General features: G+C 71.6%; 51 protein-coding genes, 1 pseudogene and 2 riboswitches (1 of these 54 running past the window's edge). Of the genes and pseudogenes, 15 read left to right on the top strand and 37 right to left on the bottom strand.

Annotated elements, in window-relative coordinates:
* From IE318_RS38045 to IE318_RS38035, 3 genes are all read right to left on the bottom strand, one after another.
* Positions 1–1,357, bottom strand: the 5' portion of a protein-coding gene (locus tag IE318_RS38045) for an acetolactate synthase large subunit (RefSeq protein WP_030179420.1). It extends 494 nt beyond the left edge of the window; 1,357 of the gene's 1,851 nt are visible here — the first part of the coding sequence; its start codon is at positions 1,355–1,357; its stop codon lies off the left edge, out of view.
* Positions 1,358–1,624: 267 nt separating this feature from the next.
* A complete protein-coding gene (locus IE318_RS38040; RefSeq protein ID WP_229904020.1) occupies positions 1,625–4,882 on the bottom strand; it encodes a putative bifunctional diguanylate cyclase/phosphodiesterase in 3,258 nt (1,085 codons plus the stop codon).
* Positions 4,883–5,328: 446 nt separating this feature from the next.
* Entirely contained in the window at positions 5,329–6,291 is a 963-nt protein-coding gene (locus tag IE318_RS38035; protein ID WP_189907480.1) for a 2-hydroxyacid dehydrogenase, read from the bottom strand.
* 78 nt (positions 6,292–6,369) lie between these two features.
* On the opposite strand from IE318_RS38035, the gene IE318_RS38030 reads away from it, so the two are divergent.
* Both IE318_RS38030 and IE318_RS38025 read left to right on the top strand, forming a co-directional pair.
* A complete protein-coding gene (locus tag IE318_RS38030; protein WP_189907479.1) occupies positions 6,370–7,368 on the top strand; it encodes an aldo/keto reductase in 999 nt (332 codons plus the stop codon).
* Positions 7,369–7,501: 133 nt separating this feature from the next.
* The gene (locus IE318_RS38025) at positions 7,502–8,662 is read left to right on the top strand and encodes a PQQ-dependent sugar dehydrogenase (RefSeq protein WP_373311399.1); all 1,161 of its coding nucleotides are present in this window, start codon (positions 7,502–7,504) and stop codon (positions 8,660–8,662) included.
* A 9-nt stretch (positions 8,663–8,671) separates the two neighbouring features.
* On the opposite strand, the gene IE318_RS38020 is transcribed toward IE318_RS38025, so the two are convergent.
* From IE318_RS38020 to IE318_RS37990, 7 genes are all read right to left on the bottom strand, one after another.
* Complete coding sequence (locus IE318_RS38020; RefSeq protein WP_189907478.1) at positions 8,672–8,920, bottom strand: DUF6191 domain-containing protein; 249 nt, start codon at positions 8,918–8,920, stop codon at positions 8,672–8,674.
* Positions 8,921–8,951: 31 nt separating this feature from the next.
* Positions 8,952–12,002, bottom strand: a complete 3,051-nt coding sequence (locus tag IE318_RS38015; protein WP_189907483.1) for a helix-turn-helix transcriptional regulator — start codon at positions 12,000–12,002, stop codon at positions 8,952–8,954.
* Between the two features lie 113 nt (positions 12,003–12,115).
* Positions 12,116–12,301, bottom strand: coding sequence for a hypothetical protein (locus IE318_RS38010; RefSeq protein WP_189907477.1), 186 nt, complete (start codon positions 12,299–12,301; stop codon positions 12,116–12,118).
* A gap of 224 nt (positions 12,302–12,525) precedes the next feature.
* Positions 12,526–13,110, bottom strand: coding sequence for a hypothetical protein (locus IE318_RS38005; protein WP_189907476.1), 585 nt, complete (start codon positions 13,108–13,110; stop codon positions 12,526–12,528).
* Between the two features lie 45 nt (positions 13,111–13,155).
* On the bottom strand, positions 13,156–13,731 hold the full coding sequence (locus IE318_RS38000) for a GNAT family N-acetyltransferase (protein WP_189907475.1): 576 nt from the start codon (positions 13,729–13,731) through the stop codon (positions 13,156–13,158).
* Positions 13,709–15,937, bottom strand: a complete 2,229-nt coding sequence (locus tag IE318_RS37995; protein WP_189907474.1) for an MMPL family transporter — start codon at positions 15,935–15,937, stop codon at positions 13,709–13,711. The genes IE318_RS38000 and IE318_RS37995 overlap by 23 nt, the downstream gene beginning before the upstream one ends.
* A 189-nt stretch (positions 15,938–16,126) precedes the next feature.
* Positions 16,127–16,525 (bottom strand): hypothetical protein, encoded by a 399-nt coding sequence (locus IE318_RS37990; protein WP_189907473.1) that lies wholly within the window; start codon positions 16,523–16,525, stop codon positions 16,127–16,129.
* Between the two features lie 74 nt (positions 16,526–16,599).
* On the opposite strand from IE318_RS37990, the gene IE318_RS37985 reads away from it, so the two are divergent.
* The gene (locus tag IE318_RS37985; protein WP_189907472.1) at positions 16,600–17,364 is read left to right on the top strand and encodes an SAM-dependent methyltransferase; all 765 of its coding nucleotides are present in this window, start codon (positions 16,600–16,602) and stop codon (positions 17,362–17,364) included.
* Between the two features lie 77 nt (positions 17,365–17,441).
* Here IE318_RS37985 and gatB read toward each other — a convergent pair whose 3' ends face one another.
* The 11 genes and pseudogenes from gatB to IE318_RS37930 form a co-directional block, all read right to left on the bottom strand.
* Positions 17,442–18,956, bottom strand: a complete 1,515-nt coding sequence (gene gatB, locus IE318_RS37980; RefSeq protein WP_030179383.1) for an Asp-tRNA(Asn)/Glu-tRNA(Gln) amidotransferase subunit GatB — start codon at positions 18,954–18,956, stop codon at positions 17,442–17,444.
* A 15-nt stretch (positions 18,957–18,971) separates the two neighbouring features.
* Positions 18,972–19,214: a hypothetical protein gene (locus IE318_RS37975; protein ID WP_030179380.1), complete on the bottom strand. Its 243-nt coding sequence runs from the start codon at positions 19,212–19,214 to the stop codon at positions 18,972–18,974.
* Positions 19,211–20,713 carry an Asp-tRNA(Asn)/Glu-tRNA(Gln) amidotransferase subunit GatA gene (gatA, locus tag IE318_RS37970; protein ID WP_189907471.1) on the bottom strand — a complete coding sequence of 501 codons (1,503 nt, stop codon included), beginning with the start codon at positions 20,711–20,713 and terminating at the stop codon, positions 19,211–19,213. Before gatA ends, IE318_RS37975 begins: the two co-directional genes overlap by 4 nt.
* A gap of 5 nt (positions 20,714–20,718) precedes the next feature.
* A complete protein-coding gene (gene gatC / locus IE318_RS37965; protein ID WP_006130840.1) occupies positions 20,719–21,015 on the bottom strand; it encodes an Asp-tRNA(Asn)/Glu-tRNA(Gln) amidotransferase subunit GatC in 297 nt (98 codons plus the stop codon).
* A gap of 91 nt (positions 21,016–21,106) precedes the next feature.
* Positions 21,107–21,598 (bottom strand): cupin domain-containing protein, encoded by a 492-nt coding sequence (locus IE318_RS37960; protein WP_030179374.1) that lies wholly within the window; start codon positions 21,596–21,598, stop codon positions 21,107–21,109.
* Between the two features lie 26 nt (positions 21,599–21,624).
* A pseudogene (locus IE318_RS37955) lies at positions 21,625–21,903 on the bottom strand (DUF4267 domain-containing protein); the annotation flags it as partial.
* A gap of 306 nt (positions 21,904–22,209) precedes the next feature.
* Positions 22,210–24,471: a putative bifunctional diguanylate cyclase/phosphodiesterase gene (locus IE318_RS37950; protein ID WP_189907470.1), complete on the bottom strand. Its 2,262-nt coding sequence runs from the start codon at positions 24,469–24,471 to the stop codon at positions 22,210–22,212.
* A gap of 260 nt (positions 24,472–24,731) precedes the next feature.
* On the bottom strand, positions 24,732–26,927 hold the full coding sequence (gene ligA, locus IE318_RS37945) for an NAD-dependent DNA ligase LigA (protein ID WP_030179370.1): 2,196 nt from the start codon (positions 26,925–26,927) through the stop codon (positions 24,732–24,734).
* Positions 26,928–26,942: 15 nt separating this feature from the next.
* Positions 26,943–27,950 carry a methionine synthase gene (locus tag IE318_RS37940; RefSeq protein WP_189907469.1) on the bottom strand — a complete coding sequence of 336 codons (1,008 nt, stop codon included), beginning with the start codon at positions 27,948–27,950 and terminating at the stop codon, positions 26,943–26,945.
* Between the two features lie 31 nt (positions 27,951–27,981).
* Positions 27,982–28,680 (bottom strand): SDR family oxidoreductase, encoded by a 699-nt coding sequence (locus IE318_RS37935; protein ID WP_189907468.1) that lies wholly within the window; start codon positions 28,678–28,680, stop codon positions 27,982–27,984.
* A gap of 15 nt (positions 28,681–28,695) precedes the next feature.
* Positions 28,696–29,235, bottom strand: a complete 540-nt coding sequence (locus IE318_RS37930; RefSeq protein WP_189907467.1) for an LOG family protein — start codon at positions 29,233–29,235, stop codon at positions 28,696–28,698.
* A 95-nt stretch (positions 29,236–29,330) separates the two neighbouring features.
* On the opposite strand from IE318_RS37930, the gene IE318_RS37925 reads away from it, so the two are divergent.
* Together IE318_RS37925 and IE318_RS37920 are read left to right on the top strand one after the other, a co-directional pair.
* Positions 29,331–29,654 carry a DUF427 domain-containing protein gene (locus IE318_RS37925; protein WP_189907466.1) on the top strand — a complete coding sequence of 108 codons (324 nt, stop codon included), beginning with the start codon at positions 29,331–29,333 and terminating at the stop codon, positions 29,652–29,654.
* A 38-nt stretch (positions 29,655–29,692) separates the two neighbouring features.
* Positions 29,693–30,472, top strand: coding sequence for an alpha/beta fold hydrolase (locus tag IE318_RS37920; RefSeq protein WP_189907482.1), 780 nt, complete (start codon positions 29,693–29,695; stop codon positions 30,470–30,472).
* Positions 30,473–30,485: 13 nt separating this feature from the next.
* Here IE318_RS37920 and mnmA read toward each other — a convergent pair whose 3' ends face one another.
* Positions 30,486–31,616: a tRNA 2-thiouridine(34) synthase MnmA gene (gene mnmA, locus IE318_RS37915; RefSeq protein ID WP_189907465.1), complete on the bottom strand. Its 1,131-nt coding sequence runs from the start codon at positions 31,614–31,616 to the stop codon at positions 30,486–30,488.
* A 60-nt stretch (positions 31,617–31,676) separates the two neighbouring features.
* On the opposite strand from mnmA, the gene IE318_RS37910 reads away from it, so the two are divergent.
* Positions 31,677–32,330, top strand: a complete 654-nt coding sequence (locus tag IE318_RS37910) for an N-acetylmuramoyl-L-alanine amidase (protein WP_030179353.1) — start codon at positions 31,677–31,679, stop codon at positions 32,328–32,330.
* Positions 32,331–32,544: 214 nt separating this feature from the next.
* Here IE318_RS37910 and IE318_RS37905 read toward each other — a convergent pair whose 3' ends face one another.
* From IE318_RS37905 to IE318_RS37895, 3 genes are all read right to left on the bottom strand, one after another.
* Complete coding sequence (locus tag IE318_RS37905; protein WP_189907464.1) at positions 32,545–33,714, bottom strand: cysteine desulfurase family protein; 1,170 nt, start codon at positions 33,712–33,714, stop codon at positions 32,545–32,547.
* A gap of 166 nt (positions 33,715–33,880) precedes the next feature.
* Complete coding sequence (locus IE318_RS37900) at positions 33,881–34,147, bottom strand: DUF4190 domain-containing protein (protein WP_189907463.1); 267 nt, start codon at positions 34,145–34,147, stop codon at positions 33,881–33,883.
* 35 nt (positions 34,148–34,182) lie between these two features.
* Positions 34,183–34,347, bottom strand: a complete 165-nt coding sequence (locus tag IE318_RS37895) for a hypothetical protein (protein WP_030179346.1) — start codon at positions 34,345–34,347, stop codon at positions 34,183–34,185.
* 123 nt (positions 34,348–34,470) lie between these two features.
* On the opposite strand from IE318_RS37895, the gene IE318_RS37890 reads away from it, so the two are divergent.
* A complete protein-coding gene (locus IE318_RS37890; protein WP_189907462.1) occupies positions 34,471–35,097 on the top strand; it encodes a TetR family transcriptional regulator in 627 nt (208 codons plus the stop codon).
* Here the strand turns inward: IE318_RS37890 and IE318_RS37885 are convergent.
* Positions 35,066–36,061 (bottom strand): helix-turn-helix transcriptional regulator, encoded by a 996-nt coding sequence (locus IE318_RS37885; protein ID WP_189907461.1) that lies wholly within the window; start codon positions 36,059–36,061, stop codon positions 35,066–35,068. The genes IE318_RS37890 and IE318_RS37885 overlap by 32 nt on opposite strands.
* A gap of 109 nt (positions 36,062–36,170) precedes the next feature.
* Between IE318_RS37885 and IE318_RS37880 the strand changes: the two genes are divergently transcribed.
* Positions 36,171–36,782, top strand: a complete 612-nt coding sequence (locus IE318_RS37880; RefSeq protein WP_189907460.1) for a TIGR03086 family metal-binding protein — start codon at positions 36,171–36,173, stop codon at positions 36,780–36,782.
* Between the two features lie 34 nt (positions 36,783–36,816).
* On the opposite strand, the gene IE318_RS37875 is transcribed toward IE318_RS37880, so the two are convergent.
* Positions 36,817–37,677 (bottom strand): thioesterase family protein, encoded by an 861-nt coding sequence (locus IE318_RS37875; RefSeq protein WP_189907459.1) that lies wholly within the window; start codon positions 37,675–37,677, stop codon positions 36,817–36,819.
* A gap of 153 nt (positions 37,678–37,830) precedes the next feature.
* On the opposite strand from IE318_RS37875, the gene IE318_RS37870 reads away from it, so the two are divergent.
* Positions 37,831–39,069, top strand: coding sequence for an alpha/beta hydrolase (locus tag IE318_RS37870; protein ID WP_189907458.1), 1,239 nt, complete (start codon positions 37,831–37,833; stop codon positions 39,067–39,069).
* On the opposite strand, the gene IE318_RS37865 is transcribed toward IE318_RS37870, so the two are convergent.
* The 10 genes from IE318_RS37865 to IE318_RS37820 all read right to left on the bottom strand — a co-directional run bounded on the left by IE318_RS37865 (position 38,978) and on the right by IE318_RS37820 (position 50,622).
* A complete protein-coding gene (locus IE318_RS37865; RefSeq protein ID WP_030179330.1) occupies positions 38,978–39,634 on the bottom strand; it encodes a trimeric intracellular cation channel family protein in 657 nt (218 codons plus the stop codon). The genes IE318_RS37870 and IE318_RS37865 overlap by 92 nt on opposite strands.
* A gap of 55 nt (positions 39,635–39,689) precedes the next feature.
* The gene (locus IE318_RS37860) at positions 39,690–41,081 is read right to left on the bottom strand and encodes a M1 family metallopeptidase (RefSeq protein WP_189907457.1); all 1,392 of its coding nucleotides are present in this window, start codon (positions 41,079–41,081) and stop codon (positions 39,690–39,692) included.
* A gap of 104 nt (positions 41,082–41,185) precedes the next feature.
* Positions 41,186–42,664: an ABC transporter ATP-binding protein gene (locus IE318_RS37855; protein ID WP_189907456.1), complete on the bottom strand. Its 1,479-nt coding sequence runs from the start codon at positions 42,662–42,664 to the stop codon at positions 41,186–41,188.
* A 23-nt stretch (positions 42,665–42,687) separates the two neighbouring features.
* Positions 42,688–43,785: an ABC transporter ATP-binding protein gene (locus IE318_RS37850; RefSeq protein ID WP_030179323.1), complete on the bottom strand. Its 1,098-nt coding sequence runs from the start codon at positions 43,783–43,785 to the stop codon at positions 42,688–42,690.
* Positions 43,782–44,780, bottom strand: a complete 999-nt coding sequence (locus tag IE318_RS37845) for an ABC transporter permease (protein ID WP_189907455.1) — start codon at positions 44,778–44,780, stop codon at positions 43,782–43,784. The genes IE318_RS37850 and IE318_RS37845 overlap by 4 nt, the downstream gene beginning before the upstream one ends.
* 110 nt (positions 44,781–44,890) lie before the next feature.
* On the bottom strand, positions 44,891–46,681 hold the full coding sequence (locus tag IE318_RS37840) for an ABC transporter substrate-binding protein (RefSeq protein ID WP_189907454.1): 1,791 nt from the start codon (positions 46,679–46,681) through the stop codon (positions 44,891–44,893).
* Between the two features lie 70 nt (positions 46,682–46,751).
* Positions 46,752–47,759, bottom strand: a complete 1,008-nt coding sequence (locus IE318_RS37835; protein WP_189907453.1) for an ABC transporter permease — start codon at positions 47,757–47,759, stop codon at positions 46,752–46,754.
* A gap of 335 nt (positions 47,760–48,094) precedes the next feature.
* Positions 48,095–48,895 carry an enhanced serine sensitivity protein SseB C-terminal domain-containing protein gene (locus tag IE318_RS37830; RefSeq protein ID WP_030179315.1) on the bottom strand — a complete coding sequence of 267 codons (801 nt, stop codon included), beginning with the start codon at positions 48,893–48,895 and terminating at the stop codon, positions 48,095–48,097.
* Positions 48,896–49,066: 171 nt separating this feature from the next.
* A complete protein-coding gene (locus IE318_RS37825) occupies positions 49,067–49,867 on the bottom strand; it encodes an enhanced serine sensitivity protein SseB (protein ID WP_030179788.1) in 801 nt (266 codons plus the stop codon).
* Positions 49,868–49,908: 41 nt separating this feature from the next.
* The gene (locus IE318_RS37820; protein ID WP_189907452.1) at positions 49,909–50,622 is read right to left on the bottom strand and encodes an AAA family ATPase; all 714 of its coding nucleotides are present in this window, start codon (positions 50,620–50,622) and stop codon (positions 49,909–49,911) included.
* A gap of 170 nt (positions 50,623–50,792) precedes the next feature.
* A riboswitch (glycine riboswitch) is annotated at positions 50,793–50,892 on the top strand.
* Positions 50,893–51,008, top strand: a riboswitch (glycine riboswitch).
* 77 nt (positions 51,009–51,085) lie between these two features.
* On the opposite strand from IE318_RS37820, the gene gcvT reads away from it, so the two are divergent.
* From gcvT to IE318_RS37790, 6 genes are all read left to right on the top strand, one after another.
* Positions 51,086–52,213 carry a glycine cleavage system aminomethyltransferase GcvT gene (gcvT, locus tag IE318_RS37815; protein ID WP_030179783.1) on the top strand — a complete coding sequence of 376 codons (1,128 nt, stop codon included), beginning with the start codon at positions 51,086–51,088 and terminating at the stop codon, positions 52,211–52,213.
* Positions 52,214–52,394: 181 nt separating this feature from the next.
* Positions 52,395–52,772, top strand: a complete 378-nt coding sequence (gcvH, locus tag IE318_RS37810; protein ID WP_030179780.1) for a glycine cleavage system protein GcvH — start codon at positions 52,395–52,397, stop codon at positions 52,770–52,772.
* 17 nt (positions 52,773–52,789) lie between these two features.
* Positions 52,790–54,052: a serine hydroxymethyltransferase gene (glyA, locus tag IE318_RS37805; protein WP_189907451.1), complete on the top strand. Its 1,263-nt coding sequence runs from the start codon at positions 52,790–52,792 to the stop codon at positions 54,050–54,052.
* Between the two features lie 74 nt (positions 54,053–54,126).
* Positions 54,127–55,494 carry an L-serine ammonia-lyase gene (locus IE318_RS37800; protein WP_189907450.1) on the top strand — a complete coding sequence of 456 codons (1,368 nt, stop codon included), beginning with the start codon at positions 54,127–54,129 and terminating at the stop codon, positions 55,492–55,494.
* Between the two features lie 108 nt (positions 55,495–55,602).
* The gene (locus IE318_RS37795; RefSeq protein ID WP_189907449.1) at positions 55,603–56,178 is read left to right on the top strand and encodes a hypothetical protein; all 576 of its coding nucleotides are present in this window, start codon (positions 55,603–55,605) and stop codon (positions 56,176–56,178) included.
* Positions 56,179–56,709: 531 nt separating this feature from the next.
* Complete coding sequence (locus IE318_RS37790; RefSeq protein WP_308438623.1) at positions 56,710–56,967, top strand: response regulator transcription factor; 258 nt, start codon at positions 56,710–56,712, stop codon at positions 56,965–56,967.
* Positions 56,968–57,137 lie beyond the last annotated feature (170 nt).

The following is a 57,137-nucleotide window of genomic DNA, read 5'->3' as shown; positions in this document are numbered from 1 at the left end:
CGGCCGGCACGGCGTAGCCCATGGTCCCGGCGCCGCCGGAGTTCAGCCAGGTGGCGGGCTTGTCGTACTGGATGAAGTGCGCGGCCCACATCTGGTGCTGGCCGACGCCCGCCGCGAAGATCGTGCCCTCGGGGGCGAGCTGTCCGATGCGCTCGATGACCGCTTGCGGGGACAGCGAGCCGTCCTCGGGCTGGTCGTAGCCCAGCGGGTAGGTGTCGCGCCAGCGGCTGAGGTCCTTCCACCAGGCGCTGTAGTCGCCCTTGTGGCCCTCGCTGTGCTCCTTCTGGACCGCCTGGATCAGGTCGGCGATGACCTCGCGGGCGTCACCGACGATCGGCACGTCGGCGGCGCGGTTCTTGCCGATCTCGGCGGGGTCGATGTCGGCGTGGACGATCTTGGCGTACGGCGCGAAGCTGTCCAGCTTGCCGGTGACGCGGTCGTCGAAGCGGGCTCCGAGGGCGACGATCAGGTCGGCCTTCTGCAGCGCGGTGACGGCGGTGACCGCACCGTGCATGCCCGGCATTCCCACGTGCAGCGGGTGGCTGTCGGGGAACGCGCCGAGCCCCATCAGGGTGGTGGTGACGGGCGCTCCGGTGAGTTCGGCCAGCACCTTCAGTTCGGCGGTGGCCTTGGCCTTCAGGACGCCACCACCGACGTAGAGGACGGGGCGCCTGGCGGCGGTGATGAGTTTGGCGGCCTCGCGGATCTGCTTGGCGTGCGGCTTGGTGACGGGCCGGTAGCCGGGCAGGTCCATGACGGGCGGCCAGGTGAAGGTGGTCTTCGCCTGGAGGGCGTCCTTGGCGATGTCGACGAGGACCGGGCCGGGGCGGCCGGTGGAGGCGATGTGGAACGCCTCGGCGATCACCCGGGGGATGTCCTCGGCCTTGGTGACCAGGAAGTTGTGCTTGGTGATCGGCATGGTGATGCCGACGATGTCCGCCTCCTGGAAGGCGTCCGTACCGATCGAGGAGGACGCCACCTGGCCGGTGATGGCGACCATCGGGACGGAGTCCATGTGGGCGTCGGCGATCGGCGTGACCAGGTTGGTGGCGCCGGGGCCCGAGGTGGCCATGCAGACGCCGACCTTGCCGGTGGCCTGCGCGTAGCCGGTGGCCGCGTGACCGGCGCCCTGCTCGTGCCGGACCAGGACGTGACGCACCCTCGTCGAGTCCATCAGCGGGTCGTAGGCGGGGAGGATCGCACCGCCGGGAATGCCGAATACGGTGTCGGCGCCGACCTCCTCGAGAGAGCGGATGAGGGACTGCGCACCCGTGACGTGCTCGACGGGCGCGGACTGCTGTCCTGAGGAACGGGGCCGCGGCTGCGGATGGTGGGCCCCGGAGGCCTGCTCGGTCATCGGCATTCTCTTCTCGATGCTGAGGTTCTGCGAGGGTTCGGGTGTCGGCTTTCGCCAGGTTCGCACGGTTCAGGGCTGCTGTGCGGCAGGTGCCCGTGCAACAAAAAACCCCTCGTGCCGTGAGGCAAGCGAGGGGAGCGCGCCGGTGAGGGTCGCTGGGGATTCCGGGTCATCTCTCCGGTGGTTCCCAGCTCAGCCGACGCGCTGTCCAAGTACGAGAATTCGGGTGCGCATGGCACTGACCCTCCCCCCGGCACGCACCCGGTGTCAAGTGGGTGGGACGGGAGTCTCATTATGTGGTCGCAGGGTTGTCCCGCCCCCGAGGACGGCGGTCATCCCTCCGGTGTACACGCCGGCACCCCTTTCCACGGCGCGCTCACCGCGCCCGCCGCCGGCGAAGGCCGGTTCGGCCGGGCCGTGCGGCACCGGGTAGCGGCCGGAGGCGAGCGCCCGGCGCAGCCGGTACTCGTCCAGCGGGCCGGCGAACGCCATGCCCTGCCCGTGGGTGCACCCCATCGCGCGCAGGGCGGCGACCTGCTCGGGCAGGTCCACGCCCTCGGCCAGCGACTGGAGCCCCAGGTCGCCGGCGATGCGCAGCAGCCCACCGGTGATCTTGTGCAGCCGGGCGGACTCGACGACGCCCTCGACCAGGCCGCGGTCGAGCTTCAGCACGTCCACGGGGAGCCTTCTGAGGGCCGTGATGGCCCCGTGGCCGCTGCCGAAGCCGTCCAGCGCGATGCGGACGCCCAGCCGTCTGAGGCCGGCCAGCCGCCGCTCCAGCTCGTCCAGGGAGACCCGCGGGTCGGTGTCCGACAGTTCGATCACCAGGGCCCCGGAGGGCAGCCCGTGCCGGGTCAGCAGGGCCTCCACGGTGCCGGGCGGCAGCGAACGGTCCACCAGACGGCGGGCGCCCACCCGGACGACCACGGACGCGGCCAGACCGCTCCGGGCGCGCTCGGCGGCCTGCTCCACGGCCTCCTCCAGCATCCAGCGGCCCAGTTCGGCCGTCCTGTCACTGTCCTCGGCGACCCGCAGGAACTCCGCGGGCGTGAAGAGCACCCCCTGGGAGGAGCGCCAGCGCGCCTGCGCCACGACCGACGTGATCCGTCCGGTCTCCAGGCAGACCACCGGCTGGTGCAGCAGCGTGAACTCGCCGTCGTGCAGGGCGGACCTGAGCCGGCCGGCCAGCTCCGCCTTGCGGACGACGTCCTGCTGCATCTGCGGCTTGTACAGCTCGACGCGGCCCTTCCCGGCCGCCTTGGCCCGGTACATGGCCAGGTCGGCGTTGCGCAGCAACTCCCCCGCGCCGAGTCCGGGCTCGGCGAAGGCCACCCCGATGGAGGCGGCGACACGGACATCGTTGCCGTCGATGAGGTACGGCTGCGACAGGGTCACCCTGAGGCGGTCGGCGAGCTCCAGGATGTGCCCTTCGCGGGCGGTGCGGTCGCGGGTGCCGTCCCCGACGATGAGGGCCGCGAACTCGTCGCCACCCAGCCGGGAGGCGGTGTCCCCGTGCCGGACCGCCTCCTGGAGTCTGCGGGCGGCCTGGACGAGCAGCTCGTCCCCGGCCTGGTGCCCGATCGTGTCGTTGACGGCCTTGAAGCCGTCCAGGTCGATGAAGAGCACGGCGGTGCCGCGGTCGGTGGAGCGGCGGCCGGACAGGGCCTGCTGCACGCGCTTGGTGAACAGCGCGCGGTTGGGCAGGTCGGTGAGCGGGTCGTGCTCCGCGTTGTGCTGCAGCTGCGCCTGGAGGCGGACCCTCTCGGTGACGTCCCGGCTGTTGAAGATCAGGCCGCCGTGGTGGCGGTTGATCGTCGACTCCACGTTGAGCCAGCCGCCGTCGCCGGAGCGGAAGCGGCACTCGATGCGCGTGGTGGGTTCCTCCTGCGGGCCGGCGACGAGGAAGCGGCGCACCTCGTGCACCACACAGCCCAGGTCCTCCGGGTGGATGAGGCTGGCCAGTTCGGTGCCGACCAGCTCCTCCGCGGGCCGCCCGTACACCCCGGCGGCGGCCGGGGAGACGTACCTCAGGACGCCGTTGGGTGCGGCGATCATGATGACGTCGCTGGAGCCCTGCACCAGGGAGCGGAAGTGGTTCTCCTTCTGGGCCAGTTCCTGGGTGAGGGTGATGTTGTCGAGCAGCATGATGCCCTGGCGCACGACGAGGGCGAGCACGACGGCACCGGCGGTGATCAGCACCACGCGGTCGACGCTGTGGCCGTTGAGCACGTTGTAGAGGATCCCCAGCGTGCAGACGGCGGCGGCGAGGTACGGGGTGAGCGCCGCGAGGGAGCCGGCGATCGGCCGGGCGGCCGGATACCGGACGCCGTCGCCGGCCGGCGCGGGTGCCCGGCGGTAGCGGGTGCGCGGGGCCGGGCGCCGTCCGGGCGTCCGGTCGTCCGCCGCGCGCGCGTGCCCGTCGGCCGGGACGGCCTGGGCGTCGGACGCCGGGGCGTGCCCGTCGGCGGCGGGGGTGTGTCCGTCGGCGGCGGAAGCGGGACCGGCGTCGGCCCCGGGGTCCTGTCCGTCGGCCACGCGCGCGTGGCCCGTGTGGCCCTCGGTCCGCTGTCCGGTGGGCTCGTGCCCGTCGCCGGTGTGTCCCAAGGACTCCGGGGACTTGCGCCCGGCGGGTTCCGACTCGTGGTTCGTCTCGTCTTCCTCGGTGGTCGCCGAGGGACTCCGGGGCGCGACCCAGGGGGCGTACGCGAGGAGCAGCGAGCCGGCGAACCAGCCCGCGTCGAGCAGCTGCCCGGAGCGGTAGCTGTTGTGCAGCAGCGGCGAGGTGAACAGGGCGTCGCTCAGCACGGTCAGGGCGAGCCCGCCGATCGCGGTGTTCACGGCGGTGCGGTTGACCGGCGAGCGCCGGAAGTGCAGCGCGAGCACCATGCTGACCAGAGCGATGTCCAGCAGCGGGTACGCCAGTGAGAGCGCGGTGTGCGCGACGCTCGGCCCGTCGAACTTCGCGGCCTGGGCCAGCGCGAGGCTCCAGGACAGCGTGAGCAGCGAGCCTCCGATCAGCCAGGCGTCCAGCGCCAGGCACACCCAACCGGCCTTGGTCACCGGCCGCTTGGCGAGCACCAGCAGGCCGACGATCGCGGGGGGCGCGAAGCAGAGGAAGAACAGGTCGGCGTAGCTGGGGCTGGGCATGGGCTCGCCGAGGACGACCTCGTACCACCCCCAGACCCCGTTGCCCAGGGCCGCCATCGCCGAGGAGAGGCCGAACAGCAGCCAAGCGGAGCGGAAGCGGACGTGATGACAGCGGCCGTACGCGACGCAGGAGACGGCGGCGGTGCCGGCCGCGGCGGCCAGCCCGAAGTCACCCATGATCAGCGCGAGCTCGTGCGAGCCCCAGTCGCAGGCGGAGCCGACGGCGTACCCCGCGCACAACAGCGCCAGGAGGAGCTGGGGCACCAGTCTCCGGGCGGCGCCGGCGGCGGCCGGCGGGCGGGCCCGCAGCGCGCTCGGCGCGGGCTGGGGCCGCAGGGCCCCGCCCAGCGTGGGCAGGGCGGGCGGGGGCGGGCTCACCGGTCCCTCCCGGTCCGCGCCGCCGGGTCCCGAGGGTCCAGGTGCGCCGTGTGCGCGTGCCTGCGGCGTCCGCCCGGCCTGCGGTGCTGGTGGTGACTGTGCGGGCAGTGCCGGCTGGAACGACTGCTGAGATGGCTGTGATGGGTGTGATGACCGCCGTGGTGGCCGCGTCTGCGCGCGGCCGTGTGCCAGGGCCTTTGGTGGCGGCCCCGCCGCGTCGGATCGTTCGTCCATACGCCGTGCATCGCCCGTCGCCCCCCTCGCAGTCTGAAATGTCCGTCCCCGGCGCCGAACGGTTCGCGGCGCAGCCCCTGTCCGGGACGATACACCAGTCCGGTCACTCAGGGACATAGCTCCTCTACGCTGCGTGACGAACGGCGTGTATGCGAGTACGCTCCGCGCCCGAAGAGTCGCGGTCCGTACCCGAAGGGGTCACACGCCCGGTGTCACACGCCCGACGCACCCGTCGTCAGAACCACGTTTGCGAGCGGCTCCTGGTTCACGAAGCGGTGCAACTGGCCCGTCAGCAGCCGCTTCGCGCGCGGCAGGAACGCCGATGTCGGGCCGCCCACGTGGGGGCTGATCAGCACGCCGGGCGCGTGCCACAAGGGGTGGCCGGGGGGCAGCGGCTCAGGGTCGGTGACGTCGAGGGCCGCGGTGAGACGGCCGCTCTCCACCTCCGCCAGCAGGGCCTTCGTGTCGACGACGGCACCGCGGGCGACGTTCACGAGCAGGGCCCCGTCCTTCATCCGGGCCAGGAAATCGGCGTTCACCAGGCCGCGGGTGGCCTCTGTCAAGGGCGTGGAGAGGACGACGACATCGGCTTCCGGAAGCAGAGAGGGCAGATCGGTGAGCGGATGCACCGGACCGCGCGCTGTGGTGCGCCCGGAGCGCGCCACGCGCGCCACCCGCGCGAGCTCGAAGGGCGCGAGCCGGTCCTCGATGGCGGCGCCGATGGATCCGTAACCGACGATGAGGACGGTCTTGTCGGCGAGCGCGGGGCGGAAACCTCCCTGCCACTCGCCCCGGTCCTGGGCCCGTACGAAGTCGGGGATGCCGCGCAGGGAGGCGAGGACGAGCGTCAGGGTCAGCTCGGCCGTGCTCGCCTCGTGCACGCCGCGCGCGTTGCACAGCCGTACCCCCGCCGGGAGGTCCTTGAGGCCGGCCTCCACGTGGTCGGTGCCGGCGGACAGCGTCTGGACGACCCGCACCGCACGCATGCGGGGCATCGGCCGGGTGCCGAGCGCGGCGGGCTTCATGTACGGCACGACGTAGAAGACGCAGTCGGCCGGGTCCGCGGGGAACTCCTGGCCGCCGTCGTCGCCTCCGTCCCAGAACAGGTAGTTCAGCCCCTCGGGAAGCCCGTCGATCTCGTCGGGCGGGATGGGCAGCCACACGTCAGCAGTCATGCTCAGGAGGCTATGCCAGGTGCGTGAGGAGACAGACGTTAGGTTGGTGGGGCGCGGCAGAGGGAGGGTTACGGCGAGGTGGAGCGCAGGACGATCGGCGCGGCGGCACTCGCGGTGGGGGCCGTAGGACTCGGATGCATGCCGATGAGCTGGGCGTACAGCACCTCGCGGCAGCGGGGGGAGGAGTCGCTCAGGGCGGTGCACCGGGCGCTGGACATGGGCGTGACGCTCCTGGACACGGCCGACATGTACGGCCCGTTCACCAACGAGTTGCTGGTGGGGCGTGTGTTGAAGGAGCGGCGGTCCGACGCCTTCGTCTCGACGAAGGTGGGTCTGCTGGTCGGCGAGCAGCACATCGTGGCCAACGGCCGCCCCGGCTATGTGCGGCGGGCCTGCGACGCGTCGCTGCGGCGGCTGCAGACGGACGTGATCGACCTGTACCAGTTGCACCGCGCGGACCCGGAGGTCCCCGTCGAGGAGACCTGGGGGGCGATGGCGGAGCTGGTGCGGGCCGGGAAGGTGCGGGCGCTGGGCCTGTGCGCCGTGGGGGCGCGCGGCGGGCGCCGGTCCGGGGCACGCCTGTACGACGGAACGATCCGGCAGCTGGAGCGGGTGCAGCAGGTGTTCCCGGTCGGCGCGGTGCAGGCCGAGCTGTCGGTGTGGTCGCCGGAGGCGCTTCGGTCGCTGCTCCCGTGGTGCGCGGCGCGCGGCGTCGGCTTCCTGGCCGCGATGCCGCTCGGCAACGGCTTCCTGACCGGCACGCTCACGCCCGGCCAGGGCTTCGAGCCGGACGACCTGCGGGCCCGGCACCCGCGCTTCACCGCCGAGATGATGGCCGCCAACCAGCCGATCGTGGCCGGCCTGCGGCGTGTGGCCGCACGGCACGGCGAGGACGTCACTCCGGGCCAGGTCGCCCTGGCCTGGGTGCTGGCCCAGGGGTCGCACGTGGTCCCGGTCCCGGGCGCCAAGCGCGAGCGCTGGGTCGTGGAGAACGCCGGCGCGGCGGACCTGCGCCTGACGCACGAGGACCTGGCGGAGCTGGGGCGCCTTCCGGCGGCGCGGGGGTCGTGGGACTGAGAGACCGGTCCGGTACGGGGTCGCCGTGTGGACCCGTACGGCGCTGCCGGGGAGCGTCGGAATCCCGGAGTCGGGAACCTTGGAGGCGCGGGCGGTGTATGAGAAGTAGGACCCGCCGCGTCGAAGGGACTTCATCGTGCAACGACGAGCTGTGACGGGTGTGCTGGCCGCCGCGCTGCTGTTGGCGGCAGGGTGCGACTCGGGTGGGACGCCGTCCGGGCAGGGCGCGGCGCCCGGCCGTACGACGGCCGCACAGTCCTCGCCCTCCGGACAGGCCCCCGGGGAGACCGCGCCACCGGCCAAGGGCTCGGTGAAGGTGCTGCGCACGGTCACGGAGGGCCTGGACAGCCCCTGGGGGCTGGCGCCGCTGCCCGGCGGCGGTCTCCTCGTCTCCTCCCGCGACAAGGCCACGATCACCCGGGTCGACGACAGGACGGGCAAGCAGACCGAGCTGGGCACGGTCTCCGGGGTGGCCCCGGAGGGCGAGGGCGGTCTCCTCGGCATCGCGCTCTCCCCCGGATACGCCTCGGACCACATGATCTACGCCTACTTCACCTCGGCCTCGGACAACCGCATCGTCCGGATGCTGTACGACCCGAAGAAGCCGGCCGGAGAACAGCTCGGCGCACCCGACACGATCTTCAAGGGCATCCCCAAGGGCGTCATCCACAACGGCGGCCGGATCGCCTTCGGACCCGACGGCATGCTCTACGCGGGCACGGGCGAGAGCGGCGAGCGGGGCCTGGCCCAGGACAAGAAGTCCCTGGGCGGCAAGATCCTGCGGCTGACCCCGGAGGGCGGGCCGGCGCCGGGCAACCCCTTTCCCGACTCCCCCGTCTACACCTACGGCCACCGCAATGTGCAGGGCCTGGCCTGGGACGGCAAACAGCGCCTGTTCGCCTCCGAGTTCGGCCAGGACACCTGGGACGAACTGAACGCGATCAAGCCCGGCGACAACTACGGCTGGCCGGACGCGGAGGGCAGGTCGAGCGACCCGAAGTACCACAACCCGATCGCCCAGTGGCACACGGACGAGGCCTCCCCCAGCGGCATCGCCTACGCCGAGGGCTCCGTCTGGATGGCCGGCCTGAGGGGCCAACGCCTGTGGCGGATCCCCCTGAAGGGCACGGAGGCCTCGGCGCCGCCCCAGGCGTTCCTGACGGACACCTACGGCCGGCTGCGCACGGTGGCCGCGGCCGGGGGCGACAAGCTCTGGCTGGTCACCAGCAACACGGACGGGCGCGGCAACCCCAAGAAGGGCGACGACCGGATCCTCGAGGTGCAGGTGAAGTAGCCCCCGGGCTCACTCGTCGCCGGGCTCGGCCCCATCGCCGGGCTCGGCCTCGTCACCGGGGTCGGTCTCGTCACCGGGGTCGGTCTCGTCGCGGGCCGTCCTGGGCGGCCGTACGACGACCTTCCCCGACGCGAGATCGATGGGGCCCCGCCCCGGGTCGTTGTCCCCGATGTCCTCCCGGGTCAGTTCCAGCCGCTTCTGCTCGTCCCGGGTGTGCTTGCGGCCGGGCGCGAAGAGTTCCTCGAAGATGTTGAACACGGTGGCCCCTCCCTGCTGTCCACCGTACGGCTCACCCCGCCGTCGGGACAGTGAGCGTGTCCTGCGGGAACAGCTCCATCCGGTGCGCCACGGCCGCCGCCTCGCCGCGCCCGGAGACGCCGAGCTTGCCGAGGATGTTCGAGACGTGGACGCTCGCCGTCTTGGGGGAGATGAACAGCTCCTCGGCTATCTGGCGGTTGGTGCGGCCCAGCGCGACCAGGCGCAGCACGTCACGTTCCCGGTTGGTGAGGCCGAGGGACTCGGCGGGGTCGGCCGGGGCGAGTCGCCGCTGCGGGGCGTGGGTCAGCGACAGGCGGGCGCGCTGGGCCAGCAGGGCCACGGAGTCGGCCAGCGGGCGGGCACGCAGGTGCTCGGCGACGGCGTGGGCCAGGCGGAGCAGCTCCGCGGCGCGCTCCCGCTCGTCCTCGCCGGAGTGCAGCAGGGACTCGGCCAGGCGGAAGCGGACCCGGGCGAGGTCGTAGGGGCGCTCCAGGGTCTCGAAGGCGGCGACGATCTCGGCCCAGTCGTCGGCGCGGCCATGGCCCTCGGCCCGCAGCAGCTCGGCGCGCACCCATCGTTCGTACGCCTGCCAGAGGGGCACGTTGGTGGCCAGTGACCGGCCGGCCCGCCGGATGCGGTCGAGGACGCCCTGGCGGCCGGGGTCGGCGGCGGGCACACCGACCGCGCGGACCTCCATGATGGCGGCGGTGAGCAGCAGGGGCCAGCCGTACCGCTGATGGCCGGGCGGGAAGCCGGCCTCCAGGACCTGGTCGAGTTCGGCGCGGGCGTCCAGCAGGCGGCCCTCGCCCGCGGCGACAGCGATCGCGATACGGGCCAGGGGCAGGGCGTGCTGCGGCGCGAAGTCGTGGACGCCGAAGTGCACACGCGCGTCGGCCAGTTGCGCCGCCGCCTCGGCCGGCTCACCGCGGGCGAGGGCGAGTTCGGCGCGGATCCGGGCATGGAAGGCGCGCGGCTTGGCGCTTCGGCCGACGCGCCGCGAGCGGGAGGCCGCGTCGGCAGCCTCCTCCCAGCGGCCCAGAGTGAACAGGGATTCGGCGAGGTTTCCCCAGACCCAGGCCTCCGTGTCGAGCAGACCGTGGCTGCGGGCGAAGGCGATGCCCTCCTCCAACAGGGGGACGGCCTCCCGAGCGCGGCCCACGGACTCCAGCGCGGACGGCAGGTTGACGTAGGAGCGCCCGGCGACCGCGGCTATGCCGTCGGCCACCGTGCGCCGTTTGACCTCGTGCATCTCGGCGAGTCCGCTCTCGACCTCGCCGGCCTCGACCATGAGGCCGCCGAGGGTCAGGCGTGCGGTCATCTCGATGTCGCAGGCGCCGACCATGCGCGCGTACTCCACGGCCCGCTCGGCGGCCGAGAAGGCCTCGGCGCCGCCCACGTGCACCATGGACCAGTTGGCGACATTGGCGAGCACCTCGGCGTGCACCTCGGAGGGCGGCAGGCCGCGCACCAGTTCCTGTGCGGTGGCGAGTTCGCGCCAGCCGTCGCCCTGGGCCTTTGCCTGGACGACCCGGGAGCGCTGGACCCAGAACCAGGCGGCGCGCAGGGGGTCGTGTTCGTCCTCCAACAGGCGCAGCGCCCGCTTGATGATCTTCATGGCACGATCCCGTTCCCCGCAGAGGCGGCCCGCTACGGCCGCCTCTGCCATCAGGTCGAGATAGCGCAGGGGCGTGTCCGCCGGGTCGCAGTCGCAAGGGTGGTAGGCCTCGATGTGCTCGCTGAGCCGGAGCCGCGTCCGTACGTCCTGTGGTGCGGAGTCCCACAACTCCATGGCCCGCTCCAGGAGGCGCAACTGTTCGCTGTAGGCGTGCCGGGCGCGGGCCGTGACGGATGCGTCCAGGACGGCGGGCAGGGCCTTGGCCGGGTCGTGGGCGTGGTACCAGTAGCTGGCCAGCCGCATGACGCGCTGGTCGGCGGGGACGAGCGTCGGATCGGCCTCCAGGGCTTCGGCGTAGCGGCGGTTGAGGCGGGAGCGTTCGCCGGGCAGCAGGTCGTCGCTGACGGCCTCGCGGACCAGGGAGTGCCGGAAGCGGTAGCCGTCGCCGGTGCGTGCGGCGACGAGGATGTTGACGTTGACGGCGGCCCGCAGCGCCTCGATGAGGTCGTCCTCGGCGAGCCGGGCCACGGCCGCCAGCAGTGGGTACTCGACGGTGGAGCCGCCCTCGGCGACGATCCGGACGACCCGCTGGGCGGTCTCGGGCAGTGCCTCGACGCGCACGAGGAGCAGATCACGCAGGGAGTCGCTGAGGGCGGCGCAGCCCTCGGCGGCGCAGCAGGCGAGCTCCTCGACGAAGAAGGCGTTGCCGTCGGAGCGTTCGAAGATGTCGTCGACCTGGGCGGGGGCCGGTTCGGCGGCGAGGATGCCGGCGATCTGGCGGCCGACCTCCTGGCGGGTGAAGCGGGCGAGTTCGATGCGGCGGACCGTGCGCAGCCGGTCGAGTTCGGCGAGCAGGGGGCGCAGCGGGTGACGGCGGTGGATGTCGTCGGAGCGGTAGCTGGCCAGGACGACCAGGCGGCCGGTGCGCAGGGTGCGGAAGAGGTAGGCCAGGAGGTGGCGGGTGGAGGCGTCGGCCCAGTGCAGGTCCTCCAGGGCGAGGACCACGGTGCGGTCGGCGGCGACCTGCTCCAACAGGCGGGCGGTGAGTTCGAAGAGGCGGGCCATGCCGTCCTCGTCGTGCCGGCCCGCGCCGCGCGTGACGGGCTGCTCGCCCAGCTCGGGCAGCAGCCGGGCGAGCTCCTCCTCCTGTCCGGCGGCCGCGGCGGCGAGTTCGTCGGGCATCTCCCGGCGCAGGGCGCGCAGGGCCGTGGAGAACGGGGCGAACGGCAGTCCGTCGGCGCCCATCTCCACGCAGCCGCCGACCGCGACCACGGCGCCCCGGCAGCCGACGGCGGCGGCGAACTCCTCGATCAGCCGCGTCTTGCCGACGCCGGCCTCACCGCCGATCAGCAGTGCCTGCGGCTCTCCCCCGGCCGCGCGGGAGAACGCGTCGTGCAGTGTGTCCAACTCGTTCGCGCGGCCTACGAACACCGGACTGACGGACCTGGCTTCCACACTCCTGAGCATCGCATGCGGGTCTGACAGCGCGGCACCGTTTTTCGGCTGGACGGTGCGGGCGGTGCCCGGCGGAAGGGCCGGGCCGACCGCCATGGAGCCGGTGGCTCCCCGCTGTCCCCTGTTCACGCGACCGGGGTGAACCAGTGCCGCCGCGGGCCGCTGCTATGCGCCTCCGCCTCGGGGGCGTCCTGGTCGGCGGATCGCCGGGCGGCGCGGCGGACGCGCAGCGCCTCGCGGACCAGGCGCGCCCGGTCGGCCTCGCGGCGCAGCTCGGCGGAACGCAGCTGGTGGAGTTCGTACCCGTACATGGTGGCTCCCTGGTGAGAGATGGTGTCCGAACACCGCTTCGGTGCTCGATGACCACCTTCGTCTCCCAGGGGGGCGGGCCGCATCGGGCGGGTTCCGCATCTTCGGCACTGCCCGGGGCCTTAGATACGCAGGAGGGGCCTCAGAAACCGCCGTAAGGCACCTACGGCGGTCCTAAGGCCCCTCTTCGGCCTGCGGTGACACCCGGTCGGGCTCGCGGTGGCGCTCAGGCGGACGGCAGGGCGAGCAGGACGTCGGTGTACTTCAGGACGGCCAGCAGCAGGCCGAGGACACCGAGCGCGACGCCCGCCCAGGCGACCGACTTGGTCCAGGGCGCCTGCGGCCTGCCCGGGGCACCGAACGCGGGCCGGGCGAGGACCACGACACCGACGATCAGGGCGAGGAGCGCGAACAGTCCGCCCCACAGCGCGGTGGTGTGCCAGGCGTCGCCGTAGACCTCCTTGATCTGCTGGGCGACGCTCGCGGAGGTGGAGGTCCGCAGCTGGCCGGTCAGCTGCTCGCGCGCGCCCGCGACGGTGCCGAGCCAGCTGCCGCTCAGCGAGACCAGGCCCAGCGCGGCGGAGACGACGGCACCGGCGCCCTGCCCGACGCCGGAGGGCCCCGCCTCCTTCACGTCCTCGGCCCCGGCCTCGGTGCCCGCCGCCTCCGCGCCGTCCGTGCTCTCGGCGCCGTCCGTGCTCTCCGCGGCGTCCGGGCCTTCCGCCCTTGCCTCGTCGTCCAGCGGCTCGGTGGCCTCGTCGGTCTCAGTGGCCTCGGTGGCCCCGGCCTCGTCTGCAGTCTTGGTTGCCATGGGGCGCACCGTACGGACGCTGTCTGAGAAGCGTCTTAATGATCGTCAACGATCGCCCCGTGCGGCACGCGCGCGTGCCGCACGCCACTCGGGAGCCAGCACCGACCAGATCTCGATGTCGTGCCGTACGCCCCGGTGGGCGCGGCTCTCGCGGAGCACTCCGTCCCGGGTCATGCCCAGGCGGCGGGCGACGTTGATGCTCGGCTGGTTGGCGGAGGCCGCCTGCCATTCCACGCGGTGCATGCCGCGCCCGTCGAACGCCCAGTCGAGCAGCACCCGCATCGCGCGCGTGACCAGCCCCCGGCCGGCCCCGGCGGGCTCCAGCCAGCAGCCGACCTCGCAGGTGCCCTGTTCCGCGTCGAACGTCCGGAACAGCACCCCGCCGACCAGCTTCCCGTCCAGCCAGATGCCGTGCAGGCTGCCGCTGTCGGCGGCGCGCTTCTCGGCGTACCGGGTGAGCAGGGCCCGCGCGGAGCCGACGTCCGTCTCCCGGGATCCGAAGGGGATGTACTGCCCGATGAAGTCCCGTCCCCGGTCGAGGTGCGCGAGGAACTCCTCGGCGTGCCAGGACTCCAGGGGCCGCAGTTCGGCTCCGTCGTCACCCAGAGGTATCGCGTACATCCTGCGGCCGCTCCTTCGCCAGTGCTTCCACGACGTCGGTGAGCTTCTCATGGGCGGCACGGCACTCGGGCGGCTCGATGCTGATCCGGGGCAGTACGCGGTCCAGCCGGCGCGGCAGCCACCAGTTGGCGCGGCCCAGCAGATGCATCAGGGCGGGCACCAGCAGGGTGCGCAGCACGAAGGCGTCGAGGGCGACGGCGGCGGCGAGCCCGATGCCGAACATGGCGATCACGCGGTCGCCGCCGAGCACGAAGGCGAGGAAGACCGAGATCATGATGACCGCGGCGGAGTTGATCACGCGGCTGGTCTCGGCGAGGCCGACGCGGACGGCACGGCGGTTGTCGCCGGTCTCCAGCCACTCCTCGTACATCCGGCTGACCAGGAAGACCTGGTAGTCCATGGAGAGGCCGAAGAGCACCGAGACCATGATCACGGGCAGGAAGGGCTCGATGGGCCCGGCCCGGCCGAGGCCGAGGAACTCGCTGCCCCACCCCCACTGGAAGATCGCGACGACGACGCCGAACGCGGCGGCGACGGCGGCGACGTTCATGGCGGCGGCCTTCAGGGGTATGCCGACGGACCGGAAGGCGAGCAGGAGCAGGACGCAGCCGAGGCTGACGACGACGCCGACGAACAGCGGCAGCCTGCCGACGATGACGCCGGCGAAGTCGTCGTATCCGGCGGTCACGCCGCCGACCTGCACATCGAGGGAGGTGCCGGTCTCCGCGCGGGGCAGCACCTCGGTGCGCAGCCGGTCGACGAGGTCGCTGGTGCGCTGGGACTGGGGCGCGGAGTCGGGGACCACGGTCAGGTAGGCGGTACTGCCGCCGGTGTCGTAGGTCACGGGCGTGACCGAGGCGACGCCCTCGGTGGAGCGCAGGGTGGTGCCGAGGCTGTCCAGCGCGAGTTTGTCCTCGCCCCCGTCGACGCGCGTCACGAGCGTGAGGGGTCCGTTGACGCCCGGGCCGAAGCCCTCGGCGACGAGGTCGTAGGCCTTGCGGGTGGTCGACGACGCCGGGTCGTTGCCCTGGTCGGAGGTGCCCAGGTGAAGGGTGAACGTGGGCAGGGCGAGCACCGTGATGACGACCAGCGCGAGGGTGCCCAGCAGCTTGGGGTGGCGTTCGACGAACGCGGACCAGCGGGCGGCGAAGCCGGTGGGCAGCTCGGGCTCGGGTCCGTGCTCGGCCAGTCTGCGGCGTTCGCGCCTGCTCAGGGCCCGCGGGCCGATGAAGGACAGCAGGGCCGGCAGCAGCGTCACCGAGGCGGCGACGGTGAGCACGACGGTCGAGGCGGCGGCGACCGCGACCCCGTTGAGGAAGCCGAGCCGCAGGATGAGCATGCCCAGCAGGGCGATGCAAACGGTGGCACCCGCGAAGACCACGGCGCGCCCGGTGGTGGCGACGGCTGTCGTGGCCGCCTCCGCTACGTCGAGTCCGCGTTTGAGGCCGCGTCGGTGCCGGGTGACGATGAACAGCGCGTAGTCGATGCCGACGCCGAGGCCGATCAGCATGCCCAGCATGGGCGCGAAGGTGGCCACCGTCATGGCGTGGCCGAGGAGCTCGATGGCGGCGTAGGCGGTGCCGACGCTCACCAGCGCGGTGGCGAGGGGCAGCAGGGACGCGGCGAGCGAGCCGAAGGCGAGCAGGAGCACCACGCCGGCCACGACCACCCCGGCGATCTCGGCGAGGTGCCCTCCGGAGGGCACGGTGGACCCGACGGCGCTGCCGCCGAGCTCCACCTCGAGCCCCTCGGTCTGGGCGGCCTTGGCGGTGGAGACGACGGCCTCTGTCTCGGACTTCGGGATGTCCTGGGCCGGGTGGGCGAAGGTGACCGTCGCGTACGCGGTGTGCCCGTCGCGGCTGATCTGACCCGCCCCCTGGCCCTTGTAGGGGCTCGTCACGGAGGCCACCCCGGGCAGGGACTCCAGCCGGTCCATGGTGCGGGTCATCGTCTGCTCGACGTCGGAGGCGCGGACGCTGCCGGGCGTGGTGTGCCAGACGACGGTGTCGCTGTCGCCGCCGAGGCCAGGGAAGCCCTCCTGCAGCAGCCGGGTGGCGCGGCCGGACTCGGTGCCGGGGACCTCGAAGTCGTTCGAGTAGGCCGGGCCGGTGACGGCGGCGGCGACGGTGACCCCGCCGAGGGCGAGGAGCCAGAGCAGAACGACGACGAGGCGGTGCCGGACACACCAGCGCGCGAGGGCTGCCACGAAACGTGCTCCCAGGTGATTTGTGGATCTTTGACCGGGAACAGTCGTTCATGAAGTGAACGGCCCGCAAAGAACGCATGAGCAATCTGATGACACTCTTGCAGGCGAATGTGATCGTTTAGCGCCTTCGTGGCGTTATTCACATGACTGGGACCGAATTCACAGGACAGTCAGGCGGGTTCTGTCACCTCAGTCCGACTGGTCGCCGAGTGCCATCACCATCACCCCGACGATCAGCAGCCACAGCGCCCGCCGGGTGTGGCCCCGTTGACCGAGGAGGGCCGCCCCCGCGCAGACGGCGGCGCCGACGGCGTAGGCGGCCGGGACGAGGGCCGGGGCCGAGTCGCGGAGTCGCAGCAGGCACGCGGCGATCCCGGCGAGCGTGAGCAGCGCTCCCGTGCCGGCCGCCGTCCAGCGGGCCCGGCGAGCGACCTCGGCGCCGTCCTGCGGGTCGTCTCCGTGGCCCTCGGTGTCGTCGGCACCCTCGGCGCCCCTGGCGTCCTCGCCCCCGTCCGGTACCGCGGCGGCCGAGACCTCGTCCACCGCGGATATCTCGGGGTGCGTTTCGGAATCGGCGCGTCCACTCATGGCGGGCGAGCGTAGCGCCTCGGCCCGGGAAACCGGATGCGGGGTCGGGGTCTGCCCTGCTATCCACGTCCCCCATGGTCGATCTCACGCACGCGCGCTACCCGCGCAGCAACACCTACGACGCCCGCTGGCTCATCGAGCACCAGATGGGGCCGCATCCGCTGTGGCTGCTGGAGTGGCTGGCACCGGCCCTGCGGCTCGACTCCCTGCCCGCCGGCGCGCGCGTGCTGGACCTGGGCTGCGGGCGCGCGCTGACCTCCGTCTTCCTGGCCCGGGAGTACGGCGTCCAGGTCGTCGCGGCCGACCTGTGGATCAAGCCCGACGACAACGCCCGCCGGATCGCCGAGACCGAAGTCGCCGACCGGGTGGTGCCGGTCCACGTCGAGGCGCACGACCTGCCGTTCGGCGACGAGTCGTTCGACGCGATCGTCTCCGTCGACGCCTACCAGTACTTCGGCGCCGACGACCTCTACCTGCCCTCCCTGACCCGGCTGCTGAAGCCCGGCGGGCGCATCGGGGTCGTGGTGCCGTCGGTACGGGAGGAGATCGACGGTGTCGAGCCGCCGGAGCACCTCAAGGCGCACTGGGACCCGGGATTCTGGGCGTTCCACTCCCCCGCCTGGTGGCACCGGAACTGGACGCGCACCGGCGCAGTGACGGTCGAGACCGCCGACTGGCTCGAGGACGGCTGGCGCGACTGGCTGCGGTGGAGCGAGATCTGCGCCGAGGAGAGCCCGAGCGAGTTCATGGCGGGGATGGCGCGGGACTCGGTGGAGCTGCTGAACGCCGACCGGGAGCGCCTGCTGGGGTTCGCCCGGGTGGTGGGGCGCCGCGACTGAGACGTACGGCTGAGACGTACGGCCCCGGAGGACATGTCCTCCGGGGCCGTACGGCCGTACACGTTGCGCAGCCCGGCTCAGCCCTCGCTGACGCCCAGCTTCTCCAGGATCAGCTCCTTGACGCGGGCGGCGTCGGCCTGGCCGCGGGTGGCCTTCATGACCGCGCCGACCAGGGCGCCGGCCGCGGCCACCTTGCCGCCGCGGATCTTGTCCGCGACACCCGGGTTGCCGGCGATGGCCTCGTCGACGGCGGCGGTCAGCGCGCCCTCGTCGGAGACGACCTTCAGGCCGCGCTTGTCGACGACCTCGTCCGGAGTGCCCTCGCCCGCGAGGACGCCCTCGATGACCTGGCGGGCCAGCTTGTCGTTCAGGTCGCCCTTGGCGACCAGCTCGGTGACCCGCGCGACCTGCGGCGGAGTGATCGCCAGCTCGTCCAGGGCCGTGCCGGCCTCGTTGGCGTGGCGCGCCAGCTCGCCCATCCACCACTTGCGGGCGGAGGCCGCGTCGGCACCGGCGTCGATGGTGGCGACGATCGGGTCCAGCGCACCGGCGTTGAGGATGGCCTGCATGTCGGTGGCCGAGATGCCCCAGTCCGCCAGCAGCCGGGTACGGCGGGCCAGCGGCAGCTCGGGCAGTGCCGCGCGGATCTCCTCGACCCACTCGCGCGAGGGGGCCACCGGCACCAGGTCGGGCTCGGGGAAGTACCGGTAGTCCTCGGCCTCCTCCTTGACCCGGCCGGAGGTCGTGGAGCCCGTGTCCTCGTGGAAGTGGCGGGTCTCCTGGACGATGGTGCCGCCGCCGGAGAGGACGGCCGCGTGCCGCTGGATCTCGAAGCGGACCGCGCGCTCCACGGACCGCAGCGAGTTGACGTTCTTCGTCTCCGAGCGGGTGCCGAACTTCTCCGAGCCGGTCGGCATCAGCGACAGGTTCACGTCGCAGCGCATCTGGCCCATCTCCATGCGGGCCTGGGAGACGCCGAGCGAACGGATCACCTCGCGCAGCTCACGGACGTAGGCCTTGGCCACCTCGGGAGCACGGTCGCCCGCGCCGACGATCGGCTTGGTGACGATCTCGATGAGCGGGATGCCCGCGCGGTTGTAGTCGAGGAGGGAGTGCTGCGCGCCGTGGATACGGCCGGTGGCGCCGCCGACGTGCGTCGACTTGCCGGTGTCCTCCTCCATGTGGGCGCGCTCGATCTCCACGCGGAAGACCTCGCCGTCCTCCAGCTGCACGTCGAGGTAGCCGTTGAAGGCGATCGGCTCGTCGTACTGGGAGGTCTGGAAGTTCTTCGGCATGTCCGGATAGAAGTAGTTCTTCCGGGCGAAGCGGCACCACTCGGCGATCTCGCAGTTCAGCGCGAGACCGATCTTGATCGCCGACTCGACGCCGGTCCTGTTCATGACCGGGAGCGCGCCGGGCAGGCCGAGGCAGGTGGGGCAGGTCTGGCTGTTCGGTTCGGCGCCGAGCGTGGTCGAACAGCCGCAGAACATCTTGGTCTTGGTGCCGAGTTCGACATGGACCTCGAGGCCCATGACGGGGTCGTACGACGCCAGCGCGTCCTCGTACGACACCAGGTCGGTCATGGTGGTCACGGTGAAACTTCCCTCTCAGCCCAGCAGGACGTCGTCGTCGCCCAGCCGCTTCAGCTCGCGGTAGAGGATGGCGAGGCCGGTGACGACGCCGGCGGCGGTCACCACGGCGTCGATCAGCCTCAGCGTGTCGCTCTCGGCGCGGGCCTTCTTGATCTGCTTGGCGACACCGATCGCGCCGAACGCGGTGGTGGCCATGGACAGGTACGTACCGGACTTGGACTTCTTGAAGCCCTTGGCCTTGGACAGTGCCTTGCTCACAGCGACGGAGCCTCCTCCAGCAGCGGGTGTCCCCACTTTTCCACGAAGGCGGCCTCGACGGCGGCGCCCACCCTGTAGAGACGGTCGTCCTTCATCACCGGGGCGATGATCTGCAGGCCCACCGGAAGGTTGTCCTCCGGGGCGAGACCGCACGGCAGGGACATGGCCGCGTTGCCCGCCAGGTTGGTGGGGATGGTGCAGAGGTCGGCCAGGTACATCGCCATCGGGTCGTCGGCGCGCTCGCCGATCGGGAAGGCGGTGGTCGGGGTGGTCGGGGAGACGATCACATCGACCTGCTCGAACGCCTTGTCGAAGTCCCGCTTGATGAGGGTGCGGACCTTCTGGGCGCTGCCGTAGTACGCGTCGTAGTAGCCGGAGCTGAGCGCGTACGTGCCGAGCATGATGCGGCGCTTGACCTCGGGGCCGAAGCCCGCCTCTCGGGTGAGGGAGGTGACCTCCTCCGCGGAGTGGGCGCCGTCGTCGCCGGTGCGCAGGCCGTAGCGCAGGCCGTCGAAGCGGGCCAGGTTGGAGGAGCACTCGGAGGGCGCGATCAGGTAGTACGCCGACAGCGCCAGGTCGAAGGACGGGCAGTCCAGCTCGACGATCTCGGCGCCCAGCTCCTTGAGCAGTTCGACGGACTCGTCGAACCGCTGGATGACGCCGGCCTGGTAGCCCTCGCCGCGGAACTGCTTGACCACGCCGACGCGCATGCCCTCGACGCTGCCGTTGCGGGCGGCCTCGACGACCGGCGGGACCGGCTCCTCGATGGAGGTGGAGTCCAGCGGGTCGTGCCCGGCGATCACCTCGTGCAGCAGCGCCGCGTCCAGGACCGTACGGGCGCAGGGGCCGCCCTGGTCCAGGGAGGAGGAGAACGCCACCATGCCGAAGCGGGAGACCGCGCCGTACGTCGGCTTCACGCCGACCGTGCCGGTGACGGAGGCCGGCTGGCGGATGGAGCCGCCGGTGTCGGTGCCGATGGCGAGGGGGGCCTGGAAGGAGGCGAGGGCCGCGCTCGACCCACCGCCGGAGCCGCCGGGGATCTTGGTGAGGTCCCAGGGGTTGCCGGTGGGGCCGAAGGCGCTGTTCTCGGTGGAGGACCCCATGGCGAACTCGTCCATGTTGGTCTTGCCGAGGATCACCACGTCGGCGGCCTTCAGCCGCTTGGTGAGGGTCGCGTCGTACGGCGGGATCCAGCCCTCGAGGATCTTCGAACCGACGGTCGTCGGGACGCCCTCGGTGGTGAAGATGTCCTTGAGCGCCAGCGGGACGCCGGCCAGCGGGCCGAGCTTCTCGCCCCGCGCCCGCTTCTCGTCGACGGCGCGGGCCTGGGCGAGGGCGCCCTCGCGGTCCACGTACAGGAAGGCGTGCACCTTCTCGTCGACGGCCTCGATCCGGGCCAGGTGGGCCTCGGTGACCTCGACGGCCGTGAGCTCACCGGAGGCGATCTTCTCGGCGGTCTCGGCGGCGGTGAGCCGGATGATGCTGTTGATGTCCGTCATGTCTGTCACTCCTCACCCAGGATCTGCGGCACCTTGAAACGCTGCTGCTCCTGGGCCGGGGCGCCGGACAGCGCCTGCTCGGGGGTGAGCGACGGACGGACCTCGTCCGCGCGCATGACGTTGGTCAGCGGCAGCGGGTGGGAGGTCGGCGGTACGTCTTGGTCGGCGACCTCACTGACGCGGGCCACCGCGCCGATGATGTCGTCCAGCTGTCCCGCGAAGTGGTCGAGCTCTTCGGGCTTCAGCTCCAGACGCGCCAGCCGGGCGAGGTGGGCGACCTCCTCGCGCGTGATGCCAGGCATGCAGCGTTCCTCTGGGGTGAGTGTGTGTGGTTTGGGCCCAATCCTATGGGGCGGGGACCCTTGGCCGTGAAACGGTTTCCTCGGGACCGCCTCAGTGGCGGCTCTCCCAGGCCGTGCTCTTCAGGAAGTGGTTGTCGTACAGGTCCTGGACCTCGAGGATGCTCTCCGGGGTCACCTCGCCGAGGCGGATGCGCTGGAGGTGGCGGAAGTACTCGAAGCGCTCGACGCCCGGTGTGATGACGATCAGCAGGTCGGCGGTGCTGCCGGGGGCGGCGGCGAAGGCGTGCGGGCGGTCCGGCGGGACGATGATCAGGTCGCCGCGCCCGGCGGTGACGACATCGTCCCCGGAGAGGACCTCGGCCTCGCCGTCGAGGAAGTAGAACATCTCGGCCGAGTTGTGGTGGACGTGCGGGTGCGCTCCGTCGGCGCCCTCCCCGAGCGTGACACGCACGGTGGACAGCGCGCCACCGCTGGCGCTGCTGTCGGCCAGCAGCTTGACGGCGACCGGATCACCGCCGACCACCTCGGCCTCCGCGTCCCGCACCAGCACGGTCTCGTCGAACTTGGGCACGAACAGCGACATGGTGTGTCCCCCTTGTGGTGTGGTCGGACCGCGAAGAGCAGTCCGGCGCTGATCAGTACAACGACGGCGGTGGCGAAGTGGATCCCGAAAGCCACGGCTTTCGTCCCGCCGTGGCGAAGGACTATCAGAGTGTCGGCGAGCGGGACGAGTGGCACGCAGACCATGAACCACGCCTCGGCACGGGCGCCCGCGAAGGCAAGGAGGGCAAGGCCGATCAGCCCGAAGGTGCCGTCCCTGAGCCCCTTGACCGACGGGCAGGCGGCGGCGTCGCCGCGCGGGCCGGCCGGGACGCCGTAGCCGGCCGCGGGTGCCCGCCACGGCCGGAGCGGCGCGCTGCTCGGGCGGCACTGGGCGCGCGCGGCACGGGAAGCGCCAGGTGCGCGCAGGACGCGAGCAGTACGAGGCACGGGCAGCACGAGGTGCGGGGCGCGCGGTGCTGGAAGCGGTAGCGCGAGGCGCGAGCAGCGTGAGGGGCAGGAGCAGCGTGAGGGGCGCGAGCAGCGCCAGGTGCGCGCGGCGCAGCGCTATGTGCGGCAGCCTGGGTGCGCAAAGCGCGGGCAGCGCACAGCGCGGGCGGGCCCGTCCTCAGATCCGGCCGGTGGGTGGGCGCTTCACTCGTCGGAGGCCGCCGCGGGCAGTGCGGCGCGCGGGCGCTGCCAGCCGCGCGAGCCGCGCGCCCGCAGCCATGCCGTGGTCTCCTCGGGCGGCATCGCCGCGGCGACCAGCCAGCCCTGTACGGCGTCGCAGCCCAGGTCCCGCAGTCGCTCCCAGGTCTCGTCGTCCTCGACGCCCTCCGCCACGACGAGCAGCCCCAGCGAATGCGCCAGGTCCACCGTGCAGCGCACGATCTCCCCGTCCTCGGCGTCCACCGCCAGCCGGGCCACGAACGAACGGTCGATCTTCAGCTCGCTCACCGGCAGCCTGCGCAGGTGCACCAGCGAGGAGTAGCCGGTGCCGAAGTCGTCCAGCGACATCTTCACGCCGTGCGCGGTCAGACCGGCCAGTGTGTCGGCGGCCCGCTGGGGGTCCTCCAGCAGCACGTGCTCGGTGATCTCCAGCTGCAGCGCTCCCGCGGGGACACCGTGCCGGGCCAGCCGGGCGGCGACCGAGCCGGCGAAGCCGGGGGTGTGCACGTCCCGGGGGGAGACGTTGACCGCGACGGGCACGAACAGTCCCTCGGAGCGCCACTTCGCGACCTGCCCGAGGGCGGTCTCCAGCACGTACTCCGTCAGATGGGGCATCAGCCCCGAGGACTCGGCGATCGCTATGAACTCGTCCGGAGGAACCCTGCCGCGCTCCGGGTGCACCCAGCGCACCAGCGCCTCCAGGCCGGCGACGTGGCCGTCGAAGCGGACCTTGGGCTGGTAGTGCAGCTGGACCTCGTGGGCGTCCAGGGCCCGGCGCAGATCGCCGAGCAGTCCGAGCCGGTCGGGGGTGTTGGAGTCCCGCTTGGACTCGTAGACCTCCACGCCCGTACGGTCCCGCTTGGCCTGGTACATCGCGACGTCCGCGCGGCGCAGCATCCCTTCGGCGTCCAGCGCGTGGTCCGGGAAGACGGCGACACCGGCGCTGGCCTCCAGGACGAGGGTGAGCCCGTCCAGGTCGAGCGGCGAGCTGAGGGTGGTGACCAGTGCCCGCGCGACGCGGGTCGCGGACGTCGTGGAGTCGGCCACGGGCAGTAACACGGCGAACTCGTCCCCGCCGAGCCGCGCGGCCTCCGCCCCCCGCGGCAGCGCCTGCCGCAGCCGATCGGCTATCTGCAGCAGCAGCCGGTCACCGGCGAGATGACCGAGCGTGTCATTGACCGAACGGAAGCGGTCGAGGTCGATCAGCATCAGGGCGGCCCGGGCGCCGATGCGTTCGGCGTCGTCGAGGGCGGTCCAGATGCGCTCCAGGAGCCACTGCCGGTTGGGCAGCCCTGTCAGCCGGTCGCGCAGCTGCTCCTCGGCCCGGGCGCGGGCTATCCACAGGGTGGCGTCCAGGGCGATGAGCGGGATGGAGAACAGCGGCAGCAGCACTGGTTCGGCGACGGCGACGACGCAGACCAGCGGGGCGATGCCGAGCAGGGCGACGGCGACCAGGCCCTGTCTGACCAGGGCGGTGCGGGCGACCGTGGGCAGTCCCTCGGCGGGCGGGGCGTGCAGGTACCACAGCAGGGCACGGGTGACCGCGAGGTAGACGGCGGCGGCCAGCACCACCTCGGGCACGGTGTACGCGGTCCAGGTGCCCGGGTCCCAGGGCTGCTCGACGGTCGGGACGCGGCCGAAGCCGTCAAGGACGAGGGCGGCCATGGCGATGCCGAGGATGTCCACCGCGCCGTTCAGCACGCCGGGCCGGAAGCGGTGGCGCCTGGCTATGCAGACCAGCACGACGACGGCCAGGCTCACCAGGCCGGCGGGCACCCAGCCGTAGAGCAGCAGCACGGCCAGGGTGAGGGCGGTGCCGGAGCCGGTGCCGCCCCACCAGCGGGAGCGGGCGAGCATCACCAGATGGCCGACGATGATCCCGGTGAGCACCGCCAGTGACCAGCCGGCCGTGCCGGACGGGAAGAGTGCGTGGCCGTCGGCGAACGCCCCGTAGAAGCCGGCACCGAGGACGAGCGCGGCCACCGCGACGACCACCGCGGGCAGGGCCGGCCGGAACCGGTGCCACACGGCGACCACGCCCGGCACGGAAGGCGGTTGCCCTCCCGGCAGCGCGGGCAGGCGGATCGCCGCCGCCGCATCCTGCCCGCCGGCGCGTGCGGTGTGGCCCACACGCCCCGGATGCTTCCGGACGCCCGAACGCTCCCCCGTCCGCCCCGTGCTCACGCGCCATGCGCCGGTCATCCGGCGCAGCCGTGAGTGCGGGGCGGCGCTCTCGGTCGGTTCCATTCCCGTCCCTCTCACAGCCGGCGGTGCCCGCGCCGCGCGGCCCGATGCCCGGCGCTCCCGGGCCGCACCGCGCTGGAAAACCCTTCCACGTACTCGTCGAGGAGCACGGGGATGCCCCGACCGCAGCTGGGCACGGCAGGCGCACACCTCAACAGTAGGCCGCAGAAGGCTTCCACGGGCAGCGGTCGCCGACGGTTGCCCGAATGCGCCCCGGCCACCCGTATGCATCTGGTATGCGCGAAACGCGTGGCCTTCAACCGCTACTCACCGGTCGGAAGGGCGACTTCGGCCGCCGCGTCCGGTCCCTGCTCCAACAGGACACCGAAACCGTCCTCGTTCAGAACGGGCACCTTCAGCTGCATCGCTTTGTCGTACTTCGACCCGGGGTTGTCGCCCACGACCACGAATGACGTCTTCTTCGACACCGAGCCGGTCACCTTGGCGCCCCGGCTCTGCAGCGCATCCTTCGCGCCGTCCCTCGTGAACTGCTCCAGGGTGCCGGTGACCACGACCGTCAGGCCCTCGAGCGGGCGCGGGCCTTCCTCCTCGCCGGTGCCCTGCTCCTCCAGCGGGACTCCGGCGGCCTTCCACTTGCGCACGATCTCGCGGTGCCAGTCCTCGGCGAACCACTCCTTGAGGGCGGCGGCAATGATCGGGCCGACCCCGTCGGTGCGCGCCAGTTCCTCCTCGCTCGCCTGCTCGATGCGGTCGACGGAGCGGAACTCGCGCGCCAGCGCCTGGGCCGCCACCGGTCCGACGTGGCGGATCGAAAGCCCGTTCAGGAACCGGGCCAGCGGGCGCTCCTTGGCCGCCTCGATGTTCCGCAGCAGCGCCAGGGTGTTCTTCTTCGGCTCGCCCTTCTGGTTGGCGAAGACCGTGACGACCTTCTCCTCGCCCGTCTTCGGGTCCCGCTTGGGCAGACCGCTGTCCGGGTCGAGGACGTAAGCCTTGATGGGCAGCAGCTTCTCCACCGTGAGGTCGAACAGGTCGCCCTCGTCGACCAGTGGCGGGTCGGCCGGCTCCAGCGGGCGGGTGAGCGCGGCGGCGGCCACCTCGCCGAAGTGCTCGATGTCCAGGCACTCCCGGCCCGCGAGGTAGGAGACCCGCTCCCGCAACTGGGCCGGGCAGGCACGGGCGTTGGGGCAGCGGAGGTCGATGTCGCCCTCCTTCATGGGCCGCAGCGGCGTACCGCACTCGGGGCACTCGGACGGCATCACGAACTCCCGTTCGCTGCCGTCGCGCAGGTCGACGACCGGGCCGAGGATCTCCGGGATGACGTCGCCGGCCTTGCGCAGCACCACGGTGTCGCCGATGAGCACGCCCTTGGCCTTGACGACGTCCTGGTTGTGCAGGGTGGCGAACTCCACCTCGGATCCGGCCACGGTGACCGGTTCGACCTGCGCGTACGGAGTGACGCGGCCGGTGCGTCCGACGCCGACCTTGATGTCGACCAGCTTGGTGTTGACCTCTTCCGGCGCGTACTTGTAGGCGATCGCCCAGCGCGGTGCGCGCGCGGTGGTGCCGAGCCGGCCCTGCAGGCGGATCTCGTCGAGCTTGACGACCACGCCGTCGATCTCGTGCTCCACCGAGTGCCGGTTCTCGCCGAAGTACGCGATGAACTCGCGGACCCCCGCGAGGTCGTCGACCACCTTGTTGTGCCGGGAGGTGGGCAGGCCCCACGTCTTCAGCAGGTCGTAGGCCTGGGAGAGCCGGGTCATCCCCTTGTAGCCCTCCAGGGCGCCGATGCCGTGGACGACCATGTGCAGGGGGCGGGTGGCGGTGACGCGCGGGTCCTTCTGGCGCAGCGAACCCGCCGCCGCGTTGCGCGGGTTGGCGAAGGGCTTGTCACCGGCCTCGACCAGACGGCGGTTGAGGTCCTCGAACTTCTCCATCGGGAAGTAGACCTCGCCGCGGATCTCCACGAGGTCCGGGACGCCGTCGCCCTTCAGCCGGTCCGGGATCTCCGCGATCGTCCGGACGTTGGGGGTGATGTCCTCACCGGTGCGGCCGTCGCCGCGGGTGGCCGCGCGCGTGAGGCGGCCGTGCTCGTAGGTGAGGTTGACGGCGAGGCCGTCGACCTTGAGCTCGCACAGGAAGTGGTACTCCTGCTCGCCCAGTTCCCTGGCGATGCGGTCGGTCCAGGCGGCGAGGTCGTCGTCGTTGAAGGTGTTGTCGAGCGAGAGCATCCGCTGGCGGTGCTCCACCGCCGTGAACTCCGTCGCGTACGACCCGGCGACCTTCTGGGTCGGCGAGTCGGGCGTGCGCAGCTCCGGGTGGCGCTCCTCCAGCTCCTCCAGGGAGCGCAGGAGCTGGTCGAACTCGGCGTCGCTGATGACGGGAGCGTCCTTGACGTAGTACCGGAAGCGGTGCTCCTCGACCTGGTCCGCGAGCCGCGCGTGCTGCTCCCGCGCCTCGGCGGGCACCGCTGTCTCCGCTTGCTGCTTGTCGCCGGCCACCGTGTTGTCCTCCCGTTACTCAGGGTTGTCCGCGAGGGATCTCGCCGCCCGGACGCAGTGGGCGAGCGCCTGGCGCGCGTACGCGGGGGAAGCGCCCGCGAGTCCGCACGCCGGGGTGACCGTGACCGCGTCCGGGACGAGCCCCGGTCGCAGCCCCAGCCTGCGCCACAGCGTTCTGACACCCATGACGCTACCGGCAGGGTCTGACAACGGGCCGTCCGTGGCCGGCACGACACCGGCGAAGAGCCGGGTGCCGGCCTCCACGGCCTCCCCGATCGTCTCGTCGTCACGTTCGGTGAGCAGCGAGAAGTCGAAGGAGACCGCCGCGGCGCCCGCCCGCCGCAGCAGGGCGAAGGGCACGTCGGGGGCGCAGGAGTGGACCACCACGGGCCCCTCGGTGTGCACGCCGACCATGTCGCGCAGCGTGGCCTCGACGATCTGCCGGTCCACGGCCCGGTGGGTGCGGTAGCCGCTGGCGGTGCGCACCTGGCCGCGCAGCACGGCGGTCAGGGACGGCTCGTCGAGCTGGAGCACCAGCTGCGCGCCGGGCACCCGCCGCCGGGCCTCGGCCAGGTGCAGCCGCAGCCCCTCGGCGAGCGAGGCGGCCAGGTCCCGGCAGGCACCGGGGTCGGACAGGGCCGCCTCGCCGTTCTTCAGTTCGAGGTTGGCGGCGAGTGTCCAGGGCCCCACGGCCTGGACCTTCAGCGGCCCCTCGTACCCCTGGGTGAACTCCTCCAGGGCGTCGAGGTCCTCCCCCAGCCAGGACCGGGCCCGCTTGGTGTCCCGTCCGGGCCGGTCGCCGATCCGCCACCCGCTGGGCTCCACGCGCGCGTACAGCTCGACGAGCATCCCGGCGGTCCGCCCGATCATGTCGGCACCGGGCCCCCGGGCGGGCAGCTCGGGCAAAAAGGGGAAGTCCTCGAAGGTGCCGGTGACGGTCTTGGCGGCCTCACGGGCGTCCCCACCGGGCATCGACCCGACCGCGGTGGCGGCACCGAACCTGAACTGGCTGTTCTCGCTCACCAGGGCAGCCTACGGAACAGCCCGGCCGGGGTCAGCGTCCCGGTCGCACCGTAAGGTCGTTGACCTCCGCGTCCCTCGGGAGGTCGAGGGCCATCACGATGGTCGTCGCGACCGACTCCGGGTCGATCCAGCGGGAGGGGTCGTACTCCTTGCCCTCCTGCTGGTGGACCTTGGCCTGCATGGGGCTGGCGGTGCGGCCCGGGTAGACGGTGGTGACCCGCACCCCGTTCGCGTGCTCCTCCTGCCGCAGGGCGTCGGCCAGCGCCTTCAGCCCGTGCTTGGAGGCGGCGTACGCGGCCCATTCGGCGTTGGCGTTCAGGCCCGCGCCCGAGTTCACGAACAGCACATGGCCGCGTGAGGCGCGCAGCTGGGGCAGGAAGTGGCGGGTCAGCTCCGCCGGGGCGATCAGGTTGACGTCGAGCTGGTGGCGCCAGGTCTTCGGGGTCAGCTCACCGACCGGACCGAGGTCGACCACGCCCGCGATGTGCAGCAGGGAGTCGACCCGGTCGGGAAGCGACTGGTGCGAGAAGGCCCAGCTCAGCCGGTCCGGCTCGGCCAGGTCGCCGACCAGGGTCCTCGCCCCGGGGAACTCGGCCGCCAGCTCCTTGGCCCGGCCCGCGTCGCGCGCGTGCAGCACGAGGTCGTCCCCGCGCGCGTGCAGACGGCGCGCGACGGCCGCGCCGATGCCGGAGCCGGCCCCGGTGATCACATGAGTAGCCATGCCCGCCATGCTCGCACCCGCAGCTCAGCGCCCGGCCACCGACTCCTCCAGGTAGGCGAGCGCGCCCGCGGGCTCGTCGGCGAAGAACACCAGCTCGCTCAGCGGCCGCGGCAGGAAGCCCTCGTCCTCCATGCGGTGGAACTGCTCGCGCAGGCCGTCGTAGAAGCCCGCCGTGTTCAGCAGCACCACGGGCTTGTCGGTGCGGCCGTGCTTCTTCAGCTCCAGGATCTCGGTGGCCTCGTCGAGCGTCCCGGTGCCGCCCACCATGATCACCACCGCGTCGGCCTTCTCCAGGAGCAGCTTCTTGCGCTCGGCGAGGTCCCCCGCGATGACCATCTCGTCGGCGCCGGGCCGCGCCTTGTTCGCCAGGAAGTCCACCGACACGCCGATGAGCCGGCCGCCCGCCTCCTGCACGCCGTCCGCGACGACCTTCATCAGTCCGCTGTCGGACCCGCCCCACACCAGGCTGTGACCGCCCTTGCCGAGCAGCCGGGCGAAGTCCCGCGCGGGACGGGTGTAGCGGTCGTCGAGGTCGGCGGCGGAGAGGAAGACGCAGATGTTCATGCGCTCAACCGTACGCGGCCCCGAGCGTGCGCCGTACACGGGAAGACGTGCGCCGTGCACGGGAAGAACCCGTGGCCCGGGAGCGCTGTCCTGTTATGACCCAAGGACACACGATCACCATCGAGCAGGGCACCCGGCACGTACGCGTCGTGCACGACGGCCAGGTCCTCGCGGAGAGCGACCGGCCCCTGCTGCTGCGCGAGACCGGCTGCCCCGTGCGCTACTACATCCCCGCCGAGGACGTACGCCTCGACCTGCTGAGCCCGTCCGAAACGCACACCCACTGCCCCTTCAAGGGCACGGCGTCGTACTGGTCGGCGCCGGGCGCCGAGGACCTGGTGTGGTCCTACCCCGAGCCGAAGCCGGACGTCGCAGAGATCAAGGACCACCTGTGCTTCTACGAAGTGGAAGTGTTGTGACCCGATGAGTCCCTTCTCTCGTGGCAGTCTTCACAGCCATGGACAAGAAGACCATCTCGCGTGACGGCACCTCGATCGCCTACCAGCGCACCGGACAGGGGCCGGTGGTCGTCCTCGTCAGCGGGGCGATGTCCACGGGCGCCACGGTCGCACCGCTGGCGATGGCGCTCTCGGACCGCTTCAGCACCGTCGTGTACGACCGTCGGGGCCGCGGCGAGAGCGGGGACACGGCGCCCTACGCGGTGGAGCGCGAGGTCGAGGACCTCGCGGCCGTGATCGACGCGGTGGGCGGCGACGCGGCGCTGTACGGCATCTCCTCGGGCGGCGCGCTGGTGCTGCGGGCGGCGGCGAGCGGGCTGCCGGTCGGCCGGGTCGCCGTGTACGAGCCGCCGTTCGAGGTGCGCGAGGACCGTGAGCGGGAGCGCGCCGCCTACTCCGACGGTCTGGCCGGCGCGCTCGCGGAGGGCCGGCGCGGTGACGCGGTGGAGCTGTTCCTGCGTGTCACCGGTCTGGCCGAGCAGATGATCGTGAGCGCCCGCCAGTCCCCCATGTGGCCGGGCCTGGAGGCCATCGCCCCCACCCTGGCGTACGACGACGCCGTGATGGGCGACGGACCGGTCCCCCGCGACCTGCTGGCCTCGATCACCGTGCCGGTCCTGGCCGTCGCGGGCGACGCGAGCCCGGACCGGATGCGCGAGGCCGCCCGCCAGGTGGCGGAGGCCGCGCCCCAGGGCACGTACCGCCTGCTGAAGGGCCAGACCCACGCGGTGGAACCGGAGATCCTGGCACCGGTCCTGGCGGAGTTCTACGGCGCGTAACCCCCGTCGGCTCTCACGCCACTCCGGCCGTCGCCCGCAGCGTGGAGGCGATCGTCGCCGAGCCGACCACACGGGTGCCGTCGTAGAGGACGATCGCCTGGCCGGGGGCGACGCCGCGGACCGGCTCGGTGAAGGTCACGCGCAGCCCGCCGTCGACCGGCTCGGCCGTGACCTCGGTCTCGCCGCCGTGGGCGCGCAGCTGAGCGGTGTAGGTGCCGGGGCCGGTGGGGGCGGTGCCGCACCAGCGGGGCTTGATCGCGGTGAGGCCGGTGACGTCTAGGGCGGAGGCCGGGCCCACCGTCACGGTGTTGGTGACCGGGGAGATGTCCAGGACGTAGCGGGGCTTGCCGTCGGGGGCCGGGGTGCCGATGCGCAGTCCCTTTCGCTGGCCGATGGTGAAGCCGTACGCGCCCTCGTGCGTGCCCACCTTGGCGCCGGACTCGTCGACGATGTCGCCCTCGGCCCTGCCGAGCCGCTGGGCGAGGAAGCCCTGGGTGTCGCCGTCGGCGATGAAGCAGATGTCGTGCGAGTCGGGCTTCTTGGCGACCGCGAGCCCCCGGCGCTCGGCCTCGGCGCGGATCTCCTCCTTGGTGGTGACCGTGTCGCCCAGCGGGAACATCGCGTGCGCCAGCTGCTTCTCGTCCAGCACGCCGAGGACGTACGACTGGTCCTTGGCCATGTCGGAGGCGCGGTGCAGTTCGCGGGTGCCGTCCTCGCGCACGATCACCTTCGCGTAGTGGCCGGTGCACACCGCGTCGAAGCCGAGGGCCAGCGCCTTGTCCAGGAGCGCGGCGAACTTGATCTTCTCGTTGCAGCGCAGGCACGGGTTGGGGGTGCGGCCGGCCTCGTACTCGGCGACGAAGTCCTCGACGACGTCCTCGCGGAAGCGGTCGGCGAGGTCCCAGACGTAGAACGGGATGCCGATGACGTCGGCGGCGCGGCGGGCGTCGCGCGAGTCCTCGATGGTGCAACAGCCCCGCGCGCCCGTGCGGAAGGACTGCGGGTTCGCGGAGAGCGCGAGGTGGACGCCGGTGACGTCGTGGCCGGCTTCCGCGGCGCGCGCGGCGGCGACGGCGGAGTCGACCCCGCCCGACATGGCGGCGAGGACGCGGAGGGGGCGGGAGCGCTGCGGAGTGTCAGTCATAGCCCTTTCAGGGTACGGGGGCGCGGGAACCGGGGCCGCCGGATATCCGTTGGAGAGCGCGTGGGGGCGAGGAACGGTGACAAGGAACGGCGGCCGGGGCGGCGAGCGCTGCTCCTCGGCGGGGCCGTGGCGGTGGTCGCGGGCGGAGCTGCGGTGGAGCGCGAGGGGCTGGCCCGCCTGTGGTGGGGGCTGCCGGGCGCGCAGAGGCCGCGGGTGGCGGGGGCGGTGGACTTCGGGGGCGCGCGGTGGCTGGCGGCCTCCCCGGCGAACTACCGGCGGGCGGACCGCCCGGACGACTACACGATCGACCGGGTCGTCGTCCATGTCACCCAGGGCAGCTACGCGAGCGCGGTGAAGGCGTTCCAGGACCCGCGGCACGAGGCCGCCGCGCACTACATCGTCCGCGCGGGCGGGCAGGTCACCCAGATGATCCGCGAGCTGGACGTGGCCTTCCACGCCGGCAACCGGGCATACAACGAGCGCAGCGTCGGCATCGAGCACGAGGGATTCGTCGAGCGGGCCTCGTCCTTCACCGACGCGATGTACGCCGCCTCGGCCCGGCTGACGGCGCGGATATGCGGGCGGTACGGCATACCCGTCGACCGCGAGCACATCATCGGCCATGCCGAGGTGCCGGGCACCGACCACACGGACCCCGGGCCGCACTGGGACTGGGACCGGTACATACGGCTGGTGCGCCGGGCGCCGGCCTGATCCGGACGCGAGACACCCCCTGGGGGGTGTCTCGTCGATCAGGCCGGATCAGGGAGCGGTAGCTGGTGGTGGGGGTACCTCCCACGCCGTTCAGGCAGTGGGGGAGCATCGCAAGGCGGAGGAGGGAGTCGATGCGGAGCATCGGCGACCGACGACAACGCGGCGAGGTGGGGTGCCAAGCGCCGCGAGCCCGGCATGATCGCCGAGACACCCCCTAGGTCAGACCCGCCGCCCGGGCCCGCTCCACCGCCGGGCCGATGGCCTTGGCGACCGCCTCGACGTCGGCCTCGGTGGAGGTGTGGCCGAGGGAGAAGCGGAGGGTGCCGCGGGCCAGGTCCGGGTCGACGCCGGTGGCCAGCAGCACATGGCTGGGCTGGGCGACGCCCGCCGTGCAGGCCGAGCCGGTCGAGCACTCGATGCCCTGGGCGTCCAGCAGGAGCAGCAGGGAGTCGCCCTCGCAGCCGGGGAAGGTGAAGTGGGCGTTGGCCGGAAGACGCCCCTCGGGCGCGGGGTCGCCGCCGAGGATCGCGTCGGGGACGGCCGTGCGGACGGCGGCGACGAGCTGGTCCCGCAGGGCGCCGATCTCGCGGGCGAACCACTCGCGCTGCTCGGCGGCGAGCCGGCCGGCCACCGCGAAGGAGGCGATCGCGGGCACGTCGAGGGTGCCGGAGCGGACATGGCGCTCCTGGCCACCGCCGTGCAGGACGGGTACAGGGCTGTGCTCACGGCCGAGGATCAGTGCGCCGATGCCGTACGGCCCCCCGATCTTGTGGCCGGAGACGGTCATCGCGGCGAGACCGGAGGCGGCGAAGTCGACCGGGACCTGGCCGAAGGCCTGCACGGCGTCGGAGTGCAGCGGCACGCCGAACTCGGCGGCGGTCTCGGCGAGTTCGCGGACCGGCAGCACCGTGCCGATCTCGTTGTTCGCCCACATGACGGTGACGAGGGCCACGTCGTCGGGGTTGCGGGCGATCGCCTCGCGCAGGGCCTCGGGGTGGACGCGGCCGTAGGGGTCGACCGGGAGGTACTCGACGGTGGCGCCCTCGTGTTCGCCGAGCCAGTGGACGGCGTCGAGGACGGCGTGGTGCTCGACGGGGCTGGCGAGGACCCGGGTGCGGGCCGGGTCGGCGGCGCGGCGCGACCAGTACAGGCCCTTGACGGCGAGGTTGTCGGCCTCGGTGCCGCCGGAGGTGAAGACGACCTCGCTGGGGCGGGCGCCGAGGGCTTCGGCGAGGGTTTCGCGGGACTCCTCGACCGTGCGGCGGGCCTGACGGCCGGATGCGTGGAGGGAGGAGGCGTTGCCGGTGACGCCCAGCGCGGCGGTCAGTGCCTCTGCCGCCTCCGGGAGCATGGGGGTGGTCGCGGCGTGGTCGAGGTAAGCCATGGTGAGGCTGATTCTACGGGCGCCTGTCGTGGGCCTGGGGATCAGGTTGCGACGACCTCGGAGCGCCCGCCGTGACTCCGCATGGACTGAGTCGGCAAGGCGCCGTCACTGGTCGGCTGTGCGCACCTGTTCCGCCCTGCCCGCAGCGCTGGGCCACATGCGGCGGTCAGAAGCTCCAGGACACCGTGTGGTCCACCTGCATGAGGGTGATGAGGACGATCAGGTCGGCGATGCCCAGGGTGAGGCCGAGGAGGGCCCGGCCGCGGCGGGTGGTGCCCCGCCAGAGGGCCACTGCCGCGAGGGTGATGGCGATGGGGCCGAGGAAGAGGTTGAGGACGAGGAGGCCGAGCAGGCCGAGGATGAAGGACGCGACGGCCATGCCGTCGGCGTCGCGCAGGGCGGTGCGGCGCGTGGCCGGTGCGGTGAGTTGCATGGCGATGGCTCCCGAGGGATGTGATGGGCGCGTGGTCAGTGGGACGTGCCGCGGCGGCGGGCGTGGCGCTCGCGGAGCGCGAAGATGCCGAGCCAGGCGGCGATCACGACGGCGGCGGCCACGGTGAAGCCGAGCGGCGCGTGGGCCACGGTGCCCAGGGTCACGCCGAGCAGCAGCAGTGCGGCGACGAGGAACAGCATGGGATCGGATCCCCCTCCGGCGTTCTCTCGTGAACGCTTACGAGTAACAGTTGTTCACTGACTATTCAGTCTAGCGCGTCCCACCGCTTTGAAATTCCAGAGAACAGTTGTTAACTGCATGGCATGAGTCACACTCTCGGCGTCCGCCAGGCCCAGAAGCAGAAGACCCGGCAGGCCCTCCTGGACGCGGCGCTTCTCCTGCTGGAGGAGCAGAGCCTGAGCAGCCTGGGCCTGCGCGAGGTCACGCGCGCCGTCGGTGTGGCCCCGACCGCCTTCTACCGGCACTTCCGCTCCACGGCGGACCTCGGCGTGGCCCTGGTGGAGGAGGCCCTGGGCAGCCTGCACCCGATGATCCGGACGACGGTGTCCACGGCGGACGACAGCGAGGAACGCATCGCGCGGGCGGTCGAACTGATCTCCCGTCATGTGGAGGCGTATCCGGCCCATGTCCGGTTCATCGCCCGGGAGCGGCACGGCGGCGTGCAGCCGGTGCGGGAGGCGATCCGGGAGCAACTGGTCCGGTTCGCCCGCGAGGTGAAGGACGAGCTGGCCAAGGATCAGCAGGCCGTGGGCTGGAGCGAGGACGACCTGCTCATGCTCGCCCACCTCTACGTCGACCAGATGCTGATCACCGCCTCGCTCTTCCTGGAAGCCCTGGACGCCGCGCCGGAGGAACGCGAGCGCGTCACCCGGCTCGCCACCCGGCAGCTGCGGCTGATCAGCGTGGGCCGCCGGCACTGGCGGGACTGACCTCTTCCCCCTCGTACAGCTCCGCGACGGCTGCGACCGCCGCCCGCAGCTCCTCACGTGCCTCGGGCGGCGCGAGCACCTCCACCCGGTCGGAGAACCCGAGCAGTTGGCGCACCGCGCGCAGGACGGCGTACGACATCCGGGCCGTGACCCATTCGCTCTCGCCGTCGTCGTCGGGCGGGGCGGCCAGCGAGGAGCCGTGCAGGCGCAGGAACATGTCCAGGTGTGCGCGGCGCACCCGGACGGTGACGTCGATCCCGCCGGGGCGCTCCTCCACCTGGCGGCGCAGCACCTCCCAGGCGTCGGCGAGTTCCACGCCCGGCCGGCGCCGTACGGGATCGTCCAGGAGCCGGGCGGAGCGCACCCGGTCGGCCCGGAACAGCCGCGGCCTGCCCCGCCGGTCGGCGACCAGGTACCAGACGCCCGCCTTGGAGACCAGGCCGTAGGGATCGACGGTGTAGGTGCGCGGCTCGCGCTCGCCGCTGTGCCGGTAGCGCAGCCTCAGGCGCCGGTCGGCGAACACCGCGTCCTGCAGGACGTCCAGGTCGACGGCCTGCTGCGGGCCGCTCTTCCAACGGGTGGCGTCCACCAGGATCCGGCGGCTGGTCACCTCGGCGGCGGGCCGGTGCGGGGCCGGCAGCGCCGCCATCACCTTGCGCAGCGCCGAGCCGAGCGCCGCGTCCAGGCCGAGCGCGGCGTGCGCGCCCTGCGCCGCGAGGATGAACAGCGCGCGGGACTCGTCGGCGGTCAGGCCCGTGACATCGGTGCGGAACCCGGCGAGCAGTTCGATGCCGCCGTGCCGGCCGCGCTCCGCGTAGACCGGAACACCGGAGGCCGACAGCGCCTCGATGTCGCGGTAGACGGTGCGCACCGAGACCTCCAGCCGATCGGCGAGCTCGTGCGCGGGCACCCGGCCCCGGGTCTGCAGGAGCAGCAGGATCGACAGCAGGCGGTCGGCTTTCACGCGCCCAGAATCGCGCCGGGCGGGCGCCGGATCAAATGTTGACGGGAACTGTCAGGTTATCCGTGGAGCCTGGGCGCCGTACCGACCGACGGACGCACGGAGGAGACCCATGAACGCCATCGACCCCCGCCCGAACGCCATCGACCCCCGCCCGCTGTACACCCGCGCCACCGAGCAGGCCGCCGCCGTCGTCAAGACGGTCCGGCCCGAGCAGCTGACCGCCCCCACCCCCTGCACCGAGTTCGACGTACGGGGCCTGCTCAGCCACATCGTGGGCGGCACCGTGCGCATCGCGGTGGTCGGCGAGGGCGGTGACGGGCTCTCGATGAGCTCCTTCGCCGAGGGCGTCGAGGACGACGACTGGGCGGCTGCCTACGACGAGGCGCGCTCCCGCGTCCTGAAGGCGTGGGCGAGCGACGAGCGCATGAGCACGCCGGTGCGGGTGCCGTGGGGCGAGATGCCCGGCCACGCGGCTCTCTCGGGGTACGTCATGGAGATCGTGACGCACACCTGGGACCTCTCCGAGGCCCTCGGCCACCCGCTCGGACTCGACCCGGAACTCGCCGAGTTCGCGCTCGCCACCGCCCGCCGAGTGCTGCCGGACGAGCGGCCCCGGGGCGGGGAGACCCCCTTCGGCGCCCGCCACGAGGCCCGGGAGGGAGCCGATGTCTACGAGCAGTTGGCGGCCTGGCTGGGGCGCACGCCGCTCAGCCGGGCCTGACGCCCGCCGCTCGGCCGCCTCCGACGCACGCCGTTCAGCCGAGCCTGACGCGGGCCAGCTGCCGGGACTGCGCCACCAGCCGGTCGGCGCTGTCCCAGACCTCGGCGTCCTCCTCCAGGAAGCCGCCGGCGAGGTTGCGGGTGGTGATGGACACGCGCAGCGGGCCCGGCGCCGGGCGGCAGCGGACGTGCACGGTCAGCTCGACCGTCGGGACCCAGCCCTTCAGACCGAGCTCGAACGCGGTCGGCGGCAGCGCGTCGACGGCGAGCAGCAGAGAGAGCGGGTCGGCGTCCCGGCCGTCGGCGAGCCCGAACCAGGCCCGCATCTCGCCCTTGCCGGAGGGCGAGCCGAGCGCCCAGCCGAGGGTGGCCGGGTCCAGCTTGAGCATCAGGCGGTCGGTGATGGCGGAGCTGCCCGGGACCGGGGACGGTCCGTCCTGCGGCCCGAAGCACTGTTCCATCGGCGGGATGGCGGGCGGCTTCGCCGTGGTGCGCACGTCGTCGGGGAGGGCGCCCAGGTCGCCGTAGGAGGCCAGGACGCGGATGCGCTCCACCTCGCGGCCGTCCGCGTCGTACTGGAAGAGGGACGCCTGGCCGGTGGAGAGGGTGCGGCCGGTGCGGACCACGTCCGTGCGCACGACGGCGGGGCCGGGCTGGGATGCCGTCAGATAGTGTGCCGAGATCGTGAACGGGTCCGGGTGCGGCAGGGCGTCCGCGAGGGCGCGGCCCAGGACGGCCAGCAGATAGCCGCCGTTGACGGCGCTGATGATGGTCCAGCCGGCCGAGAGGTCGATGTCGTAGACGCCCGGGGCGCGGCGGGTCACCGCGGTGTCCCGGTCGAACTCGCTGTCGCCGATCGTGGCCCGCGCGGCCGGGGCGGAAGCTGCTTCTGGCATGCATGAACCGTACAACAGGAAACTACTAAGCGGTAGCTTTGCCTCAGGTCGAGCCGGTCGACCCCTGCGCACTCGCGTGGGTCTTCGGCAATTTCTTGGTAAGTGTCCGTACTCGTCCGTGACCCGCGGCCCCCGAATTCCCTCTATCCGGACATGAGCCTCACCGGGACTCCGTTCCTGTACACCACCGTCGCGCTGGCCGTGGTCGCCCTCGTCCTGCCGTTCGTCCTGTGGACGCGGCTGAGGGGCCCCAGCGCGCTGCGCACCGCGCTGCGCGCGCTGATGCTGCTGTTCGCCCAGGCCACCGCCGTCACCCTGGTCTTCGTGCTGGTGAACAACGCCAACAACCTGTACGACAACTGGGCGGACCTGCTCGGCACCGGCAACCATGTGCAGAAGGCCGCCGACCTCGGCGCCGACGGCACCGGAGGCATCGCCTACCGCAGGCTGCCCAAGGTCCACCAGAGCTTCACCCAGGCCGACGGACCCGGGATGCACGCGGCCGGCGGGGTCGAGGTCACCCAGCTCAAGGGCCGGGTCTCGGGGGTGAAGGCCGAGGTCTACGTCTGGCTGCCGCCGCAGTACGACGAGCCCGCCTACAAGGACAAGAAGTTCCCGGTGGTCGAGCTGCTGTCCGGCTATCCGGGCTCGGCGAAGGCGTGGTTCGGGTCGATGAAGGTGCACGAGCAGCTGGCGCCGCTGATGAGGAGCGGTCAGGTCGCGCCCTTCATCCTGGTCTCCCCGCGCACCAACCTGATCGCCAAGACGGACACGGGCTGCGCCAACATACCGGGCACCGTCAACGCGGACAGCTGGCTGAGCATCGACGTGCCGAAGATGATCACGGACAACTTCCGCGCCGAGGCCGCGCCCGACGGCTGGGCGGCCGCCGGCTACTCGGCCGGCGCGCACTGCGCGGCCAAGCTGGCCGTCGCCCACCCCGACCGCTACCGGGCCGCGGTGAGTCTGTCCGGCTACAACGACCCGATCGGCGAACGCTCCTCGCTGGCCGCGCAGAACATCGGGCTGCGCCGGGCGAACAACCCCTACGTCCTGCTCCGCAAGTACCGCACCCCGCCCCGGATCGCGCTCTACATGTCCGGGGAGGCCGGCGACGGCTACGAGGCCGGAGTGGCCCTGGAGCAGGTGGCGAAGCCGCCGACCACCGTCCATGTGGTGTTCCTGCCGCGCAGCGCGGGCGGGCACACCATGGGGCTGTGGCGGCCGCAGGTGCCGACGGTGTTCCGCTGGCTGACCATGGAGCTGGGCCACCACCGTGGCGGGAACCCCGCGAAGTCCGCTACTCCTCCCGGACGGTCGAGCGCCGGTTCCAGGCCCGCGGAGCTCGCCAGTGGAACCGCATCGCGAGCAGGCGGAGCACGAAGGCGGTGACGACGGCCAGGGCGGTGGTGAGCGGGGTCAGCGCGTCGTAGTGGATGCACAACACCACCATGGTGGCGCCGACGATCGCCGGGACCGCGTACAGGTCGCGGTCCCATCGCAGCAGCGAGGGAACCTCGTTGGCGAGCACGTCCCGCAGCACACCGCCGCCCACGGCGGTGGCCATGCCGAGGGTCGCCGACGCGGTGAGGCCCAGCCCGTAGTCGTACGCCTTGGTGGTCCCGGAGACACAGAAGAGGCCGAGGCCGGCCGCGTCGAAGACCAGGACCGCCGCCTGGATGCGCTCCACGTGCGGGTGCAGGAAGAAGACCACGACCGTGGCGAGCAGCGGGGTGAGGAAGTACCCCAGGTCGGTGAAGGCGGCCGGGGGCACGGCCCCGATCATGACATCGCGGAACAGCCCTCCGCCCAGCGCGGTGACCTCGGCGAGCACGGCGATGCCGAAGACGTCGAAGTTCTTGCGGACGGCCAGCAGCGCGCCGGAGATGGCGAACACGAAGATGCCGACCAGGTCGACCGTGTGCTGGACGGAGGGGCTGAACAGTTGCTGAAGCACCCCACATTCTTACTCAGAGTGCGGTGCGTGCCTTGCAATGCAAGGACGGCCCGGCTTACAGGGCGGGTTTGCCGGTCGTGTACAGCCACTTCTGGAAGAGGTCGCCCAGGTGCTGCCCGGAGACCTGCTCGGCGAGGCGGACGAAGTCGGCGGTGTTCGCGTTGCCGTAGCGGTGCAGCTTCGTCCAGGCGGGCAGCAGCCTGAAGAAGGCCCGGTCGCCGATGCGTTCGCGCAGCGCCTGGAGCGTCATCGCGCCACGCTGGTAGACGGCGGAGGCGAACATGGTGTCGCGCTGCGGGTCGGCGACCTCGACCTGCCAGAAGGAGCTGTCGGCCGGCCGGGCGTCGTAGCCTGCCAGGAACGAGTCGTGCGCCGAGCGGGTGCCCTGGTGCTCGGCCCACAGCCACTGGGCGTAGGTGGCGAAGCCCTCGTTGAGCCAGATGTCCTTCCAGCGCTCCACCGACACCGAGTCGCCGAACCACTGGTGGGCCAGCTCGTGCACGATCGTCGACTCGTTGCGGACGGCCGAGTAGGCGGGCTTGGACTGCACCTCCAGCGAGAACCCGGCCTCGGGCATGTCGTCGACGATCGCGCCGGTCTCCTCGAACGGGTACGGCCCGAAGACCTGCGACCAGTAGTCGGTGGCGGCGGCCGTGACGGCGTACACGTCGACGCTGTTGCTGTTCTTCAACGTCGGGTCGATGGCGACGTAGATCGGGATGCCGGAGGGCGTCCGCCCGGTGCGCACGTCGAACTTCCCGATGGTGGCGGTGGCGAGGTAGGTGGCCATGGGCCGGTCCTCGCGCCAGTGGGTGTACGTCGAACCGCCCCGGTCGTACGTCGATATCAGCCGGCCGTTGGAGACGGCGGTCAGGCCCTTGGGCGCCTTGATCCGGATGTCGTAGGTGGCCTTGTCGGAGGGGTGGTCGCTGGACGGGAACCAGGTGGAGGCGGCGTTGGGCTCACAGGCGACGAAGACGCCGTCCGGGGTCTTCATCCAGCCGTACTGGGAGCCGAAGACGATGGGTCCGCCGAGCGGCTCGGGTACGCCGCCGTAGGTCACGGTGACGGTGAAGGTGCGGTTCCTGGGCAGGACGCCGCGCGGGGTGACGCGCACCTCGTCTCCGTCCTGGGTGAACCCGGCGCGTCTGCCGTCGACTTCGACGCGGGTGACCTGGAGCTGCTGCAGGTCCAGGTCGAAGGAGGACAGGTTCTCGGTGGCGCGGGCGGTGAGCGTGGTGCGGCCGTCGAGGCGGTCGGTGTCCGGGTCGTACGCGATGTCGAGGGCGTAGTGGCGGGCGTCGAAGCCGCCGTTGCCCGCTTGCGGGAAGTAGGAGTCGCCGATGCCCGGGGCGCCGTGGGTGGGGGCCGAGGAGGCGGCGATGGCGAGGAAGGAGGCCGCCGCGGTGGTGACGGCCGCCAGACGTGCCGAACGGGAGAGTGCCATGAGTCATCCCTTCGCGCGTGCGTCGATCAGTGGATCGCACGGACAGGGTCGACTCTGCACTCCCCCGTTCGGTCATGTGCATGACTTTGCCAAGCTGTCATGCGTCAGTCCTTGCTTGACTCCTGACTGTCGCTGTCGCTGTCGCCACTGCTGTCACTGGCGCTGCTCGAGGCTTCGGAGGCGGCCGTCTCGGCGTCGGCGTCGGTGTCCGCCTCCGGTTCCGAGCCCGTCTCGGACTCCGACGCCGACTCCGACTCCGCGTCCGACGCCGACTCCGCGTCCGCCTCGGACTCCACGTCCGACTCCGCGTCCGCGTCCGCGTCCGCGTCCGCGGAAGCCTCGGCCGGCTCCTCCGTGTCGTCGGAGGACGGCGTGTCGGCCTCCGCCTGCGCCTCCGCGATCTCGTCGGCAGCCGCCGCGACCGCGGCCGAGGTCTCGGCCGACTTGGCGAGGGCCTCCTCGGAGACCAGCTCCGCCGCCTCCTTCGCGGCCGTCAGCAGCACGGTGTCCTGCGGTGCCTGGTCCTCGAAGTTCTCCGGGTGGTGGCAGGCCACCCGCTGACCGGGCTTCAGCTCCTTCAGCGCCGGCTCGGTCGTCCGGCAGATCTCCGTCGCCTTCCAGCACCGGGTGTGGAAGCGGCAGCCGCTCGGCGGGGAGATCGGCGAGGGGACGTCGCCCTTGAGCAGGATGCGGTCGCTCTTGGCGTTCTTCCGCTTGGGGTCCGGGATCGGGACGGCGGACATCAGCGCCTTGGTGTACGGGTGCATCGGCGCCTTGTACAGCGATTCCCGGTCGGCCAGCTCGACGATCTTGCCGAGGTACATCACCGCGATGCGGTCCGAGACGTGCCGGACGACCGACAGGTCGTGCGCGATGATCACGTACGTCAGGCCCAGCTCCTGCTGGAGGTCGTCGAGCAGGTTGACGACCTGCGCCTGGATCGACACGTCCAGCGCCGAGACCGGCTCGTCCGCCACCACCAGCTTCGGCTTGAGCGCGAGCGCACGGGCGATACCGATGCGCTGGCGCTGGCCGCCGGAGAACTCGTGCGGATAGCGGTTGTAGTGCTCGGGGTTGAGGCCGACCACCGACAGCAGCCGCTGCACTTCCTTCTTGATGCCGCCCTCGGGCACCACGCCCTGGAGCCGGAAGGGAGCGCCGACGATCGTGCCGATGGTGTGGCGCGGGTTCAGCGACGAGTACGGGTCCTGGAAGATCATCTGCACATCGCGGCGCATCGGGCGCATGCCGCTCACACCGAGGTGCGTGATGTCCTTGCCCTCGAACTCGATCTGTCCGCCGGTCGGTTCGAGCAGCCGGGTGATCAGCCGGCCCATCGTCGACTTGCCGCAGCCGGACTCGCCCACGACGCCCAGGGTCTCGCCGGAGCGCACCTCGAAGTCGAGGCCGTCCACGGCGCGCACGGCGCCGACCTGACGCTGCAGCAGGCCCTTCTTGATCGGGAAGTGCTTCTGCAGCCCGGTGACCTTCAGCAGGATCTCGCCGGGCGCGGCCTCCTTGGTGAGGGTGGCCGTGCCAGCGGCCTCGGCCTCGGCGCCGTCGCTCTGGGCAGGAATGCTCACTGCCTTGTCCTCTGCGTTCTCACTCACAGCTTCGGCGCAATCTCTTCGGTCCAGATCCGCTCCCGCTGCTCCTGCGACATGTGGCAGGCGGCCCAGTGCTGGCTGCCGACCTCGGTCAGCTCGGGGCGGACCGTGCGGGTGACGTTGTCCTTCGGGACGTCGGCGTACGGGCAGCGCGGGTTGAAGGCGCAGCCGGACGGGACGTTGATCAGGGAGGGCGGCGATCCCTTGACGGGGATGAGCCGGTCCTGCTGCTCGCGGTCCAGGCGCGGCATCGAGCCGAGCAGACCCCAGGTGTAGGGGTGGCGGGGCTCGTAGAACACCTTGTCCGCCGGGCCGCGCTCGACGCACCGGCCGCCGTACATCACCAGGATGTCGTCGGCGAGTTCGGCGACGACGCCGAGGTCGTGGGTGATGATGATGACCGCGGAGCCGAACTCCTTCTGCAGGTCCCGGATGAGGTCGAGGATCTGCGCCTGGACGGTGACGTCCAGGGCGGTGGTCGGCTCGTCCGCGATGAGCAGCTCGGGGTTGTTGACCAGCGACATCGCGATCATCGCACGCTGGCGCATACCGCCGGAGAACTCGTGCGGGTAGCTGTCCACGCGCTTGTCCGGCTGCGGGATGCCCACCCGGTCGAGCATCTCGATCGCCCGCCTGCGGGCGGTCTTCTTGTCGACCTTGTGGTGGATGCGGTACGCCTCGACGATCTGCGCGCCGATCGTGTAGTACGGGTGCAGCGCGGACAGCGGGTCCTGGAAGATCATCGCCATCTCCCGGCCGCGCAGCTTGCGCACGTGGTCGGGGTCGGCGGACAGCAGCTCGGTGCCGTCCAGCCAGATCTCGCCGGAGATCTGCGCCTTGCGCTTGCCGTACTGGCCGGCGGTGTGCAGGCCCATGATGCCGAGCGAGGTCACCGACTTGCCGGAGCCGGACTCGCCCACGATGCCGAGGGTCTTGCCCTTCTCCAGCTGGAAGCTGAGCCCGTCGACGGACTTGACCAGGCCGTCGTCGGTGGGGAAGTGCACCTTCAGGTCGCGCACTTCCAGGAAGGCACTGGGGGCGGGCGAGGCGGTGCTGGGCTCGCCCACGGCCGCTCCGGTCTTGCTGAGTTCGGTCATGCCAGCCTCACTCGGGGGTCGATCACGGCGTACAGGACGTCCACCACGAGGTTGGCGATGAGCACCGCGAGGGAGGTGATCAGGGTGACGCCCAGAATGATGGGCAGATCCTGGTTCTTGATGGCGTTCAGCACGGCCTGGCCGAGGCCGGGCAGGCTGAACGTCGTCTCCGTGAGGATCGCGCCGCCGATCAGGGCGCCGAGGTCCATGCCGAGCATGGTCAGGATCGGGGTCATCGTGGAGCGCATGGCGTGCTTGCCGATGACGACCTGCTCCTTGAGGCCCTTGGCACGGGCGGTGCGGATGTAGTCCTCGCCCAGGATCTCCATCATCGTGGCCCGGGTGATCCGGGCGTACATGGCCGCGTACAGGAACGCGAGGGTGACCCAGGGCAGGATCATGCTTCCGAACCAGCCGGAGAAGCTGTCCGAGAGCGGGACGTACCTGCCGTCGAACCACTTCAGTCCGAAGACGAAGATCGCCGAGGCGAGCAGACCCGTGAAGTAGATCGGCAGCGAGACGCCGCTGAGGGCGACGACCATCGCGCCGCGGTCCCACAGGCTGCCCCGCTTGAGGGCGGAGAGCACACCCGCGGCGACACCGAAGACCAGCCACAGCACGGCGGCGCCGAGCGCGAGCCCCAGGGTCACCGGGAAGCGGTCGGTGAGCACCGGCCAGACGGCCTGCTCGCTCTTGAAGGAGTAGCCGAAGCAGGGCGCGGCGCAGTGGGTGACGTCGCCGCCGCCCGAGTAGGTGCGGCCCGCGAAGATGCCCTTGAAGAACTCCCACACCTGCGAGTAGATCGGTTCGGCCAGACCCAGTTTCTCGCGGACCCCCTCGACGGCGGCCGGGTCTGCCTGTTTGCCGACGAAGCTCAGGGCGATGTCGACGCCCGCCCACTTGGGGACGAGGAAGAAGATGCTGAAGACCACCAGGATGATGACAACCAGCATCACTGCGGCGGCGAACAGCCGCCTGATGAGGTAAGCGAGCACAGCTTACGGCCCGCCGCGGACAGCGGACCGCCGGAGGTCTTCCGGCGGTCCGCGGTCTCGCCGCGCCGGCCTTCACCTGCCTTTCGTGCCGTACGGCCGGTGTGCCGGGTTTACTTCGTGGACTTCAGGCCGAGGTTGACGAAGTCGTAGTAGCCGCTGTACGCGTCCGTCGTGTAGACGTTGGCCAGACGCGAGGAGCGGATGTTGAGGAACTTCTCGAAGGTGAAGGGCAGGTAGTACGCGCCCTCCATGACCTTGTGGTTGATCTCCGTGGAGATCTGGGCCTTCTTCGCCTCGTCCAGCGTCTGGGTGTACTGGTCGAACAGACCGTCGATCGTCTTGTCCTTGATCAGAGCGTAGTTGTTGTTACCGCTCTGCAGGATGTACTTGCTGCTCCACAGCGGGATGCCGTAGCCCTGGACGGTCGGGAAGTCCGGACCCCAGCCCATGATGATGATGCCGAGCTTCTTCTTGGCCACGTTCGAGGGGCTGCCGATGATGCCCGGGCTCTGCGAGCCGTCGTACTGGTAGATGTCGGCGTTGATGCCGACCTTCTTCAGCGCGGCCTGCAGGGACTGGGCGGTGGCCACTTCCTGCGACTTGTTGTTGCGGACGGCGATGGTGGTCGAGAAGCCGTTCGGCTGACCGCAGGCCTTCAGCTCCTGCTTGGCCAGGTCGGCGTTGCCGTTCTTGTTGGCGCCGGCGATCTGGTACGGGTCGTACTTCTGGCCCTCGCCACCGGCGACGGACGGCGGCAGCATGTTGGTGCCGATGTCACCACCGGCGATGGGGCCACCGCGGGCGGTCTGGAGCGACACGTGGTCGGCGGCGTAGATCACGGCCTTGCGGCAGTGGATGTTGTCGAACGGCTTGACGCTCTGCGGGAAGACCGCGTAGCGGATGAAGCCGGAGACCGGGTTGTCCAGGTTGGCCTTGTGCTGCTTCAGGGCGATCTGGCGGCCCTGCGGGCCCAGGCCGGTCTGGCTCGCGTCGACGTCGTAGTCGCCGTTGATCAGGCGCTGGTCGGAGTCGACCTGGTTGGTCGAGATGTCCAGCGTGATCTTGTCCGGGTAGGCCTTGCGGACCGGGTCCGAGGAGGCCTTCCAGCTGGTGTTGCGGACCAGGACCAGGTTCTTGCCCGGGCTGTACGACTGGAACTTGTACGGGCCGGAGGAGAAGGGGTGCAGGCCGTACTTGGACTTGGTGTCCTTGTCCTGGCGGACCGGGGAACCCGAGACCATCGCCAGCACCTGGAGGAAGTCGGAGTTGGGCGTCGGCAGGTGGAAGACGATCGTCTTGTCGTCCGGCGTGTCGATCGCCTTCAGGCCCAGGTGGTCCGCGGCCTTGTCCTTGTACGGGCCCTTGTACGTGCCCTTCGGGTCCAGCATCTGCTGGAGGTAGATCGGACCGCCGGACAGGACGTCCTGCGCCCAGACGCGCTCGATGCCGTACTTGACGTCCTTGGAGGTGATCGGCTTCCCGTCCTCCCAGGTGATGCCGTCACGCAGCGTGAACGTGTAGGTCTTGCCGCCGTCCGAGACCTTGCCCATGTCGGTGGCGAGGTCCGGGGTGACCTTGGCACCCTCGGCGCCCGGCTCGGTCTTGTAGGTGAGCAGCTGACGGCTGTAGTACCGCGCGAAGTCCCACATGAAGCCGTAGTAGCCGCGCGTGGTGTCCCACGAGTCGGCGTCCTGCGTGGTGACGAACTTGAGCGTGCCGCCCTTCTTGACCTGGTCGGCCTGGGCCACCTTGTTGTTCGCAGCGTTGAAGCCGGCCGCGCCGCTCTTCGAGTCGCCGCTGTCGTTGCCTCCGCCGCACGCCGCCGTGGTCAGCAGCCCGGCGACCACTGCGGCAGCGGCAAGGGCCTGCTTGCGCCGCCCTGAGGTGCGTTGGGTAGTCACGATCTCGGATCCTCCGGATTTGATGAGAGACCCCGTGGGTGAGCTCACGGGACGCTTGGGGTACGGCACTTCAGCGCGAACCCTTCGGGTCGAGCGCGTCTCGCACGCCGTCGCCGAACAGGTTGAAGGCCAGAACCGTGATGAAGATCGCCACGCCCGGGACCACCATGTACATCGGGTCCGAGTCGTAGTAGTCGATCGCGCTGGAGAGCATCTGTCCCCAGGAGGCGGTCGGCGGCTTGACGCCCACGCCCAGGAAGCTCAGCGCCGCCTCGGTGAGGATGTTGGTCGGGATCATCATCGTCGTGTACACGATGATGGGGGCGACCAGGTTGGGCAGCAGCTCCTTGAACAGGATGTAGAACCGGCCGGCGCCGAGCGAGCGGGCCGCCTCGACGTACTCGCGTTCACGCAGCGAGAGCGTCTGGCCGCGCACCACGCGGCCGATGTACGGCCAGCCGAAGAAGCCGATGACCAGGATCATCACGAACACGCGGACGCCCGTGCCGGTCAGGCCGAGCATCGAGTTCGGCATCACCGAGACCAGCGCAATGATGAACAGCAGCTGGGGGAATGCCAGCAGACCGTCCATGACGCGGCTGATGACCGAGTCCACCCAGCCGCCGAAGAAGCCCGCCAGGATGCCGAGGACGGTGCCCAGGATGACGGCGACCACGGCGGACAGGAAGCCGACGAGCAGGGAGATCTGGGCGCCGTAGACGATGCGGGCGAAGATGTCGCGGCCGTTGACCGGCTCGACCCCGAGGAGGTGGTCGCCGCTGATGCCGCCCAGCGATCCCGTGGGGGTGCCGAACAGCGGGTCGATCAGATTCTCGTGGTAGTCGTTCGGGTCCTGCCCGACCAGATTCGTGATCACCGGCGCGAGCAGGGCGATCACGATGAGGACGAGCACGACGACGCCGCCCGTCAGCGCGAGTTTGTCCCGCTTCAGGCGCCCCCAGGCGATCCGTCCCAGGGAGCGGCCCTGGACGGCCTTCACGCCCGCGGTGGCTACCGCCGCTTCGTCGGCCGCGCTCGGGGCCGCTTCCGCGGTCGGCTCGTGCAATGGTGCCGTCATTAGGCAGGGACCCCTCTCAACCGGCGGTAGCCGGCCCGCACTTGCCGCTGTGGCGGCATGATCAGTCCGTCGTACACAGGGGCGAAAGCCCCCTTGGTGCGGGAGTCTTCAACGCTTTGGCGATCTGTTGCCAGACTTGACGGGGAATGGATGCGTAAACGTGATGCAGGCTGGAGGGTTCCGTTATCCGGACAGTGGGTAACGGGGGGCGGACGAGGGCTAGTTGGGCCTTCTGGGACAGAAACGGACCTTCCGCCCTCATCTACGCGCGAAGAGAGTCCTGGCGTCCGCAGTCCGGGCACGGAAGCCGGCGCCGGCCGTGCGGCGCGACCGGATCAGTATCCGCCCCCGGCCGGCGGGTAGCCGTAGCCGCCCGGCGGGTTCTGGACAGCCGGGGCGGCGTGGGCCTCGCGGTCGTAGAACGGGCGGGCGCTGGCGCGCAGCCACATCGCCACCGGGTCGAACTCGTCGGACATCGCCACGGTCGACACCGGCAGCCCGTCGGGGACCGCGCCGACGGACTGCCGCATCATCGCCCGCACCGAGTCGACGGCGGTCGGGGAGGTGTCGTACACGTCCAGGCCGATGGCGAGGTACGGCGCCCCGAACGCGGGCTGCACCCAGGCGCGCCGCAGCGAGCGGACCGCCGGGGTGCGGTGGGCGTTCTGCGTCAGCAGGGCGTAGAAGTGGGGGATCTCGATGGCCGGTTCGGACACTCTGAGCGGTCCGGCGGGCTGGCGGTCCAGGCCGGTGGCGATGCGGCGCAGGTCCAGCCAGGGGATGCCGACGCCGCCGCCGGGGGCGTGCGGGTTCAGCCACAGGCCGTAGTGGTCGGGGTAGAGGACGCGGGCGACGTCGAGGGCGTCCACCACCTCGTAGGACCGGTTCCAGCCGCTGGCCGACAGCTCCTGGGCGGAGGTGACGCAGGGGGCGTAGCCGTGGCCGTCGACGTCCATGTGGCCGTACTGGGCGTCGGGAGAACCCGCCTGGCCGTGCCAGAGCAGCATCCAGACCTGGCCGGAGGTGGGGGTCGCGAGGGCGCGCAGCAGCGCCTCGTAGGCGTCGTAGCGTCCGGGCGTCACCTGGCGCAGCGTCTGCTCCACGTGCCCGGCCGCGGCCGTGCCGCTCGCGCTCACTTTTTACCGCCCCTTCGTACAAGCAACGTTTCGACCGAGCCGTGGGTCCAGCTTAGAGCCCGCCCGCGAGCCCGGTGCGTGGTGTCGTCCCGCGGGTGCGGGGAGGTCGTGACCCGTCGCGCCCCGCGGCGCAGCCGCCTGTCGGCACCGCCCCGCGCCCCTGGAGGATCCTCAGTGGCCGTACTGGTAGAACGGCCGGACCTTTTCCCGCAGCCAGCCCGCCACCGGGTCGTCCGTCACGTCCAGCAGGACCAGGTTGACGGGCCACCGGACGGGGACCTTGGCGAGGGCCCGGCCCAGGGCGTCCAGGGGGCGGGCGCGCAGGTCGCCGTCCCACTGGGAGAGCTCGACGCCTATGAACATCACCGGGTCGGCCGTCTCTATGGCGGCCAGGCAGCGGCGGGCCGCCAGGACCACGCCCGTTTCGGCGAACTCGGCGGAGGCGGCGGCCAGGAAGTCCACCGGGTCGTCCTGCCAGTCGGGTTCGAACAGACGGACGCGGCCGCCGCCGGGGCCGTCCAGTTCGGTGCGCCCGGCCCGGCACAGTTCGGCCACGGCCGGCGGGGGCAGCGGGATGCCGACCACGCCCTCCGGGTTCAGCGCGATGCCGACCTGCGGGGGCAGTCCGCGCGCGAACTCGACGGCGGGCGCGATGGCGTAGGACATGTGGGGGCCGGCGACCTGGCGGAACTGCTCCTCGGAACTGAAGACCGGGACGTAGGCCTGGCCGTCGATCTCCAGGGTGGGCAGGTCGAGCGGACCGCTGTGCGGGCCACCGCCGCCGGGCAGCGGAACCCACAGGAAGCTGCGGCCCAGCACCTCGATGATCCGGCCGCCGGCCGAGGGGATGCCGAGGGAGGCGGAGAGCACTTCCTCCAGCTCGTTGCCGGGCCATCCGCCGTGCGGCTGGGGATGCGCCTGTGCCGGAAAGTCCGCGGGGTAGCCCCCGGAGAAGTCCGCCGGAATGTCCATTCGCCTACCACCTGCTGGGAACCGCTGTTGTGACCGAAAGGCTATCGGGTGCCGGTGCGGGGCGGGCCGGTGAAGCCGATCCGGCGCAGCGCGGCCGCCGCCTCGCGGTCCAGCAGGACCGCCGAGCCGCAGCCCGCCGGCAGCTCGCCCCGCTCGACGGCGCGCAGCAGACGGCCCGCGGCCCTGCGGTGGCGCAGGAAGGCGTAGCGGGAGACACCGCGGCCGCGCCGGCGCATGCCGTCCACGGCGGTCTCGGGGGTGACGTCCAGCAGGATCAGGTGGAGCGTGCCGCCGCGGCGGCGGGCGGCGCGGGCCAGCCAGCCGCGGACCCAGCTCTGCGTGCCGCAGTCGTGGACCACGACCCCCTCTCCGGAGCGCAGCGCGCGGCGCAGCGCGGCGTAGTGGGCGAGGCGGACCAGCGGGCGGTAGAGCGCGTAGGGCAGGTGGGGCGAGAGGCGGGCGTCCCAGCGGTCGCGGGTGTCCTGGGAGTCGATCCGCGGGCCGCGCACCGCATGCCGCATCAGGGTCGACTTGCCGCTGCCGGGCAGGCCGGTGACCACGGCCAGGTCGTGCGGGCCGAAGAGCAGCGCGTGCGGGCTGCGGCCGGCCCGCTCGCGCAGGTCGCGCACCACGGGCACGGGACCCCCGCCGTCGTGCTCGCGGGCCGGGGCGAGGGGCCCCCGGGCCCCGGGTCGGCCGGGCAGGGCGAGGGCCCGGGTCGTGGCGTACGCCGGCGCGGTCCTGTTCACCGTCATCGTCCTCCCCTGGGTGGTGACGGTTCACCTCCCCCTCGAGTGTAAAGAGAAGGTAATGCCCCGCGTCCGGTGATTTCGTGCGCGTTCTGCCACGGGTCGGTCACAGATGCGGCCTGACGTGATCCGGCCCGGCGTGCAATGATGTGCGCGCCAACTGCATACAGGCCGCTTGAATCCGCGCGGGAGAGTTCCCAGCAGCCGTCTCGCTGGGGCGCCGAAGGAGCAAGTCCCTCCCTTGAATCTCTCAGGCCCCGTTACCGCGCGGGCGAGGCACATCTGAAAAGCGGGCCGCTGCCGCAGTGGCTCCACCCAAGGTGCAAGCCGTGATCATCCGTCCTACGGCGGTCATGGCGAACCTCTCAGGTTCCGATGACAGATGGGGAGGACACCGATCCGTCCTCGCCCTCCCCACGCTCGGCCTCGCTCGCGCGGGGGGATCCCCACCGCCTGGGAGACACGCCCGATGAGCAGTTCCGCACCCCGTCCGCTTCGCCATACCGCGCTCGACGCGGTGCACCGCGCGCTCGGTGCGACGATGACCGACTTCGCCGGCTGGGACATGCCGCTGCGCTACGGCTCCGAGCGCGACGAGCACCTCGCCGTGCGCACCCGGGCCGGGCTCTTCGACCTCTCCCACATGGGCGAGATCACCGTCACCGGCCCGCAGGCCGCCGCCCTGCTGAACCACGCCCTGGTCGGCAACATCGCCTCCGTCGGCGTGGGCCGGGCCCGGTACACCATGATCTGCCGCGAGGACGGCGGCATCCTGGACGACCTGATCGTCTACCGGCTGGCCGAGGCCGAGTACATGGTGGTCGCCAACGCCTCCAACGCCCAGGTCGTGCTGGACGCGCTCACCGAGCGGGCGGCCGGTTTCGACGCCGAGGTCCGCGACGACCGGGACAACTACGCCCTGATCGCCGTGCAGGGCCCCGAGTCCCCCGGCATCCTCGCCTCCCTCACCGACGCCGACCTGGACGGCCTGAAGTACTACGCCGGCCTGCCCGGCACGGTCGCCGGGGTGCCCGCGCTGATCGCGCGCACCGGCTACACCGGCGAGGACGGCTTCGAGCTGTTCGTCGCGCCGGCCGACGCCGAGAAGCTGTGGCAGGCGCTGACCGACGCCGGAGCGGACGCCGGGCTGGTGCCGTGCGGGCTGTCCTGCCGCGACACGCTGCGCCTGGAGGCCGGCATGCCGCTGTACGGGCACGAGCTGACGACCGGGCTCACCCCGTTCGACGCCGGGCTCGGCCGGGTGGTCAAGTTCGACAAGGAGGGCGACTTCGTGGGCCGCGAGGCGCTGCTGGCCGCCGCCGAGCGCGCCGCGTCCCAGCCGCCCCGGGTGCTCGTCGGCCTGGTCGCCGAGGGCCGTCGCGTGCCGCGCGCCGGGTACCCCGTCGTCGCGGGCGGCGAGGTGATCGGCGAGGTCACCTCCGGCGCCCCCTCCCCCACCCTGGGCAAGCCGATCGCCATGGCGTACGTCGACGCCGTGCACGCCGCGCCGGGCACGCCGGGCGTCGGCGTGGACATCAGGGGCAGGCACGAACCGTACGAGGTCGTGGCGCTGCCCTTCTACAAGCGGCAGAAGTAACGACCAGGTCGTAAGACTGGTCCGGCAGGGCGCCGGCGGCCCCGTGCGGCACCGGGTCCCCGGACGGCGTGTGCCCGTGTCGCGCCCTCGCGTGTGACGCCCGGCACATCACCCAGCTCACCAGCGTTTTCAGCAGTCCCTCAGTCATCAGCAGTCCCCCGCGTACAGGAGAATTCAGGCCATGAGCAACCCCCAGCAGCTGCGCTACAGCAAGGAGCACGAGTGGCTGTCGCCCGCCGAGGACGGCGTCGCGACGGTCGGCATCACGGAGTTCGCGGCCAACGCGCTCGGCGATGTCGTCTACGCCGACCTGCCGGAGGTCGGCACCACGGTGGCCGCGGGCGAGACCTGCGGCGAGCTGGAGTCGACCAAGTCGGTCTCCGACCTGTACTCCCCGGTCAGCGGTGAGGTCACCGAGGTCAACGAGGACGTGGTGAACGACCCGTCGCTGGTGAACTCCGCGCCCTTCGAGGGCGGCTGGCTGTTCAAGGTGCGCGTCACGGAGGAGCCGGCCGACCTGCTCTCCGCCGACGAGTACGCCGCCGAGACGGCCGGCTGAGGAGCGGACACAAGCACATGAGTGTTCTGAACACGCCCCTGCACGAGCTCGACCCGGAGGTGGCCGCCGCGGTCGACGCCGAGCTGCACCGCCAGCAGTCCACGCTGGAGATGATCGCCTCGGAGAACTTCGCCCCGGTCGCGGTCATGGAGGCCCAGGGCTCGGTCCTGACCAACAAGTACGCCGAGGGCTACCCGGGCCGCCGCTACTACGGCGGCTGCGAGCACGTCGACGTGGTCGAGCAGATCGCCATCGACCGCATCAAGGCCCTGTTCGGCGCCGAGCACGCCAACGTGCAGCCGCACTCCGGTGCCCAGGCGAACGCGGCCGCGATGTTCGCGCTGCTCCAGCCCGGTGACACGATCATGGGTCTGAACCTCGCGCACGGCGGGCACCTGACCCACGGCATGAAGATCAACTTCTCCGGCAAGCTCTACGACGTCGTCGCCTACCACGTGGGCGAGGACGGCCTGGTCGACATGGCCGAGGTGGAGCGGCTGGCGAAGGAGTCCCGGCCCAAGCTGATCGTGGCCGGCTGGTCGGCCTACCCGCGGCAGCTGGACTTCGCCGCCTTCCGCCGGATCGCGGACGAGGTCGGCGCCTACCTGATGGTCGACATGGCGCACTTCGCCGGTCTGGTCGCGGCGGGCCTGCACCCCAACCCGGTGCCGCACGCCCACGTGGTCACCACCACGACCCACAAGACGCTGGGCGGCCCGCGCGGCGGTGTGATCCTGTCCACCGCCGAGCTCGCGAAGAAGATCAACTCCGCGGTCTTCCCCGGTCAGCAGGGCGGTCCGCTGGAGCACGTGATCGCCGCCAAGGCGGTGGCCTTCAAGGTCGCCGCGGGCGACGACTTCAAGGAGCGCCAGCGTCGTACGCTGGAGGGCGCCCGCATCCTGGCCGAGCGCCTGGTGCGGGACGACGCCCGGGCGGCCGGCGTGGACGTGCTGACCGGCGGCACCGATGTGCACCTGGTCCTGGTGGACCTGCGCAACTCGGAGCTGGACGGCCGGCAGGCCGAGGACCGCCTCCACGAGGTCGGGATCACGGTCAACCGCAACGCGGTGCCGAACGACCCCCGTCCGCCCATGGTCACCTCGGGCCTCAGGATCGGCACGCCGGCCCTGGCGACCCGCGGCTTCACCGCCGAGGACTTCGCCGAGGTCGCCGACGTGATCGCCGAGGCGCTGAAGCCGTCCTACGACGCCGAGGCGCTCAAGGCCCGGGTGAAGGCCCTGGCCGACAAGCACCCGCTGTACCCGGGTCTGAACAAGTGACTCGCCGGTGGGGCACCCGTGAGGGTGCCCCACCATCCCCTGTTTGTGCGTTTCTGCTGTCTTGAGGAGTGACCGTGGCCATCTCGGTCTTCGACCTGTTCTCGATCGGCATCGGCCCGTCCAGCTCCCACACGGTCGGCCCGATGCGCGCGGCGCGGATGTTCGCGCGCCGCCTGCGCAACGAAGGCCTGCTGGCCTCCGTCGGGTCCGTGCGCTGCGAGCTGTACGGCTCGCTCGGCGCCACCGGGCACGGCCACGGCACCCCCAAGGCGGTCCTGCTCGGCCTGGAGGGCGCCTCGCCGCGCACCGTGGACGTGGAGTCCGCGGACGAGCGGGTGCAGGACATCAAGGCGGCGGGTCGCCTGAAGCTCCTCGGCGAGCACGAGATCGCCTTCTCCTTCGACGACGATCTGGTCCTGCACCGCCGCAAGGCCCTGCCCTACCACGCCAACGGCATGACGATCCGGGCATATGACCCTGCCGGGGCGGAGCTGCTGTCGAAGACGTACTACTCGGTCGGCGGCGGCTTCGTCGTGGACGAGGACGCGGTCGGCGCGGACCGCATCAAGCTCGACGACACCGTGCTGAAGTACCCCTTCCGCACCGGCGACGAGCTGCTGCGCCTCACGAAGGAGACGGGCCTGTCGATCTCCTCCCTCATGCTGGAGAACGAGCGGGCCTGGCGCACCGAGGAGGAGATCCGCGCGGGCCTGCTGGAGATCTGGCGGGTGATGCGCGAGTGCGTCCGGCGCGGCATGACCCGTGAGGGCATCCTGCCCGGCGGTCTGAAGGTCCGCCGCCGGGCCGCGGTCTCGGCCCGCCAGCTGCGCGCCGAGGGCGACCCGCTGGCGCACGCCATGGAGTGGATCACCCTGTACGCCATGGCGGTCAACGAGGAGAACGCCGCCGGCGGCCGGGTGGTGACCGCCCCCACCAACGGCGCGGCCGGCATCATCCCCGCCGTCCTGCACTACTACATCGACTTCATCCCCGGCGCCGACGAGGACGGCGTGGTCCGCTTCCTGCTCGCCGCCGGCGCGATCGGCATGCTGTTCAAGGAGAACGCCTCGATCTCCGGCGCCGAGGTCGGCTGCCAGGGCGAGGTCGGCTCCGCCTGCTCCATGGCCGCCGGTGCGCTGGCGGAGGTGATGGGCGGCTCGCCGGAGCAGGTGGAGAACGCCGCCGAGATCGGCATGGAACACAACCTCGGTCTGACCTGCGACCCGGTCGGCGGCCTGGTCCAGATCCCCTGCATCGAGCGCAACGGCATGGCCGCCGTGAAGGCCGTCACCGCCGCCCGCATGGCCCTGCGCGGCGACGGCTCCCACAAGGTGTCCCTCGACAAGGTCATCAAGACCATGAAGGACACCGGCGCCGACATGTCGGTCAAGTACAAGGAGACCGCCCGCGGCGGACTCGCGGTGAACATCATCGAGTGCTGAGGCAACTGCACGTGTGACATCACCGTGTCGCTGAAGTGATGAAGTGATGAGTTGCGGCAGTTTGTCGGTAGGGACCCTTCCCTTCACCGATGGCAAGAAAGGGCTGCCGTGAAACGGTTCGGCGTCTATGCAACGCTGCCTTTTGTCGCCGCCGTGGCGATGACGGGCGCAACAGCGGGCCAGGCCTCCGCGGGAGACAACACCGGATCCGATTCCCCCTCGGGGCCGGTCATTGTTGTCAACAACTACTACGGCACCATCTTCAGCAAGGGTGACGGCAACATCTTCAACCGGGGGGACGGGAACACCAATAGCGTTCAGCTCGGCAATACGCAGAGCGGCACAGGAAACACCCTGGGCGGCACGCAGGGCGGTACGAACAACACCCAGGGCGGCACCCAGGGCGGCGGCACCGGCAACACCCAGGGCGGCACGCAGAGCGGTACCCACAACACCCAGGGCGGAACACAGAGCGGCACCGACAACACCCAGGGCGGCACGCAAGGCACCACCGGCGACGACACGGCCACGGGCATCGGCACGGGCCCGGCGCTTTCCCCGGCCGCGGTGACGTTCCCGGCGGTCGATGCCGCGATGCTCGGCGTCCCGCGGCAGGGCCGATCGGCGCCGGCCCCCCTCCTGCACCTGCCCATCAAGTACGCGACGGATCTCTGGCCGATGTGAAGCACAGGGCGCGGCGGCCCGGCTCCCCCGTATGGGTCATCCAGGGGTGCCGCTTCCCGCGGAAGGGCCGAATGTGGGATCGGGCGGCACGAGCCGCCGACCGCTCGTCCCGCAGCGTCACGTGGCCGGCGGGCCTGGCCCCACCTCCGCTGGAGCCTCTCATGAGCCCATCCGTGATACACATGGCCGTCATCTGCGACTGGCCGCTGCTCCAGCTCGGTGTCGACCAGGCGATCAGGGCCCAACCGGACCTGAGGATCAGGCACCTCGCCACCACGGTCGACGACCTGGTGTGCGATCCCGACAAGGTGAAGATCGTCCTGCTGATCACCCCGCAGAACAGTGACCATGTGACGTCCCACCAGGTGGCCCGGTTGCACCGGCAGGGCCACGCCGTCATCGTCCTGTCGACCTCGCAGGCACAGTCCGACGCCGTCCTGTGCATCAAGGCCGGCGCTCGCGGATATCTGAGCCGGAGAACCGACGATGCGGAGTTGGTGACGGCCATTCGCGCCGTCGCGTCCGGCAGGGATTATCTCGGGCGCCAGTCTGGCGGGCAGGAGCATACCCGCTCCCCCTCCTCACCTCACCGGCCGCGAGAGGCAGATCCTGCATCTCGTGGCCGGCGGTGCGACGGACCGGGAGATCGCCACGCGGTTGAACATCACCGAGAACACGGTCCATACGCATCTGGAACGACTGCGCAGAAAAAGCGGCTCACGCCGTCGGGCGGACCTCACCCGGCTGGCCCTGGAGTACGGGATATTCGTCAGCGACTCCACGGAGTGATCAGTCGCCGGCCCCTCCACGGGGTGCCGAGCCGCCTCCTGGGGACGCTCCAACGCTCAGCTCTGGGTACCGCCCTGGGTGTTCCCACTGCCCCCACCCTGCGTACCGCCCTGGGTGTTCCCGCTCCCGCCACCCTGCGTACCGCCCTGGGTGTTCCCGCTCCCGCCACC

Origin of the sequence: Streptomyces spiralis (genome assembly GCF_014654675.1) — a bacterium.
GTDB classification, from domain to species: Bacteria; Actinomycetota; Actinomycetes; order Streptomycetales; family Streptomycetaceae; genus Streptomyces; species Streptomyces spiralis.
Note: the sequence above shows the minus strand (reverse complement) of the source record. Positions and strands in the feature narration are given on the sequence as shown.

Coding starts and splice junctions, on each gene's coding strand:
- IE318_RS38035 (WP_189907480.1), bottom strand. CDS start 6,291: ATGACTGCTGACGTGTGGCTGCCCATCCCGCCCGACGAGATCGACGGG.
- IE318_RS38015 (WP_189907483.1), bottom strand. CDS start 12,002: ATGCTCAGGAGTGTGGAAGCCAGGTCCGTCAGTCCGGTGTTCGTAGGC.
- IE318_RS38010 (WP_189907477.1), bottom strand. CDS start 12,301: ATGTACGGGTACGAACTCCACCAGCTGCGTTCCGCCGAGCTGCGCCGC.
- IE318_RS38005 (WP_189907476.1), bottom strand. CDS start 13,110: ATGGCAACCAAGACTGCAGACGAGGCCGGGGCCACCGAGGCCACTGAG.
- IE318_RS38000 (WP_189907475.1), bottom strand. CDS start 13,731: ATGTACGCGATACCTCTGGGTGACGACGGAGCCGAACTGCGGCCCCTG.
- IE318_RS37990 (WP_189907473.1), bottom strand. CDS start 16,525: ATGAGTGGACGCGCCGATTCCGAAACGCACCCCGAGATATCCGCGGTG.
- IE318_RS37985 (WP_189907472.1), top strand. CDS start 16,600: ATGGTCGATCTCACGCACGCGCGCTACCCGCGCAGCAACACCTACGAC.
- gatA (WP_189907471.1), bottom strand. CDS start 20,713: ATGACGGACATCAACAGCATCATCCGGCTCACCGCCGCCGAGACCGCC.
- gatC (WP_006130840.1), bottom strand. CDS start 21,015: ATGCCTGGCATCACGCGCGAGGAGGTCGCCCACCTCGCCCGGCTGGCG.
- IE318_RS37960 (WP_030179374.1), bottom strand. CDS start 21,598: ATGTCGCTGTTCGTGCCCAAGTTCGACGAGACCGTGCTGGTGCGGGAC.
- IE318_RS37950 (WP_189907470.1), bottom strand. CDS start 24,471: ATGGAACCGACCGAGAGCGCCGCCCCGCACTCACGGCTGCGCCGGATG.
- IE318_RS37935 (WP_189907468.1), bottom strand. CDS start 28,680: ATGGCGGGCATGGCTACTCATGTGATCACCGGGGCCGGCTCCGGCATC.
- IE318_RS37930 (WP_189907467.1), bottom strand. CDS start 29,235: ATGAACATCTGCGTCTTCCTCTCCGCCGCCGACCTCGACGACCGCTAC.
- IE318_RS37925 (WP_189907466.1), top strand. CDS start 29,331: ATGACCCAAGGACACACGATCACCATCGAGCAGGGCACCCGGCACGTA.
- IE318_RS37920 (WP_189907482.1), top strand. CDS start 29,693: ATGGACAAGAAGACCATCTCGCGTGACGGCACCTCGATCGCCTACCAG.
- mnmA (WP_189907465.1), bottom strand. CDS start 31,616: ATGACTGACACTCCGCAGCGCTCCCGCCCCCTCCGCGTCCTCGCCGCC.
- IE318_RS37905 (WP_189907464.1), bottom strand. CDS start 33,714: ATGGCTTACCTCGACCACGCCGCGACCACCCCCATGCTCCCGGAGGCG.
- IE318_RS37900 (WP_189907463.1), bottom strand. CDS start 34,147: ATGCAACTCACCGCACCGGCCACGCGCCGCACCGCCCTGCGCGACGCC.
- IE318_RS37895 (WP_030179346.1), bottom strand. CDS start 34,347: ATGCTGTTCCTCGTCGCCGCACTGCTGCTGCTCGGCGTGACCCTGGGC.
- IE318_RS37890 (WP_189907462.1), top strand. CDS start 34,471: ATGAGTCACACTCTCGGCGTCCGCCAGGCCCAGAAGCAGAAGACCCGG.
- IE318_RS37880 (WP_189907460.1), top strand. CDS start 36,171: ATGAACGCCATCGACCCCCGCCCGAACGCCATCGACCCCCGCCCGCTG.
- IE318_RS37875 (WP_189907459.1), bottom strand. CDS start 37,677: ATGCCAGAAGCAGCTTCCGCCCCGGCCGCGCGGGCCACGATCGGCGAC.
- IE318_RS37870 (WP_189907458.1), top strand. CDS start 37,831: ATGAGCCTCACCGGGACTCCGTTCCTGTACACCACCGTCGCGCTGGCC.
- IE318_RS37860 (WP_189907457.1), bottom strand. CDS start 41,081: ATGGCACTCTCCCGTTCGGCACGTCTGGCGGCCGTCACCACCGCGGCG.
- IE318_RS37850 (WP_030179323.1), bottom strand. CDS start 43,785: ATGACCGAACTCAGCAAGACCGGAGCGGCCGTGGGCGAGCCCAGCACC.
- IE318_RS37835 (WP_189907453.1), bottom strand. CDS start 47,759: ATGACGGCACCATTGCACGAGCCGACCGCGGAAGCGGCCCCGAGCGCG.
- IE318_RS37825 (WP_030179788.1), bottom strand. CDS start 49,867: ATGGACATTCCGGCGGACTTCTCCGGGGGCTACCCCGCGGACTTTCCG.
- IE318_RS37820 (WP_189907452.1), bottom strand. CDS start 50,622: ATGACGGTGAACAGGACCGCGCCGGCGTACGCCACGACCCGGGCCCTC.
- gcvT (WP_030179783.1), top strand. CDS start 51,086: ATGAGCAGTTCCGCACCCCGTCCGCTTCGCCATACCGCGCTCGACGCG.
- gcvH (WP_030179780.1), top strand. CDS start 52,395: ATGAGCAACCCCCAGCAGCTGCGCTACAGCAAGGAGCACGAGTGGCTG.
- glyA (WP_189907451.1), top strand. CDS start 52,790: ATGAGTGTTCTGAACACGCCCCTGCACGAGCTCGACCCGGAGGTGGCC.